55 protein-coding genes and 1 tRNA gene (2 of these 56 cut by a window edge) are annotated in these 57,671 nt (G+C 62.3%); 21 read left to right on the top strand and 35 right to left on the bottom strand.

Features of this window, described 5'->3' with window-relative positions; all coding sequences use genetic code 11:
* From argF to G9U53_RS31225, 9 genes are all read right to left on the bottom strand, one after another.
* Positions 1-140 carry the 5' end (the start) of an ornithine carbamoyltransferase gene (gene argF, locus G9U53_RS31265; RefSeq protein WP_021334039.1) on the bottom strand. It extends 811 nt beyond the left edge of the window, so the window shows 140 of its 951 coding nt (coding positions 1-140); its start codon is at positions 138-140; the stop codon falls past the left edge of the window.
* Positions 137-1,336, bottom strand: a complete 1,200-nt coding sequence (locus tag G9U53_RS31260) for an acetylornithine transaminase (protein ID WP_007736227.1) — start codon at positions 1,334-1,336, stop codon at positions 137-139. The genes argF and G9U53_RS31260 overlap by 4 nt, the downstream gene beginning before the upstream one ends.
* Positions 1,333-2,256, bottom strand: a complete 924-nt coding sequence (argB, locus tag G9U53_RS31255) for an acetylglutamate kinase (protein WP_054187401.1) — start codon at positions 2,254-2,256, stop codon at positions 1,333-1,335. Before argB ends, G9U53_RS31260 begins: the two co-directional genes overlap by 4 nt.
* Positions 2,253-3,491 (bottom strand): bifunctional glutamate N-acetyltransferase/amino-acid acetyltransferase ArgJ, encoded by a 1,239-nt coding sequence (argJ, locus tag G9U53_RS31250; protein ID WP_050656537.1) that lies wholly within the window; start codon positions 3,489-3,491, stop codon positions 2,253-2,255. Before argJ ends, argB begins: the two co-directional genes overlap by 4 nt.
* 32 nt (positions 3,492-3,523) lie before the next feature.
* Positions 3,524-4,594, bottom strand: coding sequence for an N-acetyl-gamma-glutamyl-phosphate reductase (argC, locus tag G9U53_RS31245; RefSeq protein ID WP_019748609.1), 1,071 nt, complete (start codon positions 4,592-4,594; stop codon positions 3,524-3,526).
* 38 nt (positions 4,595-4,632) lie between these two features.
* On the bottom strand, positions 4,633-5,094 hold the full coding sequence (locus G9U53_RS31240) for a hypothetical protein (RefSeq protein WP_054187435.1): 462 nt from the start codon (positions 5,092-5,094) through the stop codon (positions 4,633-4,635).
* Between the two features lie 117 nt (positions 5,095-5,211).
* Entirely contained in the window at positions 5,212-6,147 is a 936-nt protein-coding gene (locus G9U53_RS31235) for an SDR family oxidoreductase (RefSeq protein WP_054781544.1), read from the bottom strand.
* Entirely contained in the window at positions 6,144-7,055 is a 912-nt protein-coding gene (locus tag G9U53_RS31230; protein ID WP_047270476.1) for a bile acid:sodium symporter family protein, read from the bottom strand. The genes G9U53_RS31235 and G9U53_RS31230 overlap by 4 nt, the downstream gene beginning before the upstream one ends.
* On the bottom strand, positions 7,055-8,374 hold the full coding sequence (locus G9U53_RS31225; RefSeq protein WP_165639870.1) for an NAD(P)/FAD-dependent oxidoreductase: 1,320 nt from the start codon (positions 8,372-8,374) through the stop codon (positions 7,055-7,057). Before G9U53_RS31225 ends, G9U53_RS31230 begins: the two co-directional genes overlap by 1 nt.
* Positions 8,375-8,430: 56 nt before the next feature.
* Here G9U53_RS31225 and G9U53_RS31220 point away from each other — a divergent pair, with 56 nt between their 5' ends.
* A complete protein-coding gene (locus tag G9U53_RS31220; RefSeq protein ID WP_054801331.1) occupies positions 8,431-9,492 on the top strand; it encodes an Lrp/AsnC family transcriptional regulator in 1,062 nt (353 codons plus the stop codon).
* A 58-nt stretch (positions 9,493-9,550) separates the two neighbouring features.
* On the opposite strand, the gene pheT is transcribed toward G9U53_RS31220, so the two are convergent.
* The 6 genes from pheT to infC form a co-directional block, all read right to left on the bottom strand.
* A complete protein-coding gene (gene pheT, locus G9U53_RS31215; RefSeq protein ID WP_075833306.1) occupies positions 9,551-12,037 on the bottom strand; it encodes a phenylalanine--tRNA ligase subunit beta in 2,487 nt (828 codons plus the stop codon).
* Positions 12,038-12,097: 60 nt separating this feature from the next.
* On the bottom strand, positions 12,098-13,168 hold the full coding sequence (pheS, locus tag G9U53_RS31210; protein WP_003944109.1) for a phenylalanine--tRNA ligase subunit alpha: 1,071 nt from the start codon (positions 13,166-13,168) through the stop codon (positions 12,098-12,100).
* A gap of 170 nt (positions 13,169-13,338) precedes the next feature.
* On the bottom strand, positions 13,339-14,169 hold the full coding sequence (locus tag G9U53_RS31205; RefSeq protein WP_007736261.1) for an RNA methyltransferase: 831 nt from the start codon (positions 14,167-14,169) through the stop codon (positions 13,339-13,341).
* Positions 14,170-14,192: 23 nt separating this feature from the next.
* Positions 14,193-14,582 (bottom strand): 50S ribosomal protein L20, encoded by a 390-nt coding sequence (rplT, locus tag G9U53_RS31200; RefSeq protein WP_003944011.1) that lies wholly within the window; start codon positions 14,580-14,582, stop codon positions 14,193-14,195.
* Positions 14,583-14,645: 63 nt separating this feature from the next.
* On the bottom strand, positions 14,646-14,840 hold the full coding sequence (gene rpmI, locus G9U53_RS31195; protein WP_003944043.1) for a 50S ribosomal protein L35: 195 nt from the start codon (positions 14,838-14,840) through the stop codon (positions 14,646-14,648).
* A 43-nt stretch (positions 14,841-14,883) separates the two neighbouring features.
* Positions 14,884-15,576, bottom strand: a complete 693-nt coding sequence (infC, locus tag G9U53_RS31190; RefSeq protein WP_003944008.1) for a translation initiation factor IF-3 — start codon at positions 15,574-15,576, stop codon at positions 14,884-14,886.
* 369 nt (positions 15,577-15,945) lie between these two features.
* Here infC and G9U53_RS31185 point away from each other — a divergent pair, with 369 nt between their 5' ends.
* A complete protein-coding gene (locus G9U53_RS31185) occupies positions 15,946-16,314 on the top strand; it encodes a DUF1844 domain-containing protein (RefSeq protein WP_007736262.1) in 369 nt (122 codons plus the stop codon).
* Position 16,315: 1 nt separating this feature from the next.
* Complete coding sequence (locus G9U53_RS31180) at positions 16,316-16,732, top strand: DUF1801 domain-containing protein (RefSeq protein ID WP_003944044.1); 417 nt, start codon at positions 16,316-16,318, stop codon at positions 16,730-16,732.
* A 5-nt stretch (positions 16,733-16,737) separates the two neighbouring features.
* Here G9U53_RS31180 and G9U53_RS31175 read toward each other — a convergent pair whose 3' ends face one another.
* Entirely contained in the window at positions 16,738-17,448 is a 711-nt protein-coding gene (locus tag G9U53_RS31175) for a WYL domain-containing protein (protein ID WP_047270467.1), read from the bottom strand.
* An 80-nt stretch (positions 17,449-17,528) separates the two neighbouring features.
* Between G9U53_RS31175 and G9U53_RS31170 the strand changes: the two genes are divergently transcribed.
* A complete protein-coding gene (locus G9U53_RS31170; protein WP_165639869.1) occupies positions 17,529-18,236 on the top strand; it encodes an alpha/beta hydrolase in 708 nt (235 codons plus the stop codon).
* A 72-nt stretch (positions 18,237-18,308) separates the two neighbouring features.
* Here the strand turns inward: G9U53_RS31170 and uvrA are convergent, their stop codons facing one another.
* Complete coding sequence (gene uvrA, locus G9U53_RS31165) at positions 18,309-21,269, bottom strand: excinuclease ABC subunit UvrA (protein WP_024487477.1); 2,961 nt, start codon at positions 21,267-21,269, stop codon at positions 18,309-18,311.
* A gap of 174 nt (positions 21,270-21,443) precedes the next feature.
* Here uvrA and G9U53_RS31160 point away from each other — a divergent pair, with 174 nt between their 5' ends.
* Positions 21,444-22,130 (top strand): MBL fold metallo-hydrolase, encoded by a 687-nt coding sequence (locus tag G9U53_RS31160; RefSeq protein WP_054187410.1) that lies wholly within the window; start codon positions 21,444-21,446, stop codon positions 22,128-22,130.
* A 28-nt stretch (positions 22,131-22,158) separates the two neighbouring features.
* Here the strand turns inward: G9U53_RS31160 and G9U53_RS31155 are convergent, their stop codons facing one another.
* On the bottom strand, positions 22,159-22,725 hold the full coding sequence (locus G9U53_RS31155; protein ID WP_225320039.1) for a DUF2716 domain-containing protein: 567 nt from the start codon (positions 22,723-22,725) through the stop codon (positions 22,159-22,161).
* A gap of 245 nt (positions 22,726-22,970) precedes the next feature.
* Here G9U53_RS31155 and G9U53_RS31150 point away from each other — a divergent pair, with 245 nt between their 5' ends.
* The 3 genes from G9U53_RS31150 (at position 22,971) to G9U53_RS31140 (ending at position 26,862) form a co-directional block, all read left to right on the top strand.
* A complete protein-coding gene (locus G9U53_RS31150) occupies positions 22,971-23,903 on the top strand; it encodes a DoxX family protein (protein ID WP_003944048.1) in 933 nt (310 codons plus the stop codon).
* A gap of 131 nt (positions 23,904-24,034) precedes the next feature.
* On the top strand, positions 24,035-26,317 hold the full coding sequence (locus G9U53_RS31145) for an ATP-binding domain-containing protein (RefSeq protein ID WP_007728751.1): 2,283 nt from the start codon (positions 24,035-24,037) through the stop codon (positions 26,315-26,317).
* Positions 26,318-26,400: 83 nt separating this feature from the next.
* Complete coding sequence (locus G9U53_RS31140; protein ID WP_003944104.1) at positions 26,401-26,862, top strand: DUF732 domain-containing protein; 462 nt, start codon at positions 26,401-26,403, stop codon at positions 26,860-26,862.
* A 1-nt stretch (position 26,863) separates the two neighbouring features.
* Here the strand turns inward: G9U53_RS31140 and G9U53_RS31135 are convergent, their stop codons facing one another.
* The 3 genes from G9U53_RS31135 to uvrB all read right to left on the bottom strand — a co-directional run bounded on the left by G9U53_RS31135 (position 26,864) and on the right by uvrB (position 30,588).
* Complete coding sequence (locus G9U53_RS31135) at positions 26,864-27,316, bottom strand: universal stress protein (protein WP_003944055.1); 453 nt, start codon at positions 27,314-27,316, stop codon at positions 26,864-26,866.
* A 188-nt stretch (positions 27,317-27,504) separates the two neighbouring features.
* Positions 27,505-28,380 (bottom strand): hypothetical protein, encoded by an 876-nt coding sequence (locus G9U53_RS31130; RefSeq protein ID WP_007728746.1) that lies wholly within the window; start codon positions 28,378-28,380, stop codon positions 27,505-27,507.
* Positions 28,381-28,425: 45 nt separating this feature from the next.
* The gene (gene uvrB, locus G9U53_RS31125) at positions 28,426-30,588 is read right to left on the bottom strand and encodes an excinuclease ABC subunit UvrB (protein ID WP_007728743.1); all 2,163 of its coding nucleotides are present in this window, start codon (positions 30,586-30,588) and stop codon (positions 28,426-28,428) included.
* Positions 30,589-30,674: 86 nt separating this feature from the next.
* Between uvrB and G9U53_RS31120 the strand changes: the two genes are divergently transcribed.
* Positions 30,675-31,193, top strand: coding sequence for a DUF402 domain-containing protein (locus G9U53_RS31120; RefSeq protein WP_003944071.1), 519 nt, complete (start codon positions 30,675-30,677; stop codon positions 31,191-31,193).
* Positions 31,194-31,197: 4 nt separating this feature from the next.
* On the opposite strand, the gene coaE is transcribed toward G9U53_RS31120, so the two are convergent.
* Positions 31,198-32,412 carry a dephospho-CoA kinase gene (coaE, locus tag G9U53_RS31115; RefSeq protein WP_047272286.1) on the bottom strand — a complete coding sequence of 405 codons (1,215 nt, stop codon included), beginning with the start codon at positions 32,410-32,412 and terminating at the stop codon, positions 31,198-31,200.
* 159 nt (positions 32,413-32,571) lie between these two features.
* Between coaE and G9U53_RS31110 the strand changes: the two genes are divergently transcribed.
* Positions 32,572-32,787 carry a hypothetical protein gene (locus G9U53_RS31110; RefSeq protein ID WP_003944056.1) on the top strand — a complete coding sequence of 72 codons (216 nt, stop codon included), beginning with the start codon at positions 32,572-32,574 and terminating at the stop codon, positions 32,785-32,787.
* A gap of 179 nt (positions 32,788-32,966) precedes the next feature.
* Here G9U53_RS31110 and rpsA read toward each other — a convergent pair whose 3' ends face one another.
* A complete protein-coding gene (gene rpsA, locus G9U53_RS31105) occupies positions 32,967-34,454 on the bottom strand; it encodes a 30S ribosomal protein S1 (protein ID WP_165639868.1) in 1,488 nt (495 codons plus the stop codon).
* A gap of 337 nt (positions 34,455-34,791) precedes the next feature.
* On the opposite strand from rpsA, the gene G9U53_RS31100 reads away from it, so the two are divergent.
* Positions 34,792-35,637, top strand: coding sequence for a class I SAM-dependent methyltransferase (locus tag G9U53_RS31100; protein WP_007728737.1), 846 nt, complete (start codon positions 34,792-34,794; stop codon positions 35,635-35,637).
* 3 nt (positions 35,638-35,640) lie between these two features.
* Here G9U53_RS31100 and G9U53_RS31095 read toward each other — a convergent pair whose 3' ends face one another.
* The 4 genes from G9U53_RS31095 to G9U53_RS31080 all read right to left on the bottom strand — a co-directional run bounded on the left by G9U53_RS31095 (position 35,641) and on the right by G9U53_RS31080 (position 39,531).
* Entirely contained in the window at positions 35,641-36,402 is a 762-nt protein-coding gene (locus tag G9U53_RS31095; protein WP_019748634.1) for an amino acid ABC transporter ATP-binding protein, read from the bottom strand.
* The gene (locus G9U53_RS31090; RefSeq protein WP_019748635.1) at positions 36,399-37,355 is read right to left on the bottom strand and encodes an amino acid ABC transporter permease; all 957 of its coding nucleotides are present in this window, start codon (positions 37,353-37,355) and stop codon (positions 36,399-36,401) included. Before G9U53_RS31090 ends, G9U53_RS31095 begins: the two co-directional genes overlap by 4 nt.
* Positions 37,355-38,227, bottom strand: a complete 873-nt coding sequence (locus G9U53_RS31085) for an ABC transporter substrate-binding protein (protein ID WP_024487476.1) — start codon at positions 38,225-38,227, stop codon at positions 37,355-37,357. Before G9U53_RS31085 ends, G9U53_RS31090 begins: the two co-directional genes overlap by 1 nt.
* 206 nt (positions 38,228-38,433) lie before the next feature.
* Positions 38,434-39,531: an isocitrate/isopropylmalate dehydrogenase family protein gene (locus G9U53_RS31080; RefSeq protein ID WP_165639867.1), complete on the bottom strand. Its 1,098-nt coding sequence runs from the start codon at positions 39,529-39,531 to the stop codon at positions 38,434-38,436.
* Between G9U53_RS31080 and G9U53_RS31075 the strand changes: the two genes are divergently transcribed.
* Positions 39,497-40,072 (top strand): 2'-5' RNA ligase family protein, encoded by a 576-nt coding sequence (locus tag G9U53_RS31075; RefSeq protein ID WP_158646451.1) that lies wholly within the window; start codon positions 39,497-39,499, stop codon positions 40,070-40,072. The genes G9U53_RS31080 and G9U53_RS31075 overlap by 35 nt on opposite strands.
* Here G9U53_RS31075 and G9U53_RS31070 read toward each other — a convergent pair.
* Positions 40,017-40,946: a DMT family transporter gene (locus tag G9U53_RS31070; protein ID WP_054187415.1), complete on the bottom strand. Its 930-nt coding sequence runs from the start codon at positions 40,944-40,946 to the stop codon at positions 40,017-40,019. The genes G9U53_RS31075 and G9U53_RS31070 overlap by 56 nt on opposite strands.
* Positions 40,947-41,159: 213 nt before the next feature.
* On the opposite strand from G9U53_RS31070, the gene G9U53_RS31065 reads away from it, so the two are divergent.
* Positions 41,160-42,155, top strand: a complete 996-nt coding sequence (locus tag G9U53_RS31065) for a helix-turn-helix domain-containing protein (RefSeq protein WP_003944097.1) — start codon at positions 41,160-41,162, stop codon at positions 42,153-42,155.
* Positions 42,156-42,229: 74 nt separating this feature from the next.
* Positions 42,230-42,601: a thioredoxin gene (gene trxA / locus G9U53_RS31060; RefSeq protein WP_003944106.1), complete on the top strand. Its 372-nt coding sequence runs from the start codon at positions 42,230-42,232 to the stop codon at positions 42,599-42,601.
* Positions 42,602-42,659: 58 nt separating this feature from the next.
* On the opposite strand, the gene polA is transcribed toward trxA, so the two are convergent.
* On the bottom strand, positions 42,660-45,407 hold the full coding sequence (gene polA, locus G9U53_RS31055) for a DNA polymerase I (RefSeq protein WP_165639866.1): 2,748 nt from the start codon (positions 45,405-45,407) through the stop codon (positions 42,660-42,662).
* Between the two features lie 303 nt (positions 45,408-45,710).
* Here polA and G9U53_RS31050 point away from each other — a divergent pair, with 303 nt between their 5' ends.
* From G9U53_RS31050 to G9U53_RS31035, 4 genes are read left to right on the top strand one after another with little or no spacing between them, the layout of a single operon-like run.
* The gene (locus tag G9U53_RS31050) at positions 45,711-47,021 is read left to right on the top strand and encodes a branched-chain amino acid ABC transporter permease (RefSeq protein WP_037126618.1); all 1,311 of its coding nucleotides are present in this window, start codon (positions 45,711-45,713) and stop codon (positions 47,019-47,021) included.
* Between the two features lie 5 nt (positions 47,022-47,026).
* Positions 47,027-48,016, top strand: coding sequence for a branched-chain amino acid ABC transporter permease (locus tag G9U53_RS31045; protein WP_003944088.1), 990 nt, complete (start codon positions 47,027-47,029; stop codon positions 48,014-48,016).
* Entirely contained in the window at positions 48,009-49,037 is a 1,029-nt protein-coding gene (locus tag G9U53_RS31040; protein ID WP_029255470.1) for an ABC transporter ATP-binding protein, read from the top strand. The genes G9U53_RS31045 and G9U53_RS31040 overlap by 8 nt, the downstream gene beginning before the upstream one ends.
* Complete coding sequence (locus tag G9U53_RS31035) at positions 49,034-49,840, top strand: ABC transporter ATP-binding protein (RefSeq protein WP_007728720.1); 807 nt, start codon at positions 49,034-49,036, stop codon at positions 49,838-49,840. The genes G9U53_RS31040 and G9U53_RS31035 overlap by 4 nt, the downstream gene beginning before the upstream one ends.
* A 71-nt stretch (positions 49,841-49,911) precedes the next feature.
* On the opposite strand, the gene G9U53_RS31030 is transcribed toward G9U53_RS31035, so the two are convergent.
* Complete coding sequence (locus G9U53_RS31030; protein WP_003944031.1) at positions 49,912-51,243, bottom strand: ABC transporter substrate-binding protein; 1,332 nt, start codon at positions 51,241-51,243, stop codon at positions 49,912-49,914.
* A gap of 208 nt (positions 51,244-51,451) precedes the next feature.
* Entirely contained in the window at positions 51,452-52,069 is a 618-nt protein-coding gene (locus tag G9U53_RS31025; RefSeq protein ID WP_003944029.1) for an ANTAR domain-containing response regulator, read from the bottom strand.
* Positions 52,070-52,176: 107 nt separating this feature from the next.
* Between G9U53_RS31025 and G9U53_RS31020 the strand changes: the two genes are divergently transcribed.
* Positions 52,177-52,253 (top strand) — tRNA-Leu (locus tag G9U53_RS31020).
* 75 nt (positions 52,254-52,328) lie between these two features.
* Positions 52,329-52,961: a hypothetical protein gene (locus G9U53_RS31015; RefSeq protein WP_007728715.1), complete on the top strand. Its 633-nt coding sequence runs from the start codon at positions 52,329-52,331 to the stop codon at positions 52,959-52,961.
* Positions 52,962-53,072: 111 nt separating this feature from the next.
* Here G9U53_RS31015 and G9U53_RS31010 read toward each other — a convergent pair whose 3' ends face one another.
* A complete protein-coding gene (locus tag G9U53_RS31010) occupies positions 53,073-54,044 on the bottom strand; it encodes a tetrahydrofolate dehydrogenase/cyclohydrolase catalytic domain-containing protein (protein ID WP_058037523.1) in 972 nt (323 codons plus the stop codon).
* Positions 54,045-54,321: 277 nt separating this feature from the next.
* Here G9U53_RS31010 and G9U53_RS31005 point away from each other — a divergent pair, with 277 nt between their 5' ends.
* Positions 54,322-54,825, top strand: coding sequence for an SRPBCC domain-containing protein (locus G9U53_RS31005; RefSeq protein ID WP_042923025.1), 504 nt, complete (start codon positions 54,322-54,324; stop codon positions 54,823-54,825).
* Between the two features lie 33 nt (positions 54,826-54,858).
* Here G9U53_RS31005 and G9U53_RS31000 read toward each other — a convergent pair whose 3' ends face one another.
* From G9U53_RS31000 to G9U53_RS30990, 3 genes are all read right to left on the bottom strand, one after another.
* Positions 54,859-55,740: an acyl-CoA thioesterase II gene (locus G9U53_RS31000; RefSeq protein ID WP_003944096.1), complete on the bottom strand. Its 882-nt coding sequence runs from the start codon at positions 55,738-55,740 to the stop codon at positions 54,859-54,861.
* On the bottom strand, positions 55,741-57,159 hold the full coding sequence (pyk, locus tag G9U53_RS30995) for a pyruvate kinase (protein WP_003944038.1): 1,419 nt from the start codon (positions 57,157-57,159) through the stop codon (positions 55,741-55,743). It abuts the gene before it with no gap.
* Between the two features lie 82 nt (positions 57,160-57,241).
* A protein-coding gene (locus G9U53_RS30990; RefSeq protein WP_165639865.1) for a glutamate synthase subunit beta crosses the window boundary here: on the bottom strand, positions 57,242-57,671 show its end. It continues 1,073 nt past the right edge of the window; the window shows 430 of its 1,503 coding nt (coding positions 1,074-1,503); the start codon falls outside the window, past its right edge — the gene reads right to left on this strand; the stop codon is at positions 57,242-57,244.

The following is a 57,671-nucleotide window of genomic DNA, read 5'->3' as shown; positions in this document are numbered from 1 at the left end:
ACACCGACTCCGCGGGGACCCTCGAGCGGACGCCGAGCGAACGGGTCCTTCTTGAGAATCGCTGCGAGTTCGAGAACTTCGGCCTGCTGCGCAGGAGTCAGATCGTCGTCCCTGAGAAAGTGTTTCACCACGGTAGTCACTTCTCCCCCGGCTGGTCAGCCGATAGTGCGCTGTCGAAGATGGCAGGTAGTGCTGCCACGAAGGTTTCGGCCTGCTCGTCCGTGAGGATGAGCGGCGGCGCCAACCGGATCACTCCGGGTTGCGCTGCATTCACAAGGTACCCGGCTTCGCGCGCTGCGTTTTCCACCGCCGGCGCGACGTCCTCGGTCAGCACGACACCCAGCAACAGTCCTGATCCCCGTACGTAGTCGACCAACGGATGGCCTAGATCTTCGATGCCCGCCGAGATGGATTTACCCAAACTGTCGGCGCGTGAGATCAGGTCTTCCGCTGCAATGGTTTTCAGCACGGCAAGTGCCGCCGCAGCACACACCGGATTGCCACCGAACGTCGTACCGTGCTTACCCGGTCCGAACAACTCGGCCGTTGCCCCGGTCGCGATGCAGGCGCCGATCGGCATTCCGCCACCGAGTCCCTTCGCGAGGGTGATGACGTCCGGCACGATGCCGACTGCCTGATGGGCGTAGAACCAGCCGGTCCGGCCGATGCCGGTCTGCACTTCGTCGAGCACGAGAAGTGCACCGCGCTCGGCGGTGATCCGCCGAGCCTCGACGAGGTATCCCTCGGGTGGCACCACGACGCCGCCCTCACCCATGATCGGTTCGAGGAACACAGCGGCGGTGTCGGAATCGACGGCCTGCTCGAGTGCCTCGACGTCGCCGTACGGCACGAACTCGACACCGGCGGGCATCGGTTCGAACGGCGCCCGCTTGGCCGGCTGACCCGTCAGAGCGAGTGCGCCCATCGTGCGACCGTGGAAGGAGCCTTCGGCTGCGATGATCTTCTTCCGGCCGGTGGCGCGAGCGAGCTTGAAGGCAGCCTCGTTCGCCTCGGTACCGGAGTTGCAGAAGAACGCGCGCCCGGTGACGTTGCCGAGATGAGCGAGCAACTGCTCCGCCAACTCGACGACCGGCTCGCTGGCGTACAGGTTGGACACGTGGCCGAGTGTCGACAACTGAGTAGTGACGGCTTCGACGACGGCCGGATGTCCGTGTCCGAGGATGTTGACGGCGATTCCGGCCAGGAAGTCGACGTACTGCTTGCCGTCGGCGTCGGTGAGTACGGCGCCGTCACCGCGGACGAGAGCAACCCGGGGTACGCCGTAATTGTTCATCAGCGAAGCGGACCACCGCTGCTGCAGATCGATCGTGCTCATGAGCTAGCTCCCTGCTGGGGACCGGCGACGGAGGGACCCGGCACGACCATCGTGCCGATTCCTTCACCGGTGAAAAGTTCGAGTAGGACTGAATGTTCGAGCCGACCGTCGATCACGTGCGCCGACGGCACACCTCCGCGCACCGCGCGAAGGCAGGCCTCCATCTTGGGCACCATGCCGGCGTCGAGACTCGGCAACAACTGGGCCAGGGCGTCGGTGTCGATCTCGGTGGCCAGCGAGGCTCGGTCCGGCCAATCGGTGTACAGGCCCTCGACGTCGGTGAGGACAACGAGCTTCTCGGCACCGATCGCCTCGGCCAGTGCTGCAGCAGCGGTATCGGCGTTGATGTTGTGGACGACACCGTCGGCGTCGGGTGCGATGGTCGAGACGACCGGAATACGTCCTGCCGCAATGAGATCGAGTACCGCGTCTGGGTTCACGGTGGTGACGTCCCCGACCAGTCCGATGTCGGTCTGCTCCCCCTCGACCGCAACAGTGCGTCGAGTAGCGGTGAACAGGTGCGCATCTTCACCGGAGATACCGACCGCGTAAGGACCGTGCGCGTTGATCAAGCCGACGAGTTCACGGCCGACCTGACCGAAAAGCACCATCCGCACGACGTCCATCACCTCGGGCGTCGTCACCCGGAAACCACCGCGGAACTCACCCTTCATGCCAAGGCGTGCCAGCATCGCGTTGATCTGCGGGCCACCGCCGTGCACGACGACGGGATGGATGCCGACAGTCCGCAGGAACGCCATGTCGGCGGCAAATGCCGTTTTGAGCGTCTCGTCGATCATGGCGTTTCCGCCGTACTTGACCACGACCACCTTGTCTCGGAATCGCTGCAGCCACGGCAGCGCGTCGGCGAGGACATGCGCCTTCTGATGCTCGCTGATCACGGGATACGTCTCGGTCATGACGAATACGCCGAGTTCTCTTCGACGTAAGCATGCGAGAGGTCCGTGGTGCGAATGCTCACGGACTCGTTGCCGATTCCCAGATCGATGTCGAGTTCGATGTCGATCCCACTCAGGTCCACCTCACGCGCCCCCGGAGCACCGACGCCGTCGATGCAGACGGGACTCCCGTTGAAGGACACACTGATTCGATCGGGATCGAGCTCGATGGGAGCGATACCCACTGCGGCGAGAACGCGACCCCAATTGGGATCGGAACCGAAAAGCGCTGTCTTGACCAGGCTGTCGCGGGCGATGGTCCGGGCGCCGATCAACGCATCGGACTCGGACGCCGCGCCGCGAACCGTCACCTTGACCCGCTTGGTGACACCCTCGGCGTCTGCCATCAACTGATCCGCGAGATCATCACACACGGCCAGCACTGCGGCGTTCAGTTCGTCCTGCGTCGGCGTGACACCGCTGGCGCCGGAGGCCAACAGGAGCACTGTGTCGTTGGTGGACGTGGCGCCGTCGACGTCGAGGCGATCGAAGCTTAGGTGGGTGGCGGCGCGCAGAGCGGTATCGAGCTGATCCGCCGTTGCGACAGCATCGGTCGTGACGACGCACAGCATGGTGGCCAGCGCAGGCGCGAGCATGCCTGCGCCCTTGGCCATTCCGCCGACGTTCCATTTGTTCGCGTGGTGCAGCGACGCCTGCTTCGGCACGGTATCGGTGGTCATGATCGCGTATGCCGCGTCGGTGCCTCCGGAGATTCCGCCGGCCAGTTCGTGCACCACCTCGGTGACACCGGGGATCAGCTTGTCCATGGGCAAGCGGTCACCGATAAGTCCGGTCGAACAGACAGCGACCTCGATCGCGCCCGTCTCGGTGCCCCAATTACTCAGTGCCGAAGCAACTTCCTCGGCAGTCTTGTGTGCATCCTGGAATCCACCCGCGCCCGTGCAGGCGTTCGCGCCGCCCGAGTTGAGCACCACCGCGCGCAGCTTGCCCGTCGTCAGGACCTGCTGAGACCAGAGCACCGGAGCTGCCTTGACCTTGTTCAGGGTGAAGACGCCGGCAGCGGCCAGATCGGGTCCCTCGTTGAGCACCAATGCGAGGTCCGACTTGCCACTCTTCTTGATACCGGCAGCAATTCCGGCACCGCGGAATCCGGCAGGTGCGGTGACGCCCTGCGTGCGGAGCAGACGTCCCCCGGCGACGTGAACCACGTCTGCAACGGTCGCGTCAGGCTCGATTGCGTTGTCGATCTGCTGCGGATTGTCGGTGCTCACGGAGCTACTCCCACGGTAGAGAGACCTGCGGTCTCGGGTAGGCCAAGGGCGAGATTCATCGATTGCACCGCGCCACCGGCGGTGCCCTTGGTGAGATTGTCGATTGCCGAGATGACAACGAGCTGACCGGCGTCGGCGTCAACGGTGACCCCGATCTGCACGGCATTGGATCCGATCACGGCACCGGTCTGCGGGAAGACTCCGGCAGGCAGCACGTGGATGAACGGCTCGTCGTTGTATGCCTTTTCGTAGATTTCGCGCGCTTGCTCTTCGGTGGCCGTGGTGGCTGCCGTGCAGGTCGCGAGGATGCCGCGCGGCATGGGCGCGAGGACCGGAGTGAAGGAGACACTGATGTCCTTGCCGCCTGCGGCCGAGAGATTCTGAATGATCTCGGGGGTGTGGCGATGGACACCGCCGACGCCGTACGCACGGACGGAGCCCATGACCTCGGAACCCAGCAGATCAGCCTTCGGTGCCCGGCCGGCGCCCGAAGTGCCACTGACCGCGACCACGTTCACGTGTGAGTCCACGATCCCCGCGGCAACGGCGGGGGCCAGCGCGAGGCTCGCTGCCGTCGGGTAGCAGCCCGGAACAGCGATGCGGGTTGCGCCTACCAATTTCTCACGGGCACCGGGCAATTCAGGAAGACCGTATGGCCAGGTACCGGCATGAGTGCTCTTGTAGTACTTCTCCCAGGCTGCGGGATCCTGCAGCCGGAAGTCCGCGCCGCAGTCGATGATGACCGTCGACTCGGGCAGCAACTTGGCGTACTGAGCCGAATTTCCGTGTGGGAGACCGAGGAAGACGACGTCGTGACCCGAGAGGATTTCGACAGTGGTCTCTTCGAGTACCCGCGAAGAGAGTGGAAGCAAGTGCGGATGATGCTCACCGAGCGTCGAACCGGCGTTGCCACCGGCGGTCAGCGAACCGATCACCAGACTGCCGTCGGCATAGGAGGGGTGCCCGAGGAGCAGACGCAGAACCTCACCACCGGCGTACCCACTGGCGCCGGCAACGGCGACTCTGATCGGCTTGCGTGCGTTCTCGGTCGTACCACCTTCAGTCATGTCACACAGTATGCATCATTGTGCATCGGAATGCATAATTACTTACCCATGGATCGCCGGATCTCCTCGAGCTTGGCCTTTGCGGCCTTCTGGCGCTCGTCCCACTGCTCGTCGACGGACTTTCCGGCAGGACTCTCGTGCGCCAGTTCGGACGAACCTATTGAAGTACCGAAGCGCCCCTCTATCTTCTCCCGAACGCGGTCGAAAGTGGGCACTCCGCCTTCGGTGTAGTCGGGTTCGGGAATTCTCGGATCGGTCGCAAGCACCACCGGGACGTCGATGATCTCGTCGACCTCCACAACGGTGTCGGGCAGTTCGACTTCTTCGGCGTCGGTGATCTCGTTCTCGTCCTCGACGCGGTTCGGCTCGAGGCTCGCGGCAGCGGTGTCCACCACGGAAAGAAGGACCGACAAACTCGGACGACGCTCGACCACTGCGCGGACGACCGCGAGGAAGTCCTTGTCGTCGAGTGCACTGGCGGCCTCGACTACCTGGTGCACGGAACCATCGTGCTCGGACCCATCATGTTCGGGCCCATCATTTCGTGACACTGTCAGTCCCTTCTCGAAAATGCCGACGGACAATTCCGATCCTTCCACGACCGTCCGTCGAAGGGGTCAGCGTGACGCGAGATACGCGGCAAACGCTTCCTCGCTCGAATATTCGGGGACGTATCCGAACTGTTCCTTGAGCCGCCGATTGTCGAGAACCGGTCGGTACTGGAGAAATCCGACGCGCTCCGGACCGTGTTCCGTTACGCCTAATCGCCGTCCGACGCGTAGAACGCCTCGCAACAACCATGCAGGAAGCGTCACCGTGCTCTTGCCCATCCGGGAAGCCAACTCGTCGACGGTCAGCACGCCGTCGCCCGCGACATTGAAGATGCCCACTTGGTTTCCGGTCACGGCCTCCGCAAAAGCGCCCGCGACATCGGTGTGCCAGACGAAGACGAAGGGGCTGTCGCTCCCGGCAACCTTGAGCAGCTTGCGGCGATCGAACAACGCGGTGATCTGATTGTCGACGCTCTCGCCCAAGATCGTGCCGATCCGGAAGACAACTTGTTCCAACTCCGGGTGTTCGACGCGATATTCGGCGAGCATCTCCTCGACCAGGCGTTTGTGGCGACTGTATGTGAATTCGTCGTTGCCTCGGACAGGTACGTCCTCGGTGATCCACGGTGGGTTGTCGGAGTGGTAGCCGTACGCCGCTCCGGACGAAGACACGACGACCCGTCCAACCCCGTGTTCGACGCAGGCCGCGAGCACGTTTCGTGTCCCGTCGACGTCGACGCGGTACTCCTGCTCTGCTGTCGTTTTCTTGCCGGGATTCACGATGGACGCAAGGTGGATCACGACGTTCGGTCGGTACTGACCGAACACCCGCCCCAATTCTGTGGGGTCGCAGACGTCCGCCCTGACGCGGCGGATGCGATCGTCCGGCGTGTCCTTGACCGTGAGGTCGACACAGACGACGGTGATGCCCTGCGCGATCAGTGCGTCGATGACAGCGGTACCCAGGAACCCGTTTCCGCCCGTGACGAGTGCGACGGTCATGCCGGTACCGCCTTTCGGGCGCGTCGCTTGGACCAGATCGTCGCCAGAGCCAACCCGGCGATGATGTCCCAGATCCCCCACCAGCCGGCCACGACGGCCATGCCACCGAGCCCGTCGAAGAACGTGAACACCAGGCCAAGCCCCAGCCCGGCATTGCGGATGCCGACCTCGAAAGAGACGGCGCGACGGCTGTATTCGTTCAACCCGGTGACGGCGCCGCAAAAGTATCCCAGTGCTAGGGCAACCGTGTCGTGCAGGAAGACCGCGAGCAGTACCACCCCGATGTAGTCGACGAAGTACGACGCGTTCCCCGACACCCCCGCGACGATGAAGATCAACAACGCCACCAACGAACCGTTTTTCACCCAAGGCTGCGCTTTCGCGGCGATCTCCGGAAACCTTCGTGCCGCCCAGATGCCGAGAACGAACGGCACACCGATGATCAGGGCGATTTGCGCGACCATCTCGAGCGCATTCAGGTTCACGGACTGCAACAGAGCGTCGGTCTCCGGGCGTCGGCTCCCCCAGAACGCAAGATTGAGCGGCATGAGGAAGATCGCGAGGACGTTCGACACCGCCGTCATGGACACCGAGAGTGCGACGTCGCCGCCCGCCCGGTGAGTCAGGACGTTCGAGATGTTCCCTGGCGGGCAGCACGCCACCAGGATCATGCCGAGTGCTACCGACGGAGCCGGCGAGAGAATCAGCGTCAGGAGAAAAGTCACTGCCGGCAACAGCAGGAACTGCGCAGCAATACCCACCGCCATCGCCTTGGGTTTGGTGAGCGCACGACGAAAGTCGTCAACCGAGGTGTCGAGGGCGATCCCCAGCATGATCGTGGCCAGCACCACGTTAAGGATCATCAACGATCCCGGGTTGAAGTTGAGCACCACGTCGTCGATCGGCATCACTGTCCTCCCTTCGTCAGAGCGGCATCAAGCGGTCCGATGTGCCGCTTGATCGCCGAGCGGTAGGCGTCCTTGTTCACGTAGTAGGCCATTCGTCCCAACTTCAGGTACTTGTATCCCCCGGACAGATCTGGAGGAGGACCGGCCGCCGCCGCCGAGAATTCCCGCGCCGCGGCGGGGGCTTCGGTACGTGCGGTGATCAATTTGGCCACCAACTCGGCCTGCTCGAAACGGCCCTGCCACCCGAGACCGGATGCTTCGACCATGCCGAGAACAAAGAGATTGTCGTGGCGGCGACTCGCGACGTTGAGGAACAGGTCCGGGGCAGCGCCCGACCAGTCCAAGTCCTCGCGCGCGATGAAGGGATAGTCGAGGTGATAACCCGTGGCGCAGAGAACGAGGTCGTAGTCGGCAGACGATCCGTCGACAAACCGCACCGTCTTCCCCTCGAACCGGTCGACGTCGGCGCGCACGTGCACATCACCGTGCCCGATGTGGTGCAGGATCAACGAGTTCACGACCGGATGCGATTCGTAGATCTTGTAGTCCGGTGCCGGAAATCCGAACCGCACCGGATCACCCGTGAACTGCTTGAGTACCAAGGTGTCGACGCGTTGTTTGATCCACGGCGGCAACGGCTTTCCCTGATTCAAGGTGTCCGAGGGTCGGCCGAACAGATACTTGGGGACGAAGTAGTAGCCTCGCCGAACGCTCAGGTCGACGCACTCGGCCTGGTGGACGGCATCGACGGCGATGTCGCATCCACTGTTGCCCGCCCCGATGACCAGTACCTTCTTCCCGCGGAAGATCTCGGCGCTGCGGTACTGGCTCGTGTGCATCAACGTGCCGGTGAAGTCGCCCCGGAAAGTCGGCATGTTCGGCTTCGACAGCGTTCCGTTCGCGATGATCACGCCTCGATACCGCGCGACTGTTGTCTCACCGCTGCGACTGCGCGTGGTGACCTGCCACAGCGAATCGACCGGCGAGACGTCGACGACGGTAGTGCCGAAGGCAAAGTGCCTGCGAAGATCGTGAGTATCGGCGTAGTCGCGGAAATAATCGGCAAGTTCGACGTGGCTCGGGTAGTCGGCCACCGAATCAGCCATCGGGAACTCCGCGAATGCGGTGGTGCCCTTCGAAGAGATGAGGTGCGCCGACTCGTAGACGGTGCTGTGCGGGTTGTCGATGTCCCAGAGCCCACCGACGTCGTCGTGGCTCTCGAAGCCGTCGAACGCTATCCCGGCCCGATCGAGGTTTCGCGCGCCGGCCAATCCAGACGGGCCCGCTCCGATCAGCGCGTACTTCTCCTCTGTGATCATCCGTCGAGCGTCGCAGATAGTCCGAATCTTGCAGCAATATGCCGGATAATGACGTTATGAGCGCACCAGATGCCGGCAACGGTCGCAGGATAGATGAAATCGATCTGAGGATAATCAATGCGCTCCAGCTCGCACCGCGATCGAAGTGGCTTTCGTTGGCCGAACCACTCGAACTCGACGCCGCGACTCTCGCCCGTCGTTGGAATCGACTCTCCGAATCGTCGTTGGCCTGGGTCACGGTCACTCCAGGGCCACAGGTGCTGGGCAGCATCGTCACAGCGATCATCGAAATCGATTGCTCACCTGCTCTTCTCGACACCGTCGCGGCACGGCTGACTCGCTCGGCCCACGCCGTGACCATCGAAGCATCAACGGGCAGAGCAGATCTGCTCGTCACAGCCGGTACCGCGGATCTGGCGTCGATGTCGCGCTTCATCTCGGAAGACGTCGCAACGATCGACGGTGTACTGGCGACACGAACCTCGATCATCACACGCTGGTTCACCGAAGGTGGGCGATGGAGACTCAATGCGCTGGCACCGTCCGAGAAGGGTGTGCTGACCACCAGCGAAAACCGTCCTGCCGTGCGCGCTCGGCCGACCGGGATATCCGAACAGGATCGCAAGGTTCTGACGAAGCTCGCTTACGACGGGCGCACTCCCATGAAGGAGTTGGCCGACGCGATCGGTGTCAGTCCCGCTGCGTGCAAACGCCAGATCGACCGGCTCACGTCTTCGGGGTTGGTGGCGCTGCGGTGTGAATTCGCGCGGCCGCTGGCCGGCCTTCCCGTGCTCGCCACTTTGTGGTGCCGCGTCGAACCCGAGCTTCTCGATACGGCGGGACGAGTGCTGAGTCGGGCGTCGGAAGTTCGAAACTGCTTCGCTGTAGTCGGCCCCGACAACCTGGTGGTTCAGTTGTGGCTGCATTCTCCTGCAGAACTCGATGCATTCGAAACTCGTCTGCGCAAGGAGATTCCGGGTCTTTGCGTCACGGAACGATCCATCGTGCTGTATCTGCGCAAACTGCTCGGCCACGTGCTCGACCAGCAAGGGCGACGGACGGACACCGTTGCGCCAGATGTGTGGCTTTCCGATTCACCTCAGTCGAAAAGCCGATAACACGACAGAGCCCACGACCACCGGCAACGGTCGTGGGCTCTGTGATCAGTTGAGGAAATCAGCCACGCATCTGCGCACCGACAGCCTTGGAAGCCGCCTCCACTGCTGCATCGCGCGCGGCACTGGCCTCGTCCTCGGTCAGCGTCCGGTCGACACCACGGAATCGCAATGCGAACGCGAGCGACTTGCGGCCTTCACCGACCTGCTCGCCCTCGAAGACGTCGAAGAGGCGGATGTCTTCGAGAAGCTCACCGCCGCCGGAACGCAGAGCTTCCTGCACCTTGGCTGCCGGAATGTCGCGATCGACAACAACTGCCACGTCCTGGAGCACTGCGGGGAAGGGCGAAATGCGCGGCGCCGGCAGGTTCTCGACCAACGGCAAAGCGTCGAGGTCGATCTCCAGTGCGCAGGTGCGCGCGGGCAGTCCCGCACGCTCGAGAACAGCCGGATGCAGTTCGCCCGCATGACCGACTACGTTGCCGTCAACGACAACCTCGGCGCAACGGCCGGGATGCCACGGCAGGTACTGCGCCGCACGCAGTTCCACCTCGACGCCTGCTGCAGCTGCAATGACCCGCACGGCTGCAAAAGTGTCCGAAGCCTCGGCCTGACGGCCAGGACCCCAGGGGCCGCTCGGCTCACGCAAACCACTCAACACTGCAGCGATGTGCACCGGCTGTGCCGGCAACGACGCGATCAGGTTCGCGATCTGCTCGTCCGTCGGGCGACGATCCACCGGCAATGCATCCACCGGTTCGGTGTCGGGGCCCGGCAGGACGACCTGCGCGATGCCGTACAGCGACAGATCACGCTGACCGCGAGAAGCGTTGCGAGCCAGGATCTCCAGCAGACCCGGGAGCAGCGTGGTCGCCAACTCCGGACGATCGGCTTCGAGCGGATTGAGGACCTTGCTGGTGTTGCGGCGCGGATCATCCGCGTCGAGGCCCCAGACGTCGAAGACGTTCGTAGGCAGGAAGACCGGAGGAAGGACCTCGACGTAACCGGCGTGAGCCACGGCCTTCGAGACCGTGCGCTTTCGCCGCTGCGACGGAGTCAACCCACGTCCGGCCGGAGCGGCGGGAAGCACAGACGGGATCTGCTCGAGACCTTCGAGGCGAAGAACTTCCTCGACGAGGTCCGCAGGCTGCACCAGGTCCGGACGCCACGACGGCGGCGTCGCGACCAACTGGCCGTGTCCTTCTTCGCTGACGCCGACCTCGACGTTGCAGCCAACCTGGGTGAGGCGGCGAGCTGCGGTGCCGTTGGGGTACGTGACTCCGGCGACACGGTCGGGCAGGTCGATATCCATGCGAATGGCAGCGCGAGGGGCGACATCGCCCACGTCGGTCAGGACCGGTTCGATCCGTCCGCCGGCAATCTCGACCAGCAGAGCGGCTGCGCGGTCGACGGCCGCGAGCGGAATTGCCGGATCGACGACGCGCTCGAAACGCTTGCTCGCCTCACTCGGCAGCTTGTGCCGGCGCGCCGTCTTGAAGACTGCGAGCGGATCCCAGGTAGCTCCTTCGAGGAGGATGTCCGTCGTTGCCGTTCCCACCTCGGTGGTTGCGCCGCCCATGACGGCAGCCAGCGAGATGACTCCGGAATCGTCGGCGATGACAACGTCTTCGGGATCGAGCGTGCGTTCGACGTCGTCGAGCGTCGTCAGCTTCTCCCCCGCCTTGGCGCGACGGACCACCAGGTCGCCCTGCACTGCGGTCGCATCGAACGCGTGCAGAGGCTGACCGAGTTCGAGCATCACGTAGTTGGTGACGTCGACTGCCGGCGAGATCGGGCGAACACCCGAGAGCAGCAGTCGACGCTGCAGCCACCACGGGCTCACTGCCTGCGGATCGATACCCGTGATCTTCCGCATCACGAAACGCGAAGCCTTGGACTCCGGTTCGAGGCGCACCGGCCAGGCTTCACCCTCAGCCGGGTGAGCGGGAACCGAAGCGGGATCGGCGTATTCGAGATCGAAGCCGCACGCGAGTTCTCGCGTGAGACCGCGGACCGAGAAGCAGTAGCCACGGTCCGGGGTGATGTTCAGTTCGATGATCGTGTCACCGAGACCGAGCAACTCGTTGCCGTCCGCGCCGGGTTCGGCGGTACCGGGCTCGAGCACCAAGATGCCCGAATGGTCTTTGCCGATACCGAGTTCCGAGACGGAGCAGATCATGCCGTCGGACACCTGGCCGTACGTCTTGCGAGTGGCGATTTCGAATCCGCCGGGCAGCACCGCGCCGGGCAACGCAACGACGACGAGGTCACCCTCGTTGAAATTGCGCGCGCCACAGACGATGCCACGGGGCTCGGGTTCGCCGACCTCGACCTGGCAGAAGCGGATCGGCTTCTTGAACTCGGTCAGTTCGGTGATGGAGACGACCTTGCCGACGACCAACGGGCCGTCGATCGCCTCGAGTGTGTCGAGTTCCTCGACTTCGAGTCCCACCCGGACGAACCCGGCGTCCAGCTCTTCCGGGGTCACCTCCCAGTTGGGAGTTGCCCGCTGCAGGATCTCGGTCAGCCAGGATTGCGCTACTCGCACGTCTGCTCAGCTCTCTCGTTTGTCGATAAGTCTTTGTGAAGGTTCCGCGGACCGGATCGGTCAGCCTGCGACACCGAAGGGCAGCGTGAAACGCACGTCACCTTCGACGATGTCGCGCATGTCCGGGATACCGTTGCGGAACTGCAGGGTCCGCTCGAGGCCCATGCCGAATGCGAAACCCGAGTACTCGTCGGGATCGATACCGCTGGCGCGCAGAACGTTCGGGTTGACCATGCCGCAGCCGCCCCACTCGACCCAGCCTGCGCCGCCCTTCTTGTTCGCGAACCAGACGTCGACCTCGGCCGACGGTTCCGTGAACGGGAAGTAGTTGGGGCGCATACGGGTACGCGTCTCGGGGCCGAAAAGGGCACGAGCGAACGCGTCGAGAGTTCCGCGCAGATTGGCCATGGTCAGGCCCTTGTCGACGGCCAGGCCCTCGACCTGCGAGAAGACAGGCGTGTGCGTCGCATCGAGTTCGTCGGTGCGGAACGTGCGGCCCGGGCACACCACGTAGATCGGCACCTCACGCGAGAGCATCGTGCGGACCTGCACCGGCGAGGTGTGGGTACGCAGCACCTGGCGAGAGTTCTCGGGCGCCAGGTGGAAGGTGTCCTGCATCGTGCGCGCAGGGTGATCCGGCAAGAAGTTGAGCGCGTCGAAGTTGAAGTGCTCGGTCTCCACCTCCGGACCCTCGGCAACTTCCCAACCCATCGCGACGAATACGTCGGCGACCTGCTCGGAAATCAGGCTGATCGGGTGACGCGCCCCGACGGGGTGACGATCGGAAGGCAGAGTGACGTCGATTGCCTCGGCAACCAACACCGCGGCGTCACGCTCGGCGAGGAGGACCTCACGACGAGCGTCGTACGCGTTGTTGATCCGAGTGCGGAAGATGTTGACGCGCTTACCGGCGTCCGCCTTTTCCTTGCCCGGAAGGCTGCCGAGACCCCGGCGCGCGAGGGCGATCGGGGACTTGTCCCCCAGGTGCTCCACCTTGACGTGCGCCAGCGCGTCCAGGTCAGCGGCGTCCGCCAGCGCCTTCTCGGCGTTCTCAGCCGCAGCGGTCAACGCCTCTTCGGTGAGTACACTCGCGTCGACCTCCGGCGGTGTCGCGCCCTCATTTTTGGCCACGGCTGTGACGCTCCTGTCGCTTCTCGGTTTACTTCTCGTACTGCGTGCTTCTTGTACTGCTTACTTCTTGTACTGCGAGCGAGCATTCGAACTCGCTTGAGCATTGTCTCTGCTCTTGTATTGTCTCAGGCTTCCGCAAATGGGATTCCGTGAGGTCTTCGCGTGCGTTTTCAGCCGTGATCGGTGGCGCGATTTTGCACCCGCGCGCTTGCGTACAGGCAAATTGCCGCCGCTGTCGCGAGGTTCAAGCTTTCGGCGCGGCCATGGATCGGAATCCTGACCCGATGATCAGCCTGCGCGGCGATCGCCGGATCGAGACCGTGCGCTTCGTTACCGAACAGCCAGGCCGTCGGCTTGCTCAGCAACTCGTCGGCCTCGTCGAGATCGACCTCGCCGTCAGCTGCAGTCGCGAGAATCTGAATGCCGGCTGCGCGAATCTGCTCGATCACCGACACTGTGTCTCGATCGCGGACGACTGGCAGGTGAAACAGGCTGCCCGCCGACGAACGAACGACCTTGCCGTTATGCGGATCGACGCTGTCGCCGGCGAGGATTGCCGCGTCGGCACCCACTGCGTCTGCGATGCGAATGACGGTGCCCGCGTTACCTGGTTCGTTGACCTCGACCGGCACTGCGAGCAGGCGGGTCTCCTGATGGACGGCTGCGCTCAGCGGTACATCCAGTAGATCGCTGACGGCAACGAGTCCGGGCGGCGTGACGGTATCACTGAGAGCTTTGATGGCTCGATCGGTCACAAGAGCAACACGAACTCCAGCGGTCAGCGCCCGATCGATGACGTGCTGATAGCGCTCGGCTGCGTCCTCGGTGTAGAAGAGGTCGTGCACCGGGCGGGCCTCGCCATTCGAGAGTGCACCGTTCAACAGTTCGGTGACCGAGTTCTCGCCCTCGACGAGGAAACGTCCTGCTTTGCGTCGTTCTGCTGTGCGCAGGAGCTTGACAGCAGAAACGACCCGCGGAGTCCGCTCGGTGAGCGGGTCCACGGGCCGTTGCTGTGATGCGTGAATCAGGCTGCTTCTCCGGCAGGAGCGTTCACGTCAGCCGGCAGAGCGGCCTTCGCGAGTGCGACCAGGCCGGCAAAGGCCTCGGCATCGGAGACAGCGAGCTCGGCCAGGATCTTGCGGTCGACGTCGACCTCTGCCAGACGCAGGCCCTGGATGAGGCGGTTGTACGTGATGTCGTTTGCACGAGCTGCAGCGTTGATACGCGTGATCCACAGCTTGCGGAACTCGCCCTTGCGCGCACGACGGTCGCGGTACGCGTAGGTGAGCGAGTGGAGCTGCTGCTCCTTGGCCTTGGTGTACAGACGCGAACGCTGTCCACGGTAGCCGCTGGATGCAGCAAGAATTGAACGACGCTTCTTCTGGGCGTTGACCGCCCTCTTTACGCGTGCCACTTGAAAAATCCTGTCAATCTAGGGGCTGAAAGTACGGCCCCGGGTGGTCAGTAAGGGGGCGACTCAGATGCCGAGCATGCGCTTGATGCGCGGAGCGTCGTCAGGGCTGACAACAGCGACACCGTCGAGACGACGGGTAACCCTGCTGGACTTGTGCTCGAGAAGGTGGCGACGGCCGGCCTTCTGGCGCATGAGCTTTCCGCTGCCGGACACCTTGAATCGCTTCGAGGCGCCGCTGTGGCTCTTCATCTTGGGCATGGAGTCCTCAGTTCTTGTTACGTGGTGGATCTTGGGAAATCGACTAGCTGGCCGGAGCCTCGGGAGCGGCATCGCCGGTCGCCGGTGCTTCCGGAGCTGCTTCACTGGAAGCCGGTGCGGCCGGAGCCGGACGCGGAGCAGCCTGAGCCACTGGCGCCTGAGCGCTCTCCTGCGCCTTGACACGAGTCTTGGCGCCCTTGTGCGGTGCCAGGACCATCGTCATGTTTCGGCCGTCCTGCTTTGCCGAGGTTTCGACGAATCCGAGATCTGCGACGTCTGCTCCCAGACGCTGCAGAAGGCGGTAGCCGAGTTCGGGGCGTGACTGCTCACGTCCGCGGAACATGATCGTGACCTTGACCTTGGAACCGGCTTCGAGGAAGCGAACGACGTTGCGCTTCTTGGTCTCGTAGTCGTGGTCGTCGATCTTGGGTCGGAGCTTCTGCTCCTTGATGACCGTCAGCTGCTGGTTCTTACGTGACTCACGTGCCTTCTGTGCAGCCTCGTACTTGAACTTGCCGTAGTCCATGATCTTGCAGACCGGTGGACGGGCGTCAGGAGCTACCTCGACCAGGTCGAGGTCGGCCTCAAGGGCCAAGCGGAGTGCATCTTCAACACGCACGATGCCTACCTGTTCGCCGCCAGGTCCGACCAAACGAACCTCGGGAACGCGGATACGATCGTTGATGCGGGTCTCAGTGCTGATGGGGCCTCCTAGGTTGAACGGTGCGGTCTTCATGACCGCACGCAGCCCGTACCGCCCGCACCCCAACAAAAAAGCCCCGCTGTGATGATTGCTCATCCGCGGGGCCCGATGTCGACCGATCACATAAGATCCAGCTCACGCCGAAACCTATCTCCTCGACTGAGCGAGGAACCTGACGAAGAATGATCTCCGATAACAGGTGACCGGAACCACTGAACTGCAGTTTCACCTGCCGCGCAGAGGTGGGAGTCGGACTCCACTTGCTGCCCCCGAACAAGTCGGAGGCGGTCGTTGCAACAAGAGTAACAGGTCGCCACAGATGAAAGAAATCGGTGCCGCTCCCAGTACTGCCGGGAGAGGCCCGATTCAACACCGTCACGGCCTGATGGAATCCTTACATCCATGAGTGAGAACTTCGAGGCAGAACAGAACACCGACGGCGCGAACCCCGACGTCCGCGAACTCTCCGAAGTTCCCGCGGTCGAGGTCATCAGCCGTGCTGCAGTGATGCTGATGAGTTCGGCTGCCGAAAAACTCGGCCTCTCCGACGCCGATCCGTCTTCCAGCCCCTACCTGGACCTCGACGAAGCGCGTCGCGTCATCACGGCACTTGCCGGACTCGTGACTGCGTCGGTCGAATACCTCGGCCCTCATGCCGGACCCATCCGTGAAGGCCTCCAAGCCCTGCAGCGCGCATTCCGTGAGGCCTCCTCGCACCCGGACGAGCCAGGAAAGGGACCGGGCGAGAAGTTCACCGGTCCGGTCTACTGAGTTGGCAACCGCCAACAAGACTCAACCGACGCCCGAGGACGTCGACGCATTCATTTCACGCGTCGACGACCGCAAACGCGCCGACGCCGTGGAGCTGATCTCCCTGCTGTCGGCCGCAACCGGCGAGCCTGCTGTCATGTGGGGCTCGAGCATCATCGGATTCGGGGCACGGCACTACCGATATGCGAGTGGCCACGAAGGTGACACCCCACTGATCGGGTTCTCCCCCAGGGCCACCGCGCTCACGTTGTACTTGTCGCTGAACTTCGACGACTATACCGACACGCTCGCTCGCCTCGGCAAGCACAAAATCGGCAAGGGCTGCCTGTACGTCAAACGGCTGAGCGACGTCGATATGACGGCCCTGACCGAACTGATCACGGATTCCGTTGCCGCAGCCCGCAACATGATCGACTGAGTCACTCACCTACGGGGAGAAACAGGCCGAGCGTCTTCGGGCGGTTGCCCGAAGACGGTCGAATCGCGTGGTGTGAAGTGATCGTTCGTCAGCGTGGCCCGACGCATTCGATCGAGTCGAAACCACCGCACCGCGTCGCGCTGGCGACACCAGCCGATGAGAAACCACTGCCCACGGTCCTGCGCCAGAATGTGCGGCTCAACTGCCCGCACCGTCTCCGCACCGTCCCCATCCACGTAGTGCAACGACACGACGCGACTCTGCTCGAGACCCTGCTCGACGGCCTGCCGGTTCGCGCGCGAATCCGTCAGAGCCCCGCCGTCACCGCGAATCCACACGCGGCCACCGAGCTCCGCGACCTTGCGACGACTCTCCTCGTCCATCACATCGAGCAGTTTCGCCAGCGCTGCTCGCCCATCCGGCGCAAACGGAGCATCACCCATCGCCGTCAAGGCCAACGCGATCGAAACTGCTTGCGGAACAGTGAAATTCACCGGCGGTAGCGTAGCGCGACCCACGAGTCGGTAACCACCCCCGGGGCCTGAGCGCGCTTCGATCGCCGCACCCGACATCATCAGCGTCTCGATATCCCTCTTGATCGTCCGGGTGGTGACACCGAATTCCTCGGACAATCGGGAGCACGTAGTCCCTCGATCGCCCTGTCGCCGAAGTTCCTCGACGAGAGCATGCAATCTCGCAGCTCGATTCACGTTCACCAGTGTCTCAGATTCCGATACCAAACGGTGACATAATTGGTGACACTCTGTTGTCACCAACCCGGGTGCACTGTGAGTACATGAAAACTCACATCGTTCTTGTTCCCGGATTCTGGCTCGGTTTATGGGCTTGGGATGCAGTACTCCCACACCTCGAACATTCCGACACCCGCGTGACCAGCCTGACACTGCCCGGGCTCGACGCAGTGGACACAGATCGATCAGCGGTCACCTTCGACGCTCACGTCCGTGCAGTCGTCGACGCCGTATCGGACTCCGACGAGCGCACGGTCTTGGTCGTACACAGCGGCGCCGGCCCGGTGGGGTACGCCGTCACCGATCGCATCCCGGATCGCGTCGCTCGGATCGTCTACGTCGACTCGGGCCCCATGCCCGACGGCGCGGCGCTGCGACCGGATCTGGCCGCTGACGTCGTCGAGATACCGCTGCCGACGTGGGCAGAACTTGAAGCAGACGGCAGCAGCCTCGAAGGACTCGACGAGAAGGCTCTCGAGGCGTTTCGCGCCAACGCCGTCCCCGAACCGGCCGGGCCGGCGCGTGAGCCGATTGTCCTGACGAACGAAAAGCGCTACCAGGTGCCGTCAACCGTCGTTTGCAGCACGTTCCCGTCCGCGGTGATTGCCCAGATGGCCGACGGAGGTCATCCCATGGCCGCCGAACTGGCGAAACTCCCCGTGACGTACGTCGACCTCCCGACCGGCCATTGGCCGATGTGGTCGCGCCCCGAAGACGTCGCCCAGGTGATCCTCGAGGCCGCCGCTTCCTGATCGACAAAGCAGTGATGCCGGATCGGATTCCGACCCGGCATCACTGACCGACTTCTACTTGCTCACCTTCTACTAGCTCACGGAAGCAGCTTTCTTCCGTGGCGCCGCCTTCTTTGCGGCAACTGCCTTCGTCGCACGCTTCTTGGTGATCGGCTTGGCCTTGACCGGCGCGTGCTGTGCGGTGAGAACCTCACTGAGGAACTTGCCCGTGTAGCTCTCGGGGACCGCGGCAACGTCCTCCGGGGTACCTTGCGCCACAACGGTTCCGCCGCCGGATCCACCTTCGGGCCCCATGTCGACGACCCAGTCCGACGTCTTGATCACGTCGAGGTTGTGCTCGATCACGATCACGCTGTTGCCCTTGTCCACCAGACCGTTGATCACGATCAGGAGCTTGCGGATGTCCTCGAAATGCAGACCCGTGGTGGGCTCGTCGAGGATGTACACCGTGCGACCGGTGGACCGCTTCTGCAATTCGGCGGCGAGCTTGACGCGCTGCGCTTCACCACCGGACAGAGTCGGAGCCGGCTGACCCAGTCGGACATAGCCCAGGCCGACGTCGACCAGCGTCTTGAGGTACCGGTGAATTGAGGTGACCGGCTGGAAGAACTCGGCTGCTTCCTCGATAGGCATGTCGAGTACCTCGGCGATCGACTTGCCCTTGTAGTGGACCTCGAGCGTTTCGCGGTTGTACCGGGCGCCGTGGCATACCTCGCAGGGCACGTACACGTCCGGCAGGAAATTCATCTCGATCTTCAGCGTTCCGTCGCCGGAGCACGCCTCGCAGCGTCCGCCCTTGACGTTGAACGAGAATCGGCCGGGCTGGTAACCGCGGACTTTCGCTTCCGTGGTGGCCGCGAACAGGGTTCGGATCTTGTCGAACACGCCGGTGTACGTCGCCGCGTTCGATCGTGGAGTCCGGCCGATCGGAGACTGATCGACCTGCACGAGCTTGTCCAGCTGATCGAGACCGTTGATTCGTGTGTGACGCCCAGGTACCTGGCGTGCACCGTTGAGCTTGTTCGCCATGACGGTCGCGAGAATGTCGTTGACCAACGTCGACTTGCCCGAACCGGAGACACCGGTGACAGCGGTGAGAACACCCAGCGGGAAACTCACGTCGATGCCGTCGAGATTGTGCTCGCGAGCTCCGACGACCGTGACCTGGCGTTTGCGGTCCACCGGTCGACGAATGGCCGGAACCTCGATGAAGCTACGACCTGACAGGTAGGCGCCGGTCAGAGATTCTTCACACGTCAGCAGTTCTTCGTATGGCCCGCTGTGGACGACCTTGCCGCCGTGCTCGCCGGCGTACGGTCCGATGTCGACTACCCAGTCGGACGTGCGGATCGTGTCTTCGTCGTGCTCGACGACGATCAGCGTGTTGCCGAGGTCGCGCAAGCGCGTCAGGGTTTCGATCAGTCGTCGATTGTCACGCTGATGCAGGCCGATGGACGGCTCGTCGAGTACATACAGCACGCCGACGAGTCCGGAACCGATCTGCGTTGCCAAGCGGATTCGCTGGGCCTCGCCACCGGACAACGTGCCAGCGGCACGCGAGAGGGAAAGGTATTCCAAGCCGACGTCGAGCAGGAACCCGAGTCGTGCCTGAACTTCCTTGAGGACCTGACCCGCAATCGCCTCTTCGCGCGAGCCGAGAGTGAGGCTGTTCAAGAAGTCCGCGCAATCGGAGATCGACAGTTCACAGACCTCGGCGATGGACTTACTGCCGAAGTCCCCAGCCGCGATAGTTACCGACAGGATTTCCGGGCGCAGGCGAGCACCACCACACGCCGGGCACGGGGTGTCGCGCATGTACCCGTCGTACCGTTCCTTCATCTGATCCGATTCGGTCTGCTCGAGCCGGCGATGCAGGAACGGCATCACACCTTCGAACTCCGCGTAGTAAGAACGGGTACGGCCGTACCGGTTCTTGTACCGGACGTGAACCTGCTCCTCGCTGCCTTCGAGGATTGCTTTACGGGCCTTCGCCGGCAACTTGTTCCACGGCGTCTTCATGTCGAATCCGAGAATGTCGCCGAGGCCGGACAGCAAACGTCCGAAGTACTCCGAACTCTGGCCCATCGACCACGGCGCGATTGCTCCGTCTTCGAGACTCAGGTCGGGATCGGGAACCACCAGATCCGGGTCGACCTCCTTGCGGATACCGAGGCCGGTGCATTCCGGGCAGGCGCCGTAGGGCGAGTTGAAGGAGAACGAGCGCGGTTCGAGATCGTCGATCGCGAGTGCGTGGCCATTCGGGCAGGCCAACTTCTCGGAGAAACGACGCTCACGATCAGGTGCATTTTCTTCACGGTCGACGAAGTCGAGGACCACGATGCCTTCAGCCAAGCGAAGTGCGGTCTCGACCGAGTCGGTCAGGCGCTGCTTCGAACTCGCCTTGACCTGCAATCGGTCGACCACTACTTCGATGTCGTGCTTTTCCTGCTTCTTGAGCTTCGGCGGATCGGCCAGCGAATGGACGACACCGTCGACGCGCACTCGCGAGTAGCCCTGGGTGTTGAGCTGATCGAAGAGATCGACGAACTCGCCCTTACGAGTACGGACCACTGGTGCGAGGACCTGGAACTTGATGCCCTCCTCCATCTCGAGCACCTGGTCGACGATCTGCTGGGGCGTCTGACGTGCGATCTTCTCACCACACACCGGGCAGTGCGCCGAACCCGCGCGGGCATAGAGAAGTCGGAGGTAGTCGTAGACCTCGGTAATGGTGCCCACCGTCGAACGGGGGTTGCGGTTGGTCGACTTCTGGTCGATCGACACCGCAGGAGACAATCCCTCGATGAAGTCCACATCCGGCTTGTCCATCTGACCGAGGAACTGACGCGCGTATGCCGAGAGCGACTCGACGTAGCGGCGCTGACCTTCGGCGAAGATCGTGTCGAACGCGAGGCTGGACTTGCCGGAGCCGGACAACCCGGTGAAGACGATCAGGCTGTCTCGCGGGAGGTCGAGATCGACTCCTCGCAGATTGTGCTCACGCGCACCCCGCACGATCAGGCGATCCGCCACACCAATTCCCTTCATTGTCAATCGTCCGGGGCCGTCCCCCCGGAGAAGTCTCGAGTGGCCTCGCAAACGCGAGTCCTCGAGCGATCGTCATCGTAGGCCGAGCCACCGACACGTTTTTCTCACCAGGCGAGCCCATCGCTCTACCTGCCCCTATTCGAAGGTAGCCTGCGTTTCATGACGAATCAGCCCATCGTGATCGACGACTCCTACACCGGTCAGGTCTCCCCCGATTCTGCCCCTCAGCGGCGCACAGTCGAAGGCGCCGTCATCACGAAGATGTCGGTCGGCCCCATGGACAACAACACTTACCTCGTCGCCTGTTCCACGACCGGGAAATCTCTCCTGATCGATGCGGCCAACGAAGCCGAGAAGATCATCGCGCTCATCGAACAGGAAGCACCTGTTTTCGATTCCATCGTCACCACCCACCAGCACGGCGATCACTGGTTGGCCCTCGAAGACGTTCACGCCGCAACCAAGGTGCCGACCGCCGCGCACCCCCTCGACGCAGAGGTCCTTCCCGTCACCCCGGACGTACTCCTCGAAGACGGCGACAAGGTGACCGTTGGCAACTTGAGCCTCGACGTCATTCACCTGTCCGGCCACACGCCCGGCTCCATCGCGCTGGCTCTCACCGAACCGAGCGGACAGGTTCACCTCTTCACCGGCGACTCACTCTTCCCCGGCGGAGTAGGCAAGACCGCCGACCCCGAGAAGTTCACTTCTCTACTCGACGACGTGGAAAACAAGCTGTTCGGAAGGTACGACGACGCGACCGTCGTCTACCCCGGGCATGGCAAGGACACGACGCTCGGCGCCGAGCGCCCGCACCTGGCGGAGTGGCGCGAACGCGGTTGGTGACGTTTCACCTGTTCCATACTGGACCCCGCTAACCGACTTGGCTGTCGACCTGTTCACCGTTGACTCGAAGTCGCGGAAGCCAGGTCGACAGAGTCCGGCCCAGTCCTTCGACCATCCGTTCCCCGAACACACACAGCGTGCGTTCCCACGGATGGCCGAAGGTCCCTTCCGTGAAGTCGTCCCGACTGAATATGTAGTAGTCACCGTTCGGATAGACCGGGACACGCCACTCCGCAAGCTCCTTCGCAGCAGCATGTGCCTCCGCGTCGAAGGTGTAGCCCGGATGCTGCCAATCCAGAACAACGAAGTTGGGATCGTCGTTCCAATCGGTGACAAAACAGCGCAACGCTTCGGCGTTGATCGCATCCACGCGAGCGGCCCACGCCCCGGGAGTCGCAGCTGGCGCCGCACCCAAATCGAAGACCACGGACGGGATGGGCTCGGCGATGGCGGGCCAAGATCGTGCGTCGATGCCGGGCGTGAACCCAAAGCGGTCACGAAAGACCGCCCAGTTTCTCTCGTTCTCCTCGTCCGACAGCTGTCCCCAGCCGGTGGGAAGGGTCGAGCCGAAATTCTGAGTCATCTTGGTGGTCACAACACCATCGTGCTCGAACGGTGAGCATACTGTGACACCTTCGAACACGCCGTATGCGGACACGCGGTAACGGATGCTTCAGAACGGTGTGTCCGGATCAGTGGAGAAGTCATCGTCGCAGTACAGCGCGCTTCGGCGACCAGGAATCCGGCGACCGGGCCAGGCGTGCCGGGATCGCCGAACCGGACCAATTCCTTGTGAGATCGCTAGGGTGGAAAACGAACCTACATCGGGAGGCTTGAAACATGCTGGTACGTCGAATTGCTCGTCCACTGCTTTCCACGATCTTCATCGCCGGGGGAATCGATGCTTTGCGCAACCCTGCTCAGCGAGCAGCCAAAGCGTCACCGCTGATCGACAAATCCGTCGAGACGCTGCCAGGAGCAGTGACGCAGAAGGTGCCTGCTGATCCGGAAACACTCGTCAAGATCAACGCCGCCGTCCAGATCGGCGGCGGTGCCCTGCTGGCCACCGGCAAGGCGCCGCGGCTCGCGTCGTTGGTGCTCGCGGGGAGCCTGGTACCGACCACGCTTGCCGGTCACGACTTCTGGAACGAAACCGATCCGTCACTGCGAGCGATGCAGCGCACCAACTTCATCAAGAACGTCAGCTTGCTCGGCGGACTGATGATCGCCTCCGTCGACACCGAGGGCAAGCCGTCGCTCGGCTGGCGCGGCCGTCGCGCCGCGAAGAAAGCCCAGGCGTCTATCGCCGCGGCACTTCCATTGGTCGCATCGCAGACCGATCACACGAGCGATCGCGTCGAGCATGCTCTGTCGGTGGCATCCGAACGCGGTTCCGAGCTTGCCGAAACCGCGAAGGCACACGGCACGGATTGGCTCGAACTTGCGAAGGAGCGCAGCTCCGAGTTCGCGGAGATCGCGAGCAAGCGAGCCGCGGAATTCGGAGAGGTCGCCAAAGAACGCGGCCCGGACATCCTCGAAGTCGCGCAGAAGCGCGGCTCCGAACTGGCCGAGACCGCACGCGAGCGCAGCGCCGAACTGGCAGAGCTGGCGAGCAAGCGCAGCTCCGAGTTCGCCGAACTCGCGCTCGAAAAGAGCAACGAGTGGGCCGAAACGGCGTCGGAGCAGACCGAGGTGCTGGGTAAGCGTGCCCGAAAGCGCGCCGAGAAGGCGCTCGAAAAGGCTCGCGCCAAGAAGGACGAATTGACGCACTGAGTGCACCGAAAACACGGTCAGGCCACCTTCGGGTGGCCTGACCTGTATCTATGCGGCAGTTCATCTGGGGGAACTAGACTGTCTTGGCGCTTTTGCAGCGCGTGAATTTCTCATCAAGCCTAGGAGATCCTTTGCCCGACGCGGACCCGTCACTGAACGAGCAAGAGCTCGAGCAGCAGTACGTGACGATGTTGTACTCCCGTCTCGACGATCTTCGAAAGTATGCCCAAACTCGCTTGAGCACGGTGCTCCTCGAGACCGGCGGAACCCCGCAAGCACGCAGTGAACGCGAATCCTTCAATGCCATGTACACCGAAGATCTCGCCAAGTACGACGCAGCCGAGAACGGAATGTGTTTCGGACGCATCGACTTCGACGACGAGCGACGCTACGTCGGCCGACTCGGAATTCTGGACACCGACAACGACTACGAAACGCTACTGCTCGACTGGCGAGCTCCGATGGCACGCCCGTTCTATCTGGCGACGCCCGCGGCACCTGAGGGCGTCAAGCGACGACGCCATATCCGCAGTCGGAGCCGAACAGTCACCGGAATCAACGACGAATACCTGGACCTCGACGCTGCCCGAGCCGCCGGCGTGGTGACCGAAGCCGGTGGCGTCGCCGGTGAGAGCGCACTCCTGGACGCTCTGAACGCAGCGCGTACGGGTCAGATGAACGACATCGTCGAGACCATTCAGAGTGAGCAGGATGCCATCATCCGCTCCGAGCACAAGAGCGTTTTGGTCGTCCAGGGCGGTCCGGGTACCGGTAAAACCGCAGTCGCCCTTCACCGTGCCGCCTTCTTGCTCTACACCTACCGTCAGCAACTGGCCAAGGCCGGTGTTCTCATCATCGGGCCGAACGCGACGTTCCTCGACTACATCAGCCAGGTCCTTCCTTCACTCGGCGAGACCGGAGTTCTGCTCTCGACGATCGGGGACCTGTATCCCGGAGTGCGTGCGACTCGTACGGATTCCCTCGCCGCCGGTGAGATCAAGGGTTCCCTCGCGATCCTCGACGTACTCAAGAACGCCGTCCGGGATCGGCAGGAAGTTCCGTCGAAGCCGATAACCCTTCGATTCGACACGTACGACTTGAAACTGGATCGCAAGACTGTCACGAAGGCGCGCGGGCGCGCTCGGTCGTCGCGTCGCCCACACAACCTGGCGCGCCCGATCTTCGTGGCAGCAGTCATCGAGGCGTTGGCACTGCAGATGGCCGAACTCATCGGCGGAAACCTCGTCGACGGTGGGTCACTCCTCAGTCGGGACGACATCGCCGACATTCGCGACGAGATGCGTGAGGACCCTGACATCATGTCCGCCATCGGAAAGCTGTGGCCCGAATTGTCGCCGCAGCAAATCCTCGCGGAACTGTGGACGTCGCCGGCGAGGTTGGCCAAGGCAGCGCCGCAACTCGACGACGCCCAACGCGACGAGCTTCTGCAGAGCGTCGGACCGGGTTTCAGTGCGGCCGATGCTCCCCTGCTCGACGAACTGGCCGAGATTCTCGGCGTCGACGACGCCGCCGAACGCGAACGCGCACAACGTGAATGGCGCGCGCAGATCGCCGACGCCCAGGGCGCCCTCGACATCCTCACCGGGTCTGCACCACAGGATCTCGAAGACGAGATGGATCCCGAGATCTTGATGGCGTACGACTTGATCGACGCCAGCCAACTCGCCCAACGCCACGATCAGGGCCAGCGCCAGACCACGGCAGAACGCGCTGCCGGCGACCGAACCTGGACCTACGGTCACGTGATCGTCGACGAAGCCCAAGAGCTCTCCGAAATGGCGTGGCGAATGCTGATGCGACGCATACCGAATCGCTGGATGACGTTGGTCGGCGATACAGCTCAGACCGGTGATCCCGCGGGAACTTCGTCCTGGCAGAAGATTCTCGAGCCTTACGTCGCCAAGCGCTGGAAGCTCACCGAACTGACCGTCAACTACCGAACTCCCTCGGAGATCATGGATGTCGCGCACCGTGTGCTCGAAGAGATCGACCCGGAGCAATCCGTGCCCCGGTCGGTACGCGACAGCGGATTCGCGCCGTGGGCGCTCAAGACCACGGCCGAAGAATTGGAATCGACCGTGCGCCGTTGCATCGAGTCCGAGTCGCATCCCGGTATCACCGCAGTGATCGCCGGTTCCGAGGTCGTTGCCGATCTGGCGGGCATTGCGAGTGACACCGTAAGCGTCCTGTCCGTCAAGGACGTCAAGGGACTCGAGTTCGACACAGTGTTGATCGTCGAACCTGCCGACATTCTCGACGAGTCACCACGCGGAATGAACGACCTCTACGTCGCATTGACCCGCGCTACCCAGAGGCTCGGCATCATTCACGTCGAGTCGCTCCCCTCGGTTCTCGACGGCGTCGAAGCAGCAGAGTTGGCCTTCGATTCGTGAGCATCACGGAGTAGGTTCGTGCGTGACACCACGAATGGTGGTGTCACTCCAATTTGTGTCGACGACTGAAGGAATGACCCCTCGTGCTTGGCCTGCCCGCAAGTTCCGCCGCACCCATCCGCAAGATCGCTCGCGTGGTGATCGGCGTCGGGATGCTTGCGGCGGTGACAGCCGGTTGCTCAGAGGATGATTCGAGTTCGACGGCTGCTGCAGGCAGCGACGACATCGCTGCTGTTGCTGCCGCACCGACCGAAAAACCGGTAGACGAGGCAGAAAGGCTGCGGGCGGCGCTTGCGTCTACCGGGGTCACGCCCGCCTTTTCCGACGACATGTTGCAGGCGCTCGGTGACGGCGTCTGCCAGCAGCTCGCAGCCGGAACGGATCGAGCGATGATCATCGCGAATCTGCGGGCGGTATCGCTGAACGGAGCAAGCGAACCAATGGTCACCTCCGGAAACGGCTCGGCCGCATCGACAACACCCCCCAGCGCCGATCAACTGGCTGAAGTGTTCGTCGATGCGGCCGAGGCCGACTACTGCCGGTAGTTCAGCGAACGGTGTGCACGATCAGGACATCGGACGTCGCCTTGCGAGCGGCATCGGAAGGCACCGATCCGAGTAGACGCCCGGTCAACGTGTTCAATCCGCGATTTCCGACGACCAGCAAGTCGCCCTTCACCTCGTCGAGCAAAGCGAGAAGCGATTCGACGGGAGCGCCGACGACGGCGCGCTCGACAACATCCTTTGCCCCCTGGGCATGTGCGCGCTCACGAGCGGTGCGAAGGATCTCGTAGGTCGGAGCGGAACCGGTGACCTGGTAGGCCTCGTTACCCAACGCATCAGCGGCAGCGCTCACGTCCTTGGGATCAGCCGGGTAGTACGCACACGCGATGACGAGCTGAGCGTCCGAGCCACTGGCAATGGCGGCAGCTCTGTCGACTGCCTTCAGTGACGACTCGGAGCCATCGGTTCCTACGACAACGGTCCGGTAGGCACTCATTCATTCCTCCATGGTTACGGGACGGACGGTACGGCCGGCACCGGGCGCAACGCTGTTGCGCCCGCTCGACAACCGCTGCGCTGACATTAGCGGGATTGTGCCGCGGATAGTGTTATTTGCAGTACACGCCACAAGCCCACAGTGAATGTGATTCTTCGTCACAGACACATTTGTTCGGTGGTGACCACTCAGCGAAGTTTGCCAAAGCGGGGCCCGAACAGCGCCGCCGGAAATACTTCCTGCTCGACCAGGGCGGTACGCCACGGCGTCGCCAATTCCAGCAACCGCTTGGCACCCTCCTCACCCAGCGCATCCCACGGAGCCAAAGCGAGGTCGTCCGTCAGGTCTTCGACGACGTCACGCAAGTCCTGCCCGTCCTCGGTCAGCGCACCGGACGAACGATCCAGCAGTTCGCGGTCCTTCAAACTCTCGACGGCCTCGTCCCACTGTTCCTGCGACCATCCGCGACGAGTCTGCGCGAATTTGCGCTGAAACCCGATTCCCGTCGCGGTGTGCGTGATCAACGCGTCCAGGCCGTTCAATCCCGCGGTCTGAAGGGCCGCAATGTGGCCGTCACCGCGATACTCACGCAGCAGTGTCAGCGCGTGCCAGAAACGCAGGTGCGGCTCGGCCGGCCAGTCGAGCGACGCCCAACCCGCGTACAGAGGGCGGCCGTCCACTCCAGGAATGTTCTGGGCAGCGATCGACACGAGTTCGGCGGCCTCGGCCATGTCCGCCGATCCTGTCACGTCTGCACCGAACAGGCGGACGTACGCCGCGTCGATTGCCCGATACCGCGCGGCGACAACCTCTGTGGGCCTCGCCAATTCCCAGGCACGTGGGATGACACTGGCGATCAATTCAGGATTGAAGTTGAAGAAGGTGGCCGTGACGACAGTCGCGGGTGGAGCGCCGAGCGGAGCTGATCGCCCGGCAAAGTACACCATTCGGCCAGGCTCCAACCCGACGCCGACAAGTTCCTTCTCCGTCTCCGGGACGAAGTACGCCAAGGAATGGAGAAGTTCGAGAGTCCGCGCGGTCTTGCCTGCAGTCTGTGCATCCATACCTGAAACCGTAGCGGTCGAAAGCACGAACGCACGCGAGGCGACCTACTTGAGACCCGCGGCGTCCATTCCTCGAAGCTCCTTCTTCAAATCCGAGATTTCGTCTCGCAATCGCCCAGCCAACTCGAACTGAAGGTCACGTGCAGCGTTCATCATCTGATCGGTGAGTTCCTTGACCAGATCTGCCAATTCGGCCCGAGGCATCGATTTGGTGTCGCGCCCCTCGTACACACCCGCACTGACCGCACGACCGGCCTCACCCTGCGCACGCCGACCACGCGTCGCATTGCGACCCGAACCACCGACGTCCACGGACGCCGCAGTGTCCTCTGCCTCCTCGTACACCTGATCGAGAATGTCCGCGATCTTCTTGCGTAGAGGTTGTGGGTCGACGCCCATCTTCTCGTTGTAGGCGACCTGCTTCTCGCGTCGTCGCTCGGTTTCCTCGATGGCCTGCGCCATGGAAGCGGTGATCTTGTCCGCATACATGTGCACTTGACCGGATACATTTCGAGCCGCTCGGCCGATCGTCTGAATGAGACTGGTGGAGCTACGCAGGAAACCTTCCTTGTCGGCATCGAGAATCGCGACCAGCGACACCTCGGGAAGGTCGAGTCCCTCACGCAGGAGGTTGATGCCGACCAGCACGTCGTACTCCCCCAGGCGGAGCTGACGGAGCAACTCGACTCGCCGGAGCGTATCGATATCCGAGTGCAGGTAGCGGACGCGAATACCGAGTTCGAGCAGGTAATCGGTCAGATCTTCCGACATCTTCTTGGTCAACGTCGTGACCAGCACACGCTCGTCACGTTCCGCTCGCTCGCGGATTTCGTGAACGAGATCGTCGATCTGTCCCTTGGTGGGTTTGACGATGACCTCGGGATCGATCAATCCGGTCGGGCGGATCACCTGCTCGACGAACTCACCGCCGGACTGACCCAACTCGTACTTACCTGGTGTCGCCGACAAGTAGACGGTCTGACCGATCCGCTGACTGAATTCTTCCCAAGTCAGAGGGCGGTTATCTGTTGCCGACGGTAGCCGGAATCCGAACTCGACCAGGTTTCGCTTGCGCGACATATCGCCCTCGTACATGGCGCCGATCTGAGGAACCGTCACGTGCGACTCGTCGATGACCAGAAGGAAATCTTCCGGGAAGTAGTCGATCAAGGTTGCGGGGGCAGTTCCAGGGCCACGGCCGTCGATGTGGCGCGAGTAGTTCTCGATGCCGGAGCAGAATCCGACCTGTTTGATCATCTCGAGGTCGTACTGCGTACGCATGCGCAGACGCTGAGCCTCGAGGAGCTTGCCCTTGCCTTCGAGCTCGGCGAGTCGCTCTTCGAGTTCCGCCTCGATGTCCTTGGCGGCACGCTCCATGCGTTCAGGGCCGGCGACGTAGTGCGTCGCCGGGAAGATACGAACCGTGTCGACCTGGCGAACGATGTCACCGGTCAGTGGATGGAGGTAGTACAGTGCCTCGATCTCGTCACCGAAGAATTCGATGCGGACCGCCAGCTCTTCGTACGACGGAATGATCTCGACCGTGTCGCCGCGCACGCGGAACGAACCTCGCGTGAACGCCATGTCGTTGCGGTTGTACTGAACGTCGACGAGCAGACGCAGGAACGCATCCCGCGGTACCTCCACACCGACGTCCAGCTGAATCGAGCGATCGAGGTACGACTGCGGTGTACCGAGGCCGTAGATGCACGACACCGAGGCCACCACGACCACGTCCCGTCGTGACAGAAGGCTGGACGTCGCCGAGTGGCGCAGCCGCTCGACATCGTCGTTGACGGACGAATCCTTCTCGATGTAGGTGTCCGTCTGGGCGATGTACGCCTCGGGTTGGTAGTAGTCGTAGTACGAGACGAAGTACTCGACCGCGTTGTTGGGTAGCATTTCCCGAAGCTCGTTCGCGAGCTGAGCCGCCAAAGTCTTGTTCGGAGCCATCACCAGAGCTGGGCGCTGCAGCTTCTCGATCAACCACGCAGTCGTGGCCGACTTACCGGTACCGGTCGCACCGAGGAGGACTACGTCCTTCTCCCCCTCGTTGATCCGTTTCTCCAGCTCGGCGATAGCTGCCGGCTGATCGCCTGCCGGTTCGTACGGGCTGACGACCTCGAAGCGCGCGTCTGAGCGCTCGATGTCACCAACCGGCCGAAACTCGGAATGCGCGACCACGGGATGTTCGGAAGCAAACGCCATGAAACCAGGGTAAGCGCACCTACCGACACAATGCCCGCTCGTCCGCGTTCAGCCGAAAATGCAGTTCGGCGGTAGGTTCTTCGACCATGAGCGAGGAACGTCCCCACATTCACCGGCCGAAGGTCGAAACCTTCGACATCGCAGCTCGCACCAACGTCGATCCCAAGGGCTTCGTTCGCCCGGTCGAGCACTACCGCGAAGAACCGTGGGGGTTGTACATGGCGCGTCACGCCGACCATCCCCGGTTTCACTACCTGGAGTCCTGGATCATTCCCGAACTCGGAATTCGGGCGTCGATCCTGCACTTCACCCCGGAACACATCCGAGACTGGGATTTCTATGTCGACATCGGCGACTTCATCCGCGGCGACCAGGTCTGGACGTCCGAGGACCACTACCTCGACCTGATTGTGCAGACCGGACGCAGCGTCGAATTGCTCGACGTCGACGAATTGCTCGAGGCGAACACCGCCGGGATTCTCGACCCGAAGACGTCAGAGCGTGCGATGCTGAACGCGGCCCGCGCTATCGAGGGCATCGCCGCCCACGGTCACGATCTCGACGCCTGGCTCACCTCGGTGGGCATGCCGGTCACGTGGCGCTGAGTGGTTAGAGGGACCAGCCTGATTTCTCGGCCCACTCCCATGCCCGGTGGAAAGCGGCGTCGAACCACGGCGTCTTGACTCCCAGGTAGGCATCGATCGCAGCGGCGTAGTCGTCGATGCCGGCGGCACTCTCGGCTGCCTTGACCTTGAGTTCGGCATATTCGGCACGCGCCGCTGCGTCGGCGCGAAGCCAGTCACGGAAGAGGATCGCGAACTGCTGACCCGGCCAACCATCCACCCGAATGTGGATGTTCGCGCGGCGCCCTGGATCGGCGCTTCCGTGAATTCGCTTCGCCCACACCGCCGGATCGGTCTCGCCACCGAGGTACGACGGTTTCGGGTCGTCGGCGACGATGTGCTCGATCCGGGGGAACCCGGCAGCGGCCAGATCTTCCGCGAGGTCGTCGGCAACGCCGAGGTGCTCGACAGTGATCTGAATGTCGATCACGTCCTTGGCATCGAGACCAGGCACTGCGGTCGATCCGATGTGATCGATACGGCGCGCGCGGTCACCGGACGCCAACGACAACCGGCCGATGATTCGTTCGGCCTGCGCCGGCCACGACGGGTCGGCTGGAGTCAGCTCGGGCAGTGCGCGCACTACCGTGCCCTCGCGGAGGTTCTTCTCGAAGGGAACAAGTCGATTCGCCCACAAGTCGCGGACCACGTCGTCGAGTGAACCCGGCTCTCCGCTGTTGTCGAGCCACACGTCGGCAACAGCACGACGCTGATCGTCATTTGCCTGCGCTGCGATGCGCGCACGAGCGTCGGATTCAGGCATGCCGCGCGAGCCCACCAAGCGTCGAACTCGTTCCTCCTCGTCGACGTAGACGATGACGACCAGATTGAATGCCGGCGCCATCGAACCCTCGACCAACAGCGGAATATCTTGAACGAGCACTGCATCCGACGGCGCAGACGAAATCTGCTCCATCGTCCGCGCACCGATCAGTGGGTGGAGGATGCCGTTGAGAGTTCCGCGTGACGTGTCGTCGGCAAACGCCAACGACGCCAGCGCGGGTCGGTTGAGGCTGCCGTCCTCGGACAGAATCCCGTCGCCGAATGCATCGACCAGAGCGGCAAGTCCCGGAGTACCGGGCTCGACCACTTCTCGGGCGATCAGGTCGGCGTCGACGATGACGGCTCCCAGTTCGCTGAGGATTTTCGACACTGTCGACTTACCGGCTCCGATGCCTCCAGTGAGGCCAACTCTCAACACACTCGACAGTCTCTCATCTCCGCGCCCGAGAGATTCAGACACGCCTACTGATCGAACACGCCGGCGCGTTCGAGGCTCAAATACCACAATTTCGGTGACCGTGCGGTTATGTTCTAGCGAACGCACCTGTACCTGCACCTTCTCGAGAAAGTGGACGCCATGCGAGCAGATCGCGACCATCACGGTCAGCACCGCCTCGGAATGCCGAACGGCGTGCACTGCATAGAGTTTCCCGAAGTTGCTTTTGCCCTGGCAGAGCACCGTCGTACGTGGTTCACGATGCTCGTGAGCCAAGGCCGACACAGCTTCGCGTCGATGCGTAAGCGCACAGCCGAAGCGACCGCCACCTACTGGGTGCCTGCTCCCGCAAACTGAGTTCTCTTCACGAAGTACAAAATGACCGGCAACCCCTCGGTGCCGGTCATTTTTGTGTTCACTCACTGAATTGATTCTTCGCTCGCAAGTGACACCTGGCAGAGAAAAGAACCCCGCCCCTGCACGTGCAGGGGCGGGGTTCTTCACAGATCTCGCCTGATCAGATCAAGCGGTAATCCTTATGCGTTGCCCGACAGCTTCTCGCGAAGTGCGGCGAGCTGTGCATCGCTGGCAAGCGATCCGCCAGCGGACTCGGCCGGAGCGGAGCCGGCAGCAGCCGGAACCTCGGCGTCGTCTGCAGCAGCCGTCTCCGAGGAGTAGCCGGCAGCAGCGGTGGCAGCCTCAGCGGCCTCGTCTGCAGCGGTCTTCTCCATCTGAGCGGTGTGCATCTTGTGGCGACGCTCAGCCTCGGCGTAGCGGTTCTCCCACTCTTCACGCTGCTTGTCGAAGCCCTCGAGCCATTCGTTGGTCTCGGGATCGAAGCCCTCGGGGAAGATGTAGTTGCCCTGCTCGTCGTACGAGTCGGCCATGCCGTACTTGGACGGATCGAACTCGGCGTTGTAATCCTCGTTGGCCTGCTTCAGCGACAGCGAGATACGACGACGCTCGAGGTCGATGTCGATGACCTTGACGAGTGCATCGTCGCCGACGCCGACAACCTGGTCCGGAACCTCGACGTGGCGCTCAGCGAGCTCCGAGATGTGAACGAGGCCTTCGATTCCCTCTTCGACGCGCACGAATGCACCGAACGGAACCAGCTTCGTGACCTTGCCGGGCACGATCTGGCCGATGGCGTGCGTGCGGGCGAACTGACGCCACGGATCTTCCTGCGTTGCCTTGAGCGACAGGGAGACGCGCTCGCGGTCCAGGTCGACGTCGAGAACCTCGACGGTGACCTCGGTGCCGACCTCGACAACCTCGGACGGGTGATCGATGTGCTTCCAAGACAGCTCGGAAACGTGAACCAGACCGTCTACGCCGCCCAGGTCCACGAATGCACCGAAGTTGACGATGGAGGACACGACGCCCTTGCGGACCTGGCCCTTCTGGAGCTGGTGCAGGAATTCGCTGCGAACCTCGGACTGAGTCTGCTCGAGCCATGCGCGGCGCGACAGGACCACGTTGTTGCGGTTCTTGTCGAGCTCGATGATCTTGGCCTCGATCTCCTTGCCGACGTACGGCTGGAGGTCGCGGACGCGACGCATTTCGACGAGCGAAGCGGGGAGGAAGCCACGAAGACCGATGTCAAGGATGAGGCCGCCCTTGACGACCTCGATGACGGTGCCCTTGACGGCCTCGTCCTTCTCCTTGAGCTCCTCGATGGTGCCCCAGGCACGCTCGTACTGAGCGCGCTTCTTCGACAGGATCAGTCGACCTTCTTTGTCCTCCTTGGTGAGGACGAGAGCCTCGACCGCATCTCCCACGGAGACGACCTCATTGGGGTCGACGTCGTGCTTGATGGAGAGCTCACGAGAAGGGATGACGCCTTCGGTCTTGTAACCGATGTCGAGCAGAACCTCGTCGCGGTCGACCTTGACGATGGTTCCTTCGACGATGTCGCCATCGTTGAAGTACTTGATCGTGGCATCGATGGCGGCGAGGAAGTCCTCGGCGGAGCCAATGTCGTTAATGGCAACCTGCGGCGAGGTGACGGTTGTGGAGGGCATATGTTGAATTGCTCCGGACGAGTTGTGGTCGGTTGATGGATTTTGTCGGACGAGATGCGCAACTGTGGCGTACAAATGTTGGAAGTACTTTGTGAAGTACTAGATCGAAGTACCCAGCTGCATCAATAACGAACAACCGAATACCGGATCACATTCCACACCGCGGAAGCGCACCGCGAGCTCCCTCGGTCCGACTGATTCCGAGACCTTGGTAAAGATCTCGTATAGACAATCGGTCGGATGACAGACACTCGCGTGAGTAAGACTACGCGTCGGCTATCTTGCCGGGCAAACCCGGGTACCCTGCGCCCGCATCACCCGTTCTACTGTGTTGTTCATGTCTGACGAGCGCCATGCCGCTGCCAATTCCATTCTCGGTACCAGCGGCGTCGGCCGAGTCCGTGTCGATTCGAGTGCCAGCGACCGCGCCAGCCGTGCGTGGTGGGACGCCGACGCCGACGATTACCACCGAACCCACGGCGAGTTTCTGGGCGTGAACAGCGCGGAAGGTGAATTCGTCTGGTGCCCCGAAGGGCTGCACGAGGGCGATCACCACTTGCTCGGCGACATAGTCGACAAGGACATATTGGAAGTGGGTTGCGGCTCGGCGCCGTGTGCCCGATGGCTCGCCGGACATGGTGCTCGGGCCGTCGGTCTCGACATCTCGATGGGGATGCTCGCCCGCGGGCAGGACGCGATGAATGCCGGCGGACCGGCAGTCCCGTTGATTCAGGCAAGTGCGGAACTCCTGCCGTTTGCCGACGAGAGTTTCGACATCGTCTGTTCCGCGTTCGGCGCCGTCCCGTTCGTTGCCGATTCGCAGCGAGTGATGAACGAAGTCGCCCGGGTTCTGCGTCCCGGCGGATCGTGGGTCTTTGCCGTCAACCATCCGATTCGATGGATCTTCCCCGACGATCCCGGGCCGAAGGGCTTGACCGCGACCCTCCCCTACTTCGACCGCACCCCGTATGTCGAGGTCGATGACAACGGAGTCCCCACCTACGTCGAGCATCACCGCACCATCGGCGACCGGGTTCGTGAGATCGTCGCCGCCGGACTTCAGGTGCGCGACATCATCGAGCCCGAATGGCCGGAGTGGTTGGACCGCGAATGGGGACAGTGGAGTCCCCTGCGCGGCCAACTCTTTCCGGGCACTGCAATTTTTAGCGCCGTCAAACCCTGACGGCTACAGCAGCTTCGACAGGAAAGCCTTGGTCCGGTCGTGCTGAGGATTGGCCAGGAGTTCCCGCGGCTCGCCTGCCTCGACCACAACTCCCCCGTCCATGAACACCAACTGGTCGGCGACCTCGCGGGCGAATCCCATCTCGTGGGTGACGACCACCATCGTCATACCTTCTTTGGCCAACTGCTTCATCACGGTGAGAACTTCACCGACCAGTTCGGGGTCGAGCGCGGACGTCGGCTCGTCGAACAGCATGAGCTTCGGGTCCATCGCGAGGGCGCGGGCGATGGCAACTCTTTGCTGCTGACCACCCGACAACTGGGCCGGGTAGGCGTTGGCTTTGGCGCTCAACCCGACCTGATCGAGGAGGTCCTTCGCTCGTTCGACAGCCTTCTTCTTACTGACGCGCTTCACCTGCGTCGGCGCTTCGATGATGTTCTCGAGAGCGGTGCGGTGCGGGAACAGATTGAAGTGCTGAAACACCATCCCGATGTCGCGGCGTTGTTTGGCCGCTGCTCGCGGGTGAAGTTCGTACAGTTTTCCGTTCTTCTCCGAGTAGCCCACCAGGTCGCCGTCGACGTACAGTCGGCCGGCGTTGACCTGCTCGAGGTGATTGATGCAGCGCAAGAACGTCGACTTGCCCGACCCGGACGGCCCGACGAGACACAGGACCTGACCGGGGTCGATTTCGAGCGAAATCCCTTTCAGGACCTCCAATGCGCCGAAGTTCTTACAAACTCGGTCTGCTTTCACCATGGGGGTCATTTGCGTTCTCCTCCGGGGGTATCCGGAAGCGTTTCCACTACCGTAGCTTTTCCTTGCGCGTCGGCCAGTGCCTGAAGTTGGCGTGTGGTCAGTGCTCGGGTTGCGCCCTTCGAATAGTGACGCTCGACGTAGTACTGCCCGATCATGAGCAGACTCGTGATTGCGAGGTACCACGTCGCCGCCACCATCAACAGGGGAATCGGCTCGAAGTTGGCGCCCGAGATATCGCGCGCTCGACCGTACAACTCGAAGCTGTAAGGGACCGCCGTCACGAGCGAGGTGGTCTTGAGCATGCTGATGACCTCGTTACCGGTCGGCGGAATGATGACGCGCATCGCCTGCGGTAGAACGGTTCGTCGCATCGTCTGACTCCACGTCATACCCAATGCAACAGATGCTTCGGTCTGGCCCTCGTTGACCGAACTCACGCCGGCGCGGACGATCTCGGCCATGTAGGCGGCCTCGTTCAATGCCAAACCGATCACGGCAAACAGAAACGCTGCCTGCAAGTCCTGGAGATTGATGTGCGCAAACTGATGTACGAAGGGAATACCGAGATCGATGCTCTTGTAAATCGACGGGAACAGGCCCCAGAAGACCAACTGCACGTAGACAGGTGTTCCTCGAAAGATCCACAGATAGCCCCAAGCCGCGGCGCGAAGCACCGGGTTGGGAGAGAGTCGCATGACTGCCAGAATCACACCGAGGACGATCGCGATCACCATTGCCAGCACCGTCAGCTGGATCGTTGTCCACGCACCAGCGGAGATGCGTTTGTCGAACAGATACTGACCGTAAGTCCCCCATGCAAAGGCTTCGTTGGTCGCCGCGCCGTAAACGAACAGTCCGAAGAGGACCACGACGACGACCGCGGCAATCCAACGACCAGGTCTGCGTAGTGGAATCGCCTTGATCGGCACCGGATCGCCGGTCTCAGTTGTTGTCATGTTCATCAGCTTTCCGCGCCGTTGATCTTGGATACTTCGATGACGCCGGCCTCGACACTCCAGGTCTGCGCGATCTGTTGATAGACACCGTTGTCGATCAGGTACTGCATTGCCTGCTGCAGGGCGGGACCGAGGGCGGAGCCCTTCACGATCGGCCAGCCGTAAGGCGCCGAATCGAAGGGTTCTCCCGCAGCTTCCATCCGGCCCTTGCTCCGTTTGATCGCATAGCCGGTCACTGGTGAATCAGCGGACAGCGCGTCGACTCGACCGAGAATGAGCGCGTTGGCCGCGTCGTCCTGGCTGTCGTACTTGATCTTGTCGATCGGGGGTTTGCCCTCGGCCACGCAGGCCTCGCTCTTGGCGGGCACCTCGTCGATGTCCTCGGTGGTCGTGGTCTGCACCGCCACCCGAAGCCCGCACGCATTGTTCGGATCGACTGGCTTGTCCGGCCGCTGGGCCCACTGGATACCCGCGCTGTAGTACGTGACAAAGTCGACCGTCTTCTCGCGCTCCTTGGAGTCGGTGAACGAAGACATGCCGAGGTCGTAGCTTCCCGACTGAATAGCGGGGATGATCTTGTCGAAGTCGGCTTGGTTGAAGACAGCTTCGACCCCGAGCACGGCGGCAACGGCATTCATCAGGTCGACGTCGAAACCGACGATGTTGCCGTCCGCGTCCTTGAATTCGTTTGGCGCGTAAGGAATGTTGACCCCGACCTGCAGTTTGCCCGAATCCGTGACCTTGGACGGCAGAAGTGCGGCGATCTCGGGCACCTTCTGGACATCAAGTGGCGGCCCTTCCGGAACGAGACCCTCGTTGTTGGTCACACACCCGCCGCACAGTGCGACGATCAAGCCCACCAACAAGACTCGCACCACGTTGGCACGGATACGCCCACCACTGCTCGAGCCATAACTCACGCCACGTGGCCTTGGTGCCCGTGCGTTTTCATCGACCACGACTCTGCTCTCCACTCGTCGATCGCCGCACTTGCAACGTCCATCCGAAATTCAGTCGAACGGTAGGTTACGGCAGGAGTTCCACCGTCGCCGACTTCGCAAGATTCCGGCCTGTCGTACAAGAATCAGCGACGCAGAGTGTGTGCGTACACGACTTCGGAAAATTCGCTGGTCGATGCCAAACCGCCGAGGTCGGCGGTCGCGATGCCCGACGCGATGGTCGTGCGAACGGCCTCTGAAATCCGGCGTGCTGCCGCAGACAACAACCGATCGCCACGCGCATCACCGAGCCAGTCGAGCATCATTGCACTCGAGAGGAACAGTGCCGTCGGGTTCGCCCGATTCTTCCCGGCGATGTCGGGTGCGGCACCGTGCGCAGCCTGAGCCATGACCTGCGTCTCGGAAGCGTTGATCGACGGCGCGGTTCCGAGTGAACCGGACAGCTCGCCCGCCAGATCCGACAAGATGTCGCCGAACATGTTTTCGGTCACCACGACATCGAAGTCGCCGCCGCGCCGAACCAGGTGCGCCGCCATCGCGTCGACGTGCTCGTCGTCGACGACTACGTGTGGGTACTCCGCAGCGACTGTTCGGCAGGCGTCACGGAACAGGCCGGTGGTCAGTGTGAGGACGTTGGCTTTGTGGACGATCGTGACGTGATTGCGCCGTCGCGACGCCAACGCGAAGGCAGTGCGTGCGATCCGTTCACACGCAGCGCGGGTGAACACACCGACGGCCAGCGCGATGTCGGGCGTCGGCATGAACTCGCCGCTGCCGACTGCCATGTTCCGATCCGCGTACAACCCCTCGGTGTTCTCGCGGACGATCACCAGATCCATGTCGGGGACCATTGCCTTGACACCGGGGAACGCCGCTGCCGGCCGAATGTTCGCGAACAGCTCGAACTTCTTCCGGATGACGCCGCCGGGTGTGAGTTGTCCGCGAAACCTCTCCGGATAGGACGCACTGTCGTGGGGTCCGAGAATCCAACCCTGCAGCTGCCCCAACGAATCGATGGTCTCGTCGGGAATCGGTGTGCCGTGGCTGTCGATGGCCGTGTTCCCGAGCGGAAGCTCGACCCACTCGACGGGCGGAGCATGAACCGCTGACAACGCCGCATCCACGATCTGCCGTGTCGCCGGGACGATTTCGTGGCCGATTCCGTCGCCGTGCATGAGTCCCAGCCGCATGGCCGAAGTACCGATTGCGCTCGCACCTGTCATCAGGCAATCATTGCTCACCATGGTCCAGTCGGTGGAATTGCTCCTCGATCCAGTGAGTGAGTCGGAAGTCCGAGCACAGTGGCAGCTTCTCGCCGACGCCGGTTTACCAAGTCAGGCCTCTCATCACAGCCCGTCCAACCGTCCGCACATCACACTGTTCGTCGCCCGTGAGATCCCCGCGGAGATCGACAAACTGTTGAAGCGGCGCTTCTCGGCCCCTGACTTCGAGGTCCGACTCGGTGGCTACATCGTGTTCGGCGGCAAGCAGATGGTCTTGGCGCGCTCGGTCATTCCTTCGCGCGCACTCCTTCACCTGCACCGAGAAATAGCCGAGGCAACCGTTGGTTCGACGGCGCTTCCCGCCCACGTCGAGCCCGGCGCGTGGACGCCTCATGTGACGCTCGCCCGACGCGTCGAACCTGCACGTCTGGGTGAAGCCATCGCCCTGCTGGGAACCGACGTGATTCAAGGGCGCTGCGGCGCGATCAGGCGCTGGGACGGCGAACAGAAGACGGAATGGTTACTGACGCCGCCGCTGTGACAGATCGGGTTGCACGTCGGGTCACCAGGATTCCCGCGATCACCGCGAGTGCACCAACCGGCTGATTCCAGCCAACGCTTTCGTTCAAGACTATTGCGCCGAGAGCGACGCCCACCACTGGACTGAGATAAGTGACGGTGGACGCCGCAGTCGGCCCCCACCCCTGAACGACATTGGTGTTCCAGATGAATGCGAGCCCGGTCCCCAGTGCGCCCAGAGCGATCATCGACAGGACAACTGCCGGCGTCAGGTGCATCGGTGTATTCGCGATGACCGGTGAGGCCAAAACCATCACGAATGCACCGATACTGATCTGTAATAGCGCGACCGTGCGGGTGTCGACGCCGAGAGGAAGCACGAAACGTCTGAGGTAGACAAACGAAATCCCGTACGAGGCAGTCGCTCCCAGGCAAGCGACCTGAGAACTGACACTTCCGCCGACGCCGAGATTCCACGGCGCCAATACGATCAGCACCCCACCGAATCCGAGAAGCAACCCCAGCGATTTGTATCGCGTCAGCGTCTCCCCCGGCAGAAAGGCAAGGGAGACAGCCATAGTCATCAGTGGCGTGGTGGCGTTGTAGATGCTCGCGAGTCCCGAAGACATGTTTTGCTCCGCCCAACTGAACAGCAGCCACGGCACGATGCATTGTGTCGCTGCGAGAAAAGCCATGTGTTTCCAGACGCGAAAGTCCCTCGGTAGGCCGATCCGGCTGACCGCTGACACGAGAACCAGCGCGAGCGCACCGAAGACCAAGCGCCACAGAACTACCTGCGTGAAGGACAGACCTTCGAGCCCGATCTTCATGAAGAGGAAACTGGCTCCCCACACCACCGCAGCTGCGGTGTATTGAAAGGCCAGACTTGCCCTCAAAGGGTGAAGTCTCCGTGCGGACTGACGTCGTGACGAGTGTCGGGCGTTCGGCCGGCAAGAGCTAGTACGTTCAGGACCAGTAGGACCAAGACGCTGACGACGATGATTGCCATGTGTCCAGCCTGACGGAATGTCCCACGTGGCAGTAGTGGCAGAAAAGCCAGACTTGGACGATTTTCTGCCACTTTCCTGTTTTTCTGTCACACTCGAAAGATGCTCGCGAAAGTGGTGGTCCCACTGATGCCGATGACCGAAGCGTTCGAACTCGGCGTCGCATGTGAAGTCTTCGGCTTCGACCGATCCGACGACGGCCTCCCCACGTACGACTTCTCTCTGATCGCCGCAGTTCCGGGTCCGATCCGAACGCGGTTCGGGTACAACATCGATGTTCCGTACAACCTCGATTCTCTCGACGACGCCGATCTCATCGTCGTGTCCGCCGGCGGAACCTACGACGCCGGCGACGCGTACATGTGCTCACCGAGTCCCGACTCGAGTGTCGATCCCCTGTTGGTCAAACTCAACGAGGCCGTAGCCCGGGGCGCCAAGGTGGCGAGTCTGTGCACCGGAGCGTTTGTCCTCGGGGCGGCTGGACTACTGGACGGAAGGCGATGCACGACGCATTGGCGGCATGCAGAGAGGCTTGCCCAGACGTATCCGGAAGCCAAGGTCGATCCGGACGTGTTGTACGTGGACGAAGATCCGGTGTTCACCAGCGCAGGCACCGCGGCAGGAATTGACCTGTGCCTGCACATCGTCCGAAAAGAACAGGGTTCTCGCGTTGCCAATGGCATCGCGAGAAGGATGGTGGTGCCGCCCCATCGTGACGGTGGGCAAGCCCAGTACGTTGCCACTCCCCTCGCCTCGACGCCGAGTGCAACCCTTGCCCCGCTCCTCGACTGGATGACGGAGAACCTCGCCCTCGACCTCACTGTGGGCATGGTCGCAGCCCGCGCGAACATGTCCGCGCGCACGTTCGCGCGCCGTTTCCAAGCGGAAACGGGAACAACCCCCGCCCGCTGGCTCAGCGATCAGCGAGTACTGGCCGCCCAACATCTCCTCGAGAATTCCGACCTCTCCGTCGACGTCATCGCAGAACGCGTCGGATTCGGCGGCGGTGCCGTGCTTCGCCAGCACTTCATTCGTCTGCGTTGCACCACGCCGCAGGCCTACCGCCGGACGTTTCGGGCGACCGAGAACGCAAGCTGAAATCGGCTCAGGGAAGAATCAGCGGTTCCGGGGCGTTGCACACACCAACAGCCCGCACAATGGAAAGGACCCCTGTGGCCACCCAGACACTCACCCAGCAGAACTTCGACGAAACGATCAACGGCAGCGACGTCGTCCTCGTGGACTTCTGGGCCTCCTGGTGCGGCCCGTGCCGCCAGTTCGCACCGACGTTCGAAGCCTCTTCGGAGAAGCATGCCGACGTCGTTCACGCCAAGGTCGACACCGAGGCCGAGCAGGGAATCGCAGCGGCCGCCAACATCCGCTCCATCCCCACGATCATGGCCTTCCGCGAAGGCGTACTCGTGTTCAACCAGGCCGGCGCGCTTCCCGCCGCTCAGCTCGAAGAGCTCGTCACTCAGGTCAAGGCACTCGACATGGACGAGGTCCGCAAGCAGATCGCAGAGCAGACCGCATCTGCTGAATAGCGTGAAATGGCTGGGCCGGAATCGAAGTCGATTCCGGCCCAGCCTTTTTCGTTGCTGCCTAGTGAGCCGCGCTGTCCCAGCTTCGACCGGTTCCCACCGAAACATCCAGGGGTACCGACAGCTCGATGGCTGTGGCCATCTTGTCCTTGACCAGCGCGGTGACCTCCTCCAACTCGGAGGCAACCACTTCGAGCACCAATTCGTCGTGCACCTGCAACAGCATGCGCGACGTCAATCCGGCGTCAGCGAGAGCCTTCTGCACGTTGATCATCGCCACCTTGATGATGTCGGCCGCAGTGCCCTGGATCGGCGCATTGAGGGCAGCACGTTCGGCAACCTCACGACGCTGACGGTTGTCGCTGTTGAGGTCCGGCAGGTAGCGACGACGACCGTAGAGCGTCGAGGTGTAGCCGTCCTTACGTGCCTGCTCGACCACCGCGTGGAGGTAATCCCGCACGCCGCCGAAACGAGCGAAGTACGCATCCATCTGCTGCTTCGCTTCTTCGGTCGAAATCTTCAGCTGCGACGCCAATCCGTAGGCACTGAGCCCGTAGGCCAGACCGTACGACATCGCCTTGACCCGGCGACGCAGTTCAGGAGTCACCTCTTCGATCGGTACACCGAATGCGCGCGAGCCGACAAAGCTGTGCAGGTCCTCACCGGTGTTGAATGCCTCGATCAGCCCCTCGTCGCCTGACACGTGCGCCATGATGCGCATTTCGATCTGGCTGTAGTCGGCAGTGAGCAGAACGTCGAACCCCTGCCCGACTACGAATCCGTCGCGAATCTCGCGCCCCGCGTCGTTTCGCACCGGGATGTTCTGCAAGTTCGGATCGGTCGACGACAGGCGTCCGGTCGCGGCAACCGTCTGATTGAACGTCGTGTGAATGCGTCCGTCTTCGGCTACGGCCTTGAGAAGACCGTCGACGGTCACCTTCATACGCGTCGCATCACGGTGCGCGAGAAGGTGTTCGAGGAACGGGTGTCCTGTCTTGTCGAACAGACCCTGCAACGCCTCGGCGTCGGTGGTGTAGCCCGTCTTCGTCTTCTTCGTCTTGGGCATGTCGAGTTCTTCGAACAAGACCACCTGCAGCTGCTTCGGCGAACCCAGGTTGATCTGCTTGTCGATCACCTCGTAGGCGGAGTTCGCGGCGTCGGCGACCTGGGAGGCGAAACGGCTCTGAAGATCGTGCAGATGCGCGCTGTCGACGGCGATGCCGGTGGCCTCGATCTGAGCGAGCTCGATCGTCAACGGCAGTTCCATGTCGGAGAGGAGCGACTTGGACTCGATCGACTCCAACTCGGTGTCCAGTGCAGCTGCCAAGTCGAGAACGGCCTGAGCGCTGAGCATCGCGGTCTCGGCCGCTTCGGCATCGAGCTGCTCGGTGTCGTCGAGCAGTGAAAGCTGTTCCTGGCCGGATGTTTCGGCGCGCAGTTCACGCTTGAGGTAGCGGAGCGAGAGGTCGTCGAGATTGAAGCTGCGCTGGCCCGGCCGGACGAGGTACGCGGCCAGAGCAGTGTCGCTGGTCAGTCCACCGAGCGTCCAACCACGCCCACGCAGAGCATGGATCGCCCACTTGGCTTCGTGCAGCGCCTTCGGCTGCGATGCGTCGGCGAGCCAATCACCGAGAGCTGCTTCGTCTTCCGGTGTTGCCGTCGACGCCGCGATGTATGCACATTCACCGTCGGAGGCCGCGATCGCGAGTGCAGTGACGTCGCCGGCGAACGGAGTTCTGGTTCCGAGCACCGTCACGCCGTGACGCTCACCGGTTCGTGCGTGGGCGTCGAGCCACGCGGCAACCGCACCCGGGGCGAGTGCGTCGCCGCTGACCTCGAACCCTTCCTCTGCTTCGGGCTCGGACGACGACAGGGTCGCGAACAGTCGATCGCGGAGAACCTTGAACTCGAGATCGTCGAACAACGCATGAATCTTCTCGCGGTCCCACGGGGCCAACACCAACTGCTCGGGCGTGTACGGCAAGGGAACGTCGCGAACCATTTCGGTGAGCTGACGATTGAGCAAGACGTTCGCGAGGTTCTCCCGCAGTGAGTCGCCCACCTTGCCGCGGACCTTGTCCACGTTGTCGACCAGTCCCTGCAGGTCGCCGTACTCACGGATCCACTTGGTAGCGGTCTTCTCGCCGACGCCGGGGATCCCGGGGAGGTTGTCACTCGGGTCGCCGCGCAGGGCAGCAAAATCCGGATACTGCGACGGAGTGAGGCTGTACTTCTCCTCGACGGCCGTCGGCGTGAATCGGGTGAGCTCCGAGACACCCTTCTTCGGGTAGAGCACAGTGACGTTGTCGGTCACCAGTTGCAGCGAGTCACGGTCACCGGTCACGACGAGAACCCGGTATCCGAGTGCCTCCGCCTGCGTGGTCAAGGTGGCGATCACGTCGTCGGCTTCGAAACCTTCCTCGGCCATGACCGGGATGCCCAGCGCGCCGAGAACGTCCTTGGTGATGTCGATCTGGCCCTTGAATTCGTCCGGAGCCTTCGCGCGCTGCGCCTTGTATTCGGGGAACAGGTCGGCGCGAAACGTCTGACGCGACACGTCGAAGGCCGCGGCCAGGTGGGTGGGCTGCTCGTCACGAAGAAGGTTGATCAACATCGACGTGAAGCCGTACACCGCGTTGGTGGCCTGCCCACTGTGTGTCTTGAAGTTCTCTGCGGGCAGCGCGTAGAAGGCGCGAAACGCCAACGAATGCCCGTCGAGAAGCATCAGAAGAGGGCGATCGTCCGCCTTGCCGGTGGTGCCGGCTGAAGCGGTGGACGTGCTGGACCGAGTTGTGGTTGCGGGGCTCACGGTTCATCAGTCTAGGGATCGCGACCGACATCGACGCCTTCGCCGTTGTTTACGCAGGAACAGACACAAGAATCGGACAATTGATGCAGCCTTCGGCCTTCGATACGGAACCGAAACATCCCGGAAATCTCAGAACCCCATCTGAAGCGAACGGAGCCGTTAGAGTCCGGAAATCGCAGCAACGAAACAATCCCTGTGCTGCGCGGCACCTTTGTCCAGACGCGCTATTCCCGACCCGCTCGGAGGACGTACGTGGCCCCACCCGTAGTGAAACGGCAGACCCTCGCGACACTCAGCCGACTACTGGCCTTTGCATTACTGACGTTCTTCGCATTACTCAGCCTGGCCGGAATTGCTTCGGCTCAGGAACCGACCACTTCCCCTACACCGCCGACCCCGACAGCATCCGCAACACCGACAGCACCGGTTCCCGACAACGCTGTCCCCGTCAGCGGCAATCTCAACAACGGCGGCACACGCCTCGAGGGCGTCACCGTCCGTGCACTCGATTCTTCCGGCACGGAAGTCGCCACCGGAGAATCGGCATCGAACGGCCGTTGGGAACTGGCCGTGGCACCGGGCACCTACACCTTCGAGATCGTTGCCGACACACTTCCCGACGGGGTCAGTGTGCAAGCCGCTGTCGAACGCGAGGTGGTGGCCGGCCGCGCGAACACCGTGATCTTCTCGTTCGGCGAGGTACGTACCGCCTCGAATGTCAGCTTCGGCGAGAAGCTGATCCGCACGACGGTCGACGGTCTGCGGTTCGGCCTCGTGATCGCGATCGCCGGTGTGGGTTTGAGCCTGATCTACGGCACCACTGGCCTGACCAACTTCGCTCACGGCGAGATGGTGACGTTGGGAGCCGTTGCTGCCTGGGTGATCAACACGTCCTTCGGCGTTCCGCTGATTCCCGCCACGATCCTCGCGATCTTCGTCGGCATCGGCATCGGCCTGCTGACCAACGGAATCGTCTGGAAACCACTGCGTAAGCGCAAGACCGGGTTGATCGCGCAATTGGTGGTCTCGATCGGTCTCGCGATTTCATTGCGCTACTTGATCCTGATCTTCTTCTCCGACCGCGCCGAACCGTTCGACGACTACCAGGGCCAGGTCGAGAAGAACTGGGGCCCGATCGCACTGACCGACGCCAACGCGATAGTCATGATCGTCAGTCTGGTCGTCCTGGTCGGCGTCGCACTGCTTCTGCAGAAGACTCGCATCGGAAAGGCCATGCGTGCCGTCTCCGACAATCGTGACCTCGCCGCTTCGTCCGGTATCAACGTCGAGCGCGTGATCATGTTCGTCTGGGGTCTCGGCGGCGGATTGGCCGCCCTCGGCGGTGTGCTGTTCGGTATCTCCGAGCTCGGCGGACGCGTCCAGTGGGAAATGGGCTTCAAACTGTTGCTGCTCATGTTCGCCGGAATCACCCTCGGTGGTCTGGGAACCGCGTACGGGGCGCTACTCGGCTGCGTCATCGTCGGACTTCTGGTCCAACTCTCGACGCTCATCATCAACCCAGACCTCAAATACATCGGCGGACTTCTCGTCTTGATCGTGATCCTCGTGGTTCGCCCCCAGGGCATCCTCGGATCCAGACAAAGGATCGGGTGACGAACATGGACATCATGGGAGCTTTCCAGGTTTCCTTCGCCCAGCTGATCGGGCCGTCGGCAATCTTCTACGCACTGTTGGCAATCGGGTTGAACCTGCACTTCGGCTACGCCGGACTGCTCAATTTCGGTCAGATCGGTTTTGCCCTTCTCGGCGGCTACGGCGTCGGCATCATGACCGTGACCTACGACCAGCCGCTCTGGCTCGGCATCCTCGTCGGACTCACCGCAGCCGGGCTCCTCGCGCTCGTGCTCGGTATCCCGACGCTGCGTCTGCGCGCCGACTATCTCGCCATCGTGACCATCGCCGCTTCGGAGATCTTGCGTCTGATCTTCCGCTCGACCGCGTCGGATTCGGTGACCGGTTCCACTAATGGCCTGTTCGGTTTCGCAGACCCGTTCACCGCACTGAGCCCCTTCGACTCGGCCAAGCAGTACTCATTTCTCGGCGTGAAGTTCTACGGAGACGACCTCTGGTCGATGGTCGTGGGGTGGACGCTGGTCTTGATCTTGTGCGGATTCGTCTACCTGTTGACGCATAGTCCGTGGGGGCGCGTCCTCAAGGCGGTTCGCGAAGACGAGGACGCAGCGCGATCGTTGGGCAAGAACGTGTTCGTGTACAAGATGCAGGCGCTGGTTCTCGGCGGCGTGATCGGTGGTCTGGCCGGGGTGTTCAACGCTTTGCAGACCAAGTCCATCAACCCGGACTTCTACTCGACCGCGCAGACGTTCTTCGCGTTCGGCGCACTGATTCTGGGCGGGGCGGCAACGGTATTCGGCCCGGTGGTCGGCGCAATGTTGTTCTGGTTCCTCCTCGCCATCCCTGATGCCTTGCTGCGTCAGGCGATCTCCGGCGAGAATCCGCTGCTCTCGCTGACCGAACAACAGGTCGGGGCCACCAGGTACGTCCTGCTCGGATTGATGATTGCTCTCCTGATGGTCTTCAGACCGCAGGGAATACTGGGTAACAAGCGGGAGGTGCAACTCAATGCTTGACGCCGATACCAGAGCACAGATCTTTGCCGACGTTCCTCACCTTCCCGGATCGGCGAAACCCGACCCGGTGTTGGTCGCTGACAACGTCTCGCGGACGTTCGGCGGTCTCAAGGCCGTCGACGTCGATCACCTCGAGATTCAACGAGGGTGCATCACGGGTCTGATCGGTCCAAACGGTGCCGGAAAAACGACGCTCTTCAACCTCCTTACCGGATTCGACCGGCCGGACACCGGTACGTGGTCGATGGACGGTCAATCGCTGGGCCGCATGTATCCCCACCAGGTAGCCAGGAAAGGAGTGGTACGGACGTTCCAGTTGACCAAGGCGCTCTCCAAACTCACCGTGCTGGACAACGTACGTCTCGGTGCCACCGGCCAACGTGGTGAACGCATTTTTGCATCTCTCGTCCCGTGGATCTGGAAAGGCCAGGAACGCGAGATCACCGAACGCGCCAACGAACTCCTCGCACGATTCAAACTCGACACCAAGGCCGACGACCTCGCCGGTTCACTCTCCGGTGGGCAGCGCAAACTGCTCGAAATGGCTCGCGCACTCATGACCTCGCCCTCGGTGGTGATGCTGGACGAACCGATGGCGGGGGTCAATCCTGCTCTGACGCAAAGCCTGCTCGGACACATCAAGTCATTGCGCGACGACGGAATGACCGTCGTGTTCGTCGAGCACGACATGGACGTGATCCGAGACATCAGCGATTGGGTGGTGGTCATGGCGCAGGGCAGCGTCATCGCCGAATCCACCCCGGACGAACTCTCGTCCAACACAGCCGTCGTCGACGCATATCTGGGCAGCCACCATGACCAGGCCCTCGAGTTCGACGACAACGGAAATCCGGTGGGCGAGACGGCCGTTCTGGCCGCCGCCCTGGCTGAAGCCGAGGTCGAAACCCTCGAGTCGGGCGGGGACCTGTCGGAACCCGACGTCGACAACCTTCCGGCCGATCTCGCCGCGACGCTGGAATCGAGTCCCGAGGAACCGCGCGGAAGGCACGAGAAGCCATGAGCGAGAACCACGCACGTTCACTCACGCCTGCAGAGTTCGCCGCGACGGCCGAGGAGCATCAGCGACTGTCGGCAGGTGCCCTGCTCCGCGCCGACAGCCTCGTCGCGGGCTACATTCCCGGCGTCAACATTCTGCGTGAGTGCAACTTCTTCCTGAAGGAAGGGGAAATCGTCGGGATCATCGGACCGAACGGCGCAGGCAAATCGACACTCCTGAAATCACTGTTCGGACTGATACCGGTACGCGAAGGGTCGGTCACTCTACGCGAGGACAACATCACGTCTGCGCCCGCTCACGTCCTCGTTCAGAAGGGAGTCGGGTACGTCCCTCAAACGCAGAACGTCTTTCAGACTCTGACCATCGAAGAAAACCTCGAAATGGGCATTTATCTGCGTCCCAAGGCATTCGCGGAACGATTCGCCTTCGTGAGTGAACTGTTCCCTCTTCTGAGTGAACGACGAAAGGTGAAGGCCGGCGCACTCTCGGGTGGTGAACGCCAGATGGTCGCGATGGGCCGGGCCCTGATGATGGATCCGTCGGTGCTGCTGCTCGACGAACCGTCCGCGGGCCTGTCCCCCATGTTCCAGGACGAGGTGTTCATCCGCTGCAAGAAGATCAATGCTGCGGGTGTCTCGGTCATCATGGTCGAGCAGAACGCGCGCCGCTGCCTTCAGATCTGCGACCGCGGTTACGTACTCGATCAGGGTAAGAACGCGTACACCGACACCGGCGCCAATCTGATGAACGACCCCAAGGTGATCGAGTTGTACTTGGGAACGCTCGCTGGAAGCAAAGAGAAGTAGTACAGACACGAGAATGGGCCAGGGTCGCGAGACCCTGGCCCATTCTCGTTGGCTGCTTACCTGCCCACGACTTACTTGCCCACCACCACGAATCCTTCTGTGGTCAGGGTGTTCTCAGGGCCGAACTTGAGCTTTCCGTACGAACCGATGGACGGCTCCCCCGAATCGTTGAAGTCCAACTCACCGGTGATGCCGTCGTAGTCGATGTCGGTTCCCGCCTTCACCAACGGCAGGCACTCGACGTAGGACGTGCACTTGGTGCCGCCTTCGGTAACGCTGTTGATGTTGGCCGCGATGTCGGTACCGGCCGTCGACTTCGCCTGCTCGGCAGCGAGCGCTGAGATCACCACCGCGTCGTATGACTCTCCGGCGTAGTTGAAGTCGATCAGAGAGGGGTTCACAGCCTTCAGACGATCCTGGAAGGCAGCTCCGACGTCCGTCAGGGGCGTCGTTCCCTGCATGGTGTCGAGCAACGGCTTCGCCACGGATTCGCCGAGAGCGTTGCCCATGTTGCCGTCGACGCCGTACATCGCCATTCCGTCCGACGGGCCGATGCCCACTTCGTGCATGCGCGTGATGATCTTCGCCGACTCTTCGAAGCCCACCAGTGCCACTGCATCCGGATTGAAGTTCTTGACTTGATCGACTTCGGAGTTGAACGACTGCGCGTTCGGGTCGTAGATGATCTTCTCGATCTGATCGGAGGGGACACCCGAATCGATCAGATTCTTTTCGATGTTGTCCGCCAGACCCGTCCCGTACGGGTCGTTGAGGGCCATGATCGCTACGCGCTGACCACCGTCGTCCGAAATGAGCTGTGCGACGGCCTGAGCCTGCAGTACGTCCGTCGGAGCGGTGCGGAAGTACATGCCCTTGTCTGGGTAGCAGACGAATTGGTCCGAGGTGTTGGCAGGCGAGAACATCACGACGCCTGCGCTGGCGATCTTGTCGATCACCTTGAGCGAGACCGAAGACGACGCGGCGCCGACGATGACCTGAGTGCCTGCAGCCAATTCGCGGTCGACGGTGGTATTGGCGGTGTCCGTTGTGGTGTCACCCGAATCGCCGGGAATCAGCTGGACCGGTTGGCCGAGAACGCCTCCGGCTGCATTGACGTCGTTGACTCCCAGCTGGGTGCCCGCGACCATCGGCGGCCCGAGGAACGACAAGCTGCCTGTATCGGGAAGAAGCGTGCCGATGCGCAGCGCTTCCGTGGACGGGGTGGCGCCGGCCTTGGCCTGCTCCGGGGTGCAATCAGTCGTGACGGATGTCGTCGCGGCAGAAGCGCCGGACGTAGAGCCACTCGAAGACGAGTCATCCGACTTGTCCGAGCTACAGCCTGCAAGTGCCAGTGATGCCGCGCCGAGAACTGCAGCAGTACGCACAAGTGTTCGTCTAGCCATCCCACGCTCCTAAGATCAGCCGGTGCTCGCGCCACCCGAACTGGCGCTCGCTGTGGGATCAGACGCTAGACCTTGGAACCGTTTCGCGATCCTTCAAGAAAGCCCTGTGACCTGACTGTTATCTGAAGGTGCACAGTGTTTACACGGCTGTAGCGCTGCGCGACGTTTCGACGGTCGACGCAGCAACCGGGTAACCCGGACACTTTGCTCAAGCGTCCGGTTCACCGCCCAGAGTTTCCAGTACGACCTGTGCGACCGCCTTCATCGTGGAGCGCCGATCCATCGCGGCGCGCTGAATCCACTTGAACGCCTCAGGTTCGGTGAGCGCTTGGCGAACCATCAGAACACTCTTGGCTCGCTCGATCAGCTTGCGTGCTTCGAGCCGGTCCGAAAGATCAGCGACCTCACGCTCGAGCGCCGTCACCTCGCGGAAACGACTGACCGCCAATTCGACAGCGGGAACGAGGTCACTGATCGAGAACGGCTTGACCAAGTAAGCCATGGCGCCGGCATCGCGTGCGCGCTCGACCAACTCGCGCTGACTGAACGCTGTGAGAATGACAACAGGAGCGATGCGTTTGGCGGCAATCTCCGAAGCGGCGTCGATGCCGTCTCTCCTGGGCATTTTCACGTCCATGATGACCAGATCAGGCTTGAGCGACTCGGCCAACTCCACCGCGACCTGCCCGTCACCGGCCTCACCGACGACGTCGTAGCCCTCTTCGCGGAGCATCTCGACCAGATCCATGCGGATCAACGCCTCGTCTTCAGCGACGACAACACGACGGGGTGCGAGCTGATTGCCTTGCGGCTGCGGCGAATTCATGGCCACCATCCTCCTCCATCGAACCGCCCCGACACGAGACGCGAACGATTAGAGGGTACCGGTGTTTGACATTGAAATCGCATCTTCTAATGTAGTCATCGCAACAAGCCCTCGTATCCCAATTGGCAGAGGAAACGGATTCAAAACCCGTCCAGTGTGAGTTCGAGTCTCACCGAGGGCACCACCTGCCGCAGCTGGCCGCACCGCAAGGTTTCGGCATTCGGCTGTACCCCAGATCGACCGCCGTTAGATTCGATCCATGAACGGTCACCGGCTGATTGCTCTGCTCGGAGCCATATCGATTCTCGCGCTGCTCACCGGGTGTCAAACAGACGGCCAATCCAATACTGCCGGCGAATCCAGCACTGCCGGCGAATCTTCCACCCAGGCCGCGCTCGATGCTGCAACACAGACCGGCACCCTTCAGGTCGGCTCTCCCCCTGTCGATGCCCCATCCACCGAGATCTCCATGCCTCCCCCGTTCCCGAACGACACGGAGGTCCCTTCACCGACTCCGCGCGTCGATGTGACCGAGATCGACGTGATCGATCACGATGGTTTCACCCGCATCACCTATCGCTTCGACGGAAGCGGATCTGTGTTCTGGAAAACCGAATACGTCAGTGAAGCAATCCGAGCGGGTGACAGCACAGTCGTGGACGTCGGAAGTCGATCGATACTTCAAGTCGACCTGATGGGAGTCCAATCGGATTCGTCGCTCAACTCCGTATCTCACGAGGGCGAAAACATCACGCGCATAGACAGTGCAGCCAGGAACAGTGCGATCCTGCAGTCGTTTGTCGGCACGGTCGACATCCGTCCGGCATACACCGTATCGACATCCGATTCACCGTCCCAGTTGACGATCGACATCCCCAAGGCAGACAGCTGACTGTCGAATACCCAATTGCGCGCTCAGCTCAGCCATTCCAGCGCAGCGGTGCTCGACGCGGTAATTCGGTTATCGCGGGGCGGATGAATACTCCGTCTCGAAACCGAGGTCTCACAATCGATCCGAGGCGATTGCGGGGTCCGGTTCAACACGACTGTCATGATTCTCACTGCATGCCCGAACGTCCGCTGCTCGAACTGCTGCTGCCAGTGTTTGTTCCAGCAGGACTGCCACCGTCATGGGGCCGACGCCACCCGGCACCGGTGTGATCGCACCGGCATGTGGGAGCGCAGCGGCGTACTCCACATCTCCGACGTTGCCCTCGTTGTACCCCGCATCGATCACCACTGCCCCAGGCTTGATCCACGTCCCTTTGATCAGTTCCGGAACACCGACGGCCGCGATGACGACGTCTGCCGAGGCGACGTGTGCGGCCAGGTCGACGGTGCGCGAATGGCAGTATGTCACCGTTGCGCCTCGACGCAGGAGGAGCATTCCCATCGGCAATCCGAGTATCGGGCTTCGGCCGACCACGACGGCATGCTTTCCGGAGAGTTCGACGCCTGTGGCGTCGAGGAGGCGCAGGATGCCACTCGGTGTACATGATTCGAATCCCCCACCGGTCAACGCCATTGCCGCGAACGCTGCCGAGGTAACGCCGTCAACGTCTTTGTCGGCCGAGATGGCATCGAACGCGGCCCGTTCGTCGATGTGGCCTGGCACCGGGTGTTGCAGCAGTATGCCGTCGATCGAAGGGTCCGCCGACAACGCTCTCAGCACGTCGACCAGTTCTTCGGTGGTTGTACTCACCGGGAGTTCGACCGTCCGCGACGTCATTCCGACGGCGACAGATCGTTTGGCCTTCATCTGTACATACGCCTTCGAGGCCGGGTCCGCTCCCACGATGACGGCGGCCAGGCAAGGAACGTGCCCCGCCTCATCACGAAACTGCCTGGTGCGCACCGACAGGTCCGCGAGCGCAGCATCGGCAATTGCGCGTCCGTCGATTATTCGAGCGGCCACGTTCTGGCTGGGCAGATTTTCGGTAGACAGATTTTCGGTGGGCCGATTCTCGATAGACATGGATCCCCTTCACACAAGATGTGTGAAGCACCCAGGCGGTCGATGCCTCGCGATGTGCACTCCCCGGTGGTAATTCCCACCCGCGCCAGTCGTGCGTGGTCAGCGTACCGCGCGGTTGCTTCACCGCCACGAAACGCGTCGAGAACGCCACTCACAAAACGAGACAAATCGACATAACCTATCAATAGGTAACGATCTGACCTGCAGTTATTCCATCCTGTGCAATTAGATGGCACGATGGGGGCAACCGCACGGGCACCAAGCATTGGAGGCACCGATGGACAACGGCAAGATAAACCTGACCTATGACGGTCGGGTGTCACTGAGCTTCCAACTGGCGATTCCGCACGCACCGGACAAGGTCTGGAAAGTGATAACGGAACGCGAGTACCTCGACGCCTGGTTTCCGGCGGACGTCGATTTCGATCTCACTCCCGGCGCGGATCTACTGTTCAAGGTGACACCGGAACAAGTCGAGCGTTTCGGACTGCCCGCAGATCACGTGACGCGCGGGACGGTCATCAGCGTCCACCCGCACCGAATTCTCGAATTCCTCTGGGACGCAGACACTCTTCATTGGGAACTGGCACCGGACGGCACCGGCGGCTGTTGGCTGACTCTCACCCACACGATGGAGGACGAGGAGTCCGCGTACGCGCACGCCGCCGGTTGGCACGCGGGCTTGGAAGTTGTTGCGGCCCAACTCGATGGACGCGAAGTCGACTGGTCTCCGTGGGACCGCGCCGACGAACTCTCACCGCAATATCGCAAGTCTGCTTGATTCTGGGCCCGAGTTCGGTCTCGGGCCCGCATCTCATTCCCCTTTACGCGGGAAATGCCTGATCATTCCTTCTTGGACCACCGTCGCCAACAGCAGTCCTTCCACCGAGAAGTACCGTCCGGTTGCCAGACCGCGCGAACCTGCGGCGACCGGCGATTCGGTGGCGTACAGGACCCAGTCGGTGAACCGGAACGGGCGATGGAACCAGATCGAATGATTGACCGTCGCCGCGACGATACGATCATGACCCCAGGACAAACCATGAGTGGTCAGAATCGAATCGAGCACGGTGGTGTCGGACGAATATGCCAGCGTCGCAGCGTGAATGAGCGAATCGTCCGGCAGATCACCGTCGGGGCGCATCCACACCCGATTGTGGTTGAGTTTCTCGCCGGTGCCCTTGAGGATCCACGCCGGATCGTTGGCGTACCGCATGTCGATCGGCTTGAGCGCTGCACTGAAATGCGGCAGTTTTTCCTCGTACCCCACCAGATGATCGCCGATGGGAGGCAACGACTCCGGAAGTGGAACATCCGGGATCTCGACAGCATGGTCGAGCCCCTTGCCGGAGTCCTGGAACGCCGCGAGCATCACGAACAATTCGTTCTCACCCTGATAGGCAGTCACCTGACGGTTGGCGAACGCCCGCCCGTCGCGATGACGATCCACCCGATACTCGATGGGCGCCTTGACATCTCCGCCGCGAATGAAATGGGCATTCACCGCATGGATGGGGCGATCACCGTCGACGGTCCGCCCGGCGGCCATCAGTGCCTGAGACACCAACTGACCGCCGAACGTCCGCGAACCTACCTGTTTCGGGTGGTATCCACGGAACGCGTCTTCACCGATCTGCTCCAGATCCAACAAACCGAGGAGAGTACCGAGGTCGGTGGACGCGTTCGCGTGGGTCACTCAGTGGTCCTCTTCACCGATGCGGTGGACGTGAATGAGGTTGGTGGAACCGACAGTTCCCGGAGGGGACCCGGCAACGATGACCACGAGGTCGCCCTTGACGTACCGCCCGAGGGAGAGCAACGCACTGTCCACCTGACGCACCATCTCGTCGGTGGTGGCCACCGCATCGACCAGGAACGTCTCGGTTCCCCACGTCAGCGTCAGCTGACTGCGCACCGCGGGCAGCGGTGTGAAGGCGAGCAACGGCAGCGGCGTGTGCAGACGAGCCAGTCGACGCACCGTGTCACCGGACTGAGTGAACGCAACCAAGGCCTTGGCGTCGAGACGTTCGCCGATGTCGCGTGCTGCGTACGAGATGACACCGCGCTTGGTGCGCGGGACGTGGGTCAACGGTGGGACACGGGTTGATTCGTTCTCGACGGCCTCGACGATGCGGGCCATGGTGCGAACGGTTTCCATGACGTACTTGCCCACCGAAGTCTCGCCCGAGAGCATGACTGCGTCGGCGCCGTCGAGAACGGCGTTGGCGACATCGGATGCCTCTGCGCGAGTGGGACGTGAGTTCTCGATCATCGACTCGAGCATCTGCGTCGCGACGATGACCGGCTTCGCGTTCTCACGAGCAATCTGGATTGCGCGCTTCTGAACGAGCGGGACCTGCTCGAGCGGCAACTCGACACCGAGGTCACCGCGGGCGACCATGACTGCGTCGAACGCGAGCACGATGGCTTCGAGATTGTCGATGGCCTCGGGCTTCTCGAGCTTCGCGATGACGGGAACGCGGCGCCCGACTCGATCCATGATGGCGTGAACCAATTCGACATCCGCGGGTGAGCGAACGAAAGACAGGGCAATGAAGTCGACGCCCAACTTGAGCGCAAACTCGAGGTCGGCGATGTCCTTGCCCGACAGGGCTGGAACGGAGACGTTCATACCGGGCAGTGAGAGGCCCTTGTTGTTGCTGACCGGACCGCCTTCGGTGACCCGACAGACGACGTCGTTGCCGTCGATGGACGTGACGACCAGGCCGACCTTTCCGTCGTCGACCAGCAGTCGATCACCGGCCTTGGCGTCGCGCGCCAATTCCTTGTACGTGGTCCCGACGCGATCGTGCGTTCCCTCGACGTCGTCGACGGTGATACGAACCTCTTCACCGTTGGCCCAGGTGGTCCGCTCGTCCTTGAATCGGCCGAGGCGAATCTTGGGCCCCTGAAGGTCGGCGAGAACACCGACGGCCTTTCCGGTGGCGTCCGACGCGGCGCGGACGCGAATGTAGTTTTCTTCGTGATCGGCATGCTCGCCGTGGCTGAAGTTGAGGCGCGCCACGTCCATGCCGCTCTCCACGAGCTCACGGATGCGGTCGCCAGAAGCTGTCGCGGGTCCAAGTGTGCATACAATTTTTGTCCGTCGGTTCACGGCTCGAGCCTAGTCGCTACCCCACCGCACTTCTATCCGGCATTTGCGACCTGCACTTTCTGTACTTACTCGATTCAGTTGGTCAGCTCACGAACAGCGGAAATGCCTTTGGATGAACCGGAGCCGGAAGCGCCGACTCGCCTGTGAGAAACATGTCGACGGCACGTGCGGCCGACCGTCCCTCGGCAATCGCCCACACGACCAGCGACGCCCCGCGATGCGCGTCGCCGCAGACGAATACGCCGGGTGTCCGGGTCTGCCACCCGACATCACACTCGATTCTGCCGAGTGGATCGGTGCCGACATCAAGGTCGGTGAGCAGCGGGGCGGTTTCGACGCCGTCGAAACCCAGAGCGAGCAGGACCATCTCGCACACCAGATCCGTCGTGTCGCCGGTCTCCACCAGGGTCCGTTGTCCGTCCTTCGCTCGTGACACGGCTACCGGAACCATCCGGATTGCGCGGACCGCACCCCCACCGTCGTCGAGAAATTCCTGCGCCGCCCATCGGAAT

The organism is Rhodococcus sp. D-46, from assembly GCF_011290655.1.
Lineage (GTDB): Bacteria > Actinomycetota > Actinomycetes > Mycobacteriales > Mycobacteriaceae > Rhodococcus_F > Rhodococcus_F qingshengii.
The sequence above is the reverse complement of the archived record's forward strand: the minus strand, read 5'-3'. Positions and strand labels throughout refer to the sequence as shown.

Excerpts from the sequence above, each read along its gene's own strand:
- G9U53_RS31015 (WP_007728715.1), top strand. The coding sequence starts at position 52,329 with ATGAACGGTCACCGGCTGATTGCTCTGCTCGGAGCCATATCGATTCTC.
- G9U53_RS31100 (WP_007728737.1), top strand. The coding sequence starts at position 34,792 with ATGTCTGACGAGCGCCATGCCGCTGCCAATTCCATTCTCGGTACCAGC.
- G9U53_RS31095 (WP_019748634.1), bottom strand. The coding sequence starts at position 36,402 with ATGACCCCCATGGTGAAAGCAGACCGAGTTTGTAAGAACTTCGGCGCA.
- infC (WP_003944008.1), bottom strand. The coding sequence starts at position 15,576 with ATGAAGACCGCACCGTTCAACCTAGGAGGCCCCATCAGCACTGAGACC.
- rpsA (WP_165639868.1), bottom strand. The coding sequence starts at position 34,454 with ATGCCCTCCACAACCGTCACCTCGCCGCAGGTTGCCATTAACGACATT.
- G9U53_RS31110 (WP_003944056.1), top strand. The coding sequence starts at position 32,572 with ATGCGAGCAGATCGCGACCATCACGGTCAGCACCGCCTCGGAATGCCG.
- G9U53_RS31170 (WP_165639869.1), top strand. The coding sequence starts at position 17,529 with ATGAAAACTCACATCGTTCTTGTTCCCGGATTCTGGCTCGGTTTATGG.
- argC (WP_019748609.1), bottom strand. The coding sequence starts at position 4,594 with ATGACTGAAGGTGGTACGACCGAGAACGCACGCAAGCCGATCAGAGTC.
- G9U53_RS31045 (WP_003944088.1), top strand. The coding sequence starts at position 47,027 with ATGGACATCATGGGAGCTTTCCAGGTTTCCTTCGCCCAGCTGATCGGG.
- G9U53_RS31235 (WP_054781544.1), bottom strand. The coding sequence starts at position 6,147 with ATGACCGTCGCACTCGTCACGGGCGGAAACGGGTTCCTGGGTACCGCT.
- G9U53_RS31120 (WP_003944071.1), top strand. The coding sequence starts at position 30,675 with ATGAGCGAGGAACGTCCCCACATTCACCGGCCGAAGGTCGAAACCTTC.
- G9U53_RS31075 (WP_158646451.1), top strand. The coding sequence starts at position 39,497 with ATGGCCGAAGTACCGATTGCGCTCGCACCTGTCATCAGGCAATCATTG.
- uvrB (WP_007728743.1), bottom strand. The coding sequence starts at position 30,588 with ATGGCGTTTGCTTCCGAACATCCCGTGGTCGCGCATTCCGAGTTTCGG.
- G9U53_RS31135 (WP_003944055.1), bottom strand. The coding sequence starts at position 27,316 with ATGAGTGCCTACCGGACCGTTGTCGTAGGAACCGATGGCTCCGAGTCG.
- G9U53_RS31150 (WP_003944048.1), top strand. The coding sequence starts at position 22,971 with ATGCTGGTACGTCGAATTGCTCGTCCACTGCTTTCCACGATCTTCATC.
- G9U53_RS31080 (WP_165639867.1), bottom strand. The coding sequence starts at position 39,531 with ATGACAGGTGCGAGCGCAATCGGTACTTCGGCCATGCGGCTGGGACTC.
- G9U53_RS31005 (WP_042923025.1), top strand. The coding sequence starts at position 54,322 with ATGGACAACGGCAAGATAAACCTGACCTATGACGGTCGGGTGTCACTG.
- G9U53_RS31065 (WP_003944097.1), top strand. The coding sequence starts at position 41,160 with ATGCTCGCGAAAGTGGTGGTCCCACTGATGCCGATGACCGAAGCGTTC.
- G9U53_RS31090 (WP_019748635.1), bottom strand. The coding sequence starts at position 37,355 with ATGAACATGACAACAACTGAGACCGGCGATCCGGTGCCGATCAAGGCG.
- G9U53_RS31220 (WP_054801331.1), top strand. The coding sequence starts at position 8,431 with ATGAGCGCACCAGATGCCGGCAACGGTCGCAGGATAGATGAAATCGAT.
- G9U53_RS31160 (WP_054187410.1), top strand. The coding sequence starts at position 21,444 with ATGACGAATCAGCCCATCGTGATCGACGACTCCTACACCGGTCAGGTC.
- argB (WP_054187401.1), bottom strand. The coding sequence starts at position 2,256 with ATGACCGAGACGTATCCCGTGATCAGCGAGCATCAGAAGGCGCATGTC.
- rpmI (WP_003944043.1), bottom strand. The coding sequence starts at position 14,840 with ATGCCCAAGATGAAGAGCCACAGCGGCGCCTCGAAGCGATTCAAGGTG.
- G9U53_RS31030 (WP_003944031.1), bottom strand. The coding sequence starts at position 51,243 with ATGGCTAGACGAACACTTGTGCGTACTGCTGCAGTTCTCGGCGCGGCA.
- G9U53_RS31010 (WP_058037523.1), bottom strand. The coding sequence starts at position 54,044 with ATGTCTATCGAGAATCGGCCCACCGAAAATCTGTCTACCGAAAATCTG.
- G9U53_RS31040 (WP_029255470.1), top strand. The coding sequence starts at position 48,009 with ATGCTTGACGCCGATACCAGAGCACAGATCTTTGCCGACGTTCCTCAC.
- G9U53_RS31035 (WP_007728720.1), top strand. The coding sequence starts at position 49,034 with ATGAGCGAGAACCACGCACGTTCACTCACGCCTGCAGAGTTCGCCGCG.
- G9U53_RS31230 (WP_047270476.1), bottom strand. The coding sequence starts at position 7,055 with ATGCCGATCGACGACGTGGTGCTCAACTTCAACCCGGGATCGTTGATG.
- G9U53_RS31260 (WP_007736227.1), bottom strand. The coding sequence starts at position 1,336 with ATGAGCACGATCGATCTGCAGCAGCGGTGGTCCGCTTCGCTGATGAAC.
- G9U53_RS31185 (WP_007736262.1), top strand. The coding sequence starts at position 15,946 with ATGAGTGAGAACTTCGAGGCAGAACAGAACACCGACGGCGCGAACCCC.
- G9U53_RS31225 (WP_165639870.1), bottom strand. The coding sequence starts at position 8,374 with ATGATCACAGAGGAGAAGTACGCGCTGATCGGAGCGGGCCCGTCTGGA.
- G9U53_RS31025 (WP_003944029.1), bottom strand. The coding sequence starts at position 52,069 with ATGAATTCGCCGCAGCCGCAAGGCAATCAGCTCGCACCCCGTCGTGTT.
- G9U53_RS31130 (WP_007728746.1), bottom strand. The coding sequence starts at position 28,380 with ATGGATGCACAGACTGCAGGCAAGACCGCGCGGACTCTCGAACTTCTC.